This is a genomic window from Ectobacillus sp., assembly GCF_056992975.1.
On the sequence record NZ_JBXKMX010000101.1, the window covers coordinates 1 to 57,671 of the forward strand.

63 protein-coding genes and 1 riboswitch (1 of these 64 running past the window's edge) are annotated in these 57,671 nt (G+C 37.7%); of the genes, 15 read left to right on the forward strand and 48 right to left on the reverse strand.

Annotation, left to right across the window (positions count from 1 at the left end):
* The 6 genes from AC11ZT_RS05100 to AC11ZT_RS05125 form a co-directional block, all read right to left on the reverse strand.
* The coding region (locus AC11ZT_RS05100) for a stage V sporulation protein AA (protein ID WP_484058565.1) at positions 1-457 on the reverse strand (457 nt) is incomplete at its 3' end.
* Between the two features lie 249 nt (positions 458-706).
* Positions 707-1,465 (reverse strand): RNA polymerase sporulation sigma factor SigF, encoded by a 759-nt coding sequence (gene sigF / locus AC11ZT_RS05105; RefSeq protein ID WP_484058566.1) that lies wholly within the window; start codon positions 1,463-1,465, stop codon positions 707-709.
* 12 nt (positions 1,466-1,477) lie between these two features.
* A complete protein-coding gene (gene spoIIAB, locus AC11ZT_RS05110; protein WP_484058567.1) occupies positions 1,478-1,918 on the reverse strand; it encodes an anti-sigma F factor in 441 nt (146 codons plus the stop codon).
* On the reverse strand, positions 1,919-2,269 hold the full coding sequence (spoIIAA, locus tag AC11ZT_RS05115) for an anti-sigma F factor antagonist (RefSeq protein WP_484058568.1): 351 nt from the start codon (positions 2,267-2,269) through the stop codon (positions 1,919-1,921).
* Between the two features lie 282 nt (positions 2,270-2,551).
* Positions 2,552-3,736: a D-alanyl-D-alanine carboxypeptidase family protein gene (locus AC11ZT_RS05120; protein ID WP_484058569.1), complete on the reverse strand. Its 1,185-nt coding sequence runs from the start codon at positions 3,734-3,736 to the stop codon at positions 2,552-2,554.
* Positions 3,737-3,929: 193 nt separating this feature from the next.
* The gene (locus tag AC11ZT_RS05125) at positions 3,930-4,349 is read right to left on the reverse strand and encodes a MarR family winged helix-turn-helix transcriptional regulator (RefSeq protein WP_484058624.1); all 420 of its coding nucleotides are present in this window, start codon (positions 4,347-4,349) and stop codon (positions 3,930-3,932) included.
* 183 nt (positions 4,350-4,532) lie between these two features.
* On the opposite strand from AC11ZT_RS05125, the gene AC11ZT_RS05130 reads away from it, so the two are divergent.
* A complete protein-coding gene (locus AC11ZT_RS05130; protein WP_484058570.1) occupies positions 4,533-5,180 on the forward strand; it encodes an SIMPL domain-containing protein in 648 nt (215 codons plus the stop codon).
* A 59-nt stretch (positions 5,181-5,239) separates the two neighbouring features.
* Here the strand turns inward: AC11ZT_RS05130 and corA are convergent, their stop codons facing one another.
* The 9 genes from corA to spoIIM all read right to left on the reverse strand — a co-directional run bounded on the left by corA (position 5,240) and on the right by spoIIM (position 13,211).
* Positions 5,240-6,187, reverse strand: a complete 948-nt coding sequence (gene corA, locus AC11ZT_RS05135) for a magnesium/cobalt transporter CorA (RefSeq protein ID WP_484058625.1) — start codon at positions 6,185-6,187, stop codon at positions 5,240-5,242.
* A 147-nt stretch (positions 6,188-6,334) separates the two neighbouring features.
* The gene (locus AC11ZT_RS05140) at positions 6,335-7,639 is read right to left on the reverse strand and encodes a pyrimidine-nucleoside phosphorylase (protein ID WP_484058571.1); all 1,305 of its coding nucleotides are present in this window, start codon (positions 7,637-7,639) and stop codon (positions 6,335-6,337) included.
* 13 nt (positions 7,640-7,652) lie between these two features.
* A complete protein-coding gene (locus AC11ZT_RS05145) occupies positions 7,653-8,468 on the reverse strand; it encodes a purine-nucleoside phosphorylase (protein ID WP_484058572.1) in 816 nt (271 codons plus the stop codon).
* 15 nt (positions 8,469-8,483) lie between these two features.
* Complete coding sequence (gene deoB, locus AC11ZT_RS05150) at positions 8,484-9,662, reverse strand: phosphopentomutase (protein WP_484058573.1); 1,179 nt, start codon at positions 9,660-9,662, stop codon at positions 8,484-8,486.
* A gap of 253 nt (positions 9,663-9,915) precedes the next feature.
* Positions 9,916-10,638, reverse strand: coding sequence for a FixH family protein (locus AC11ZT_RS05155; RefSeq protein WP_484058574.1), 723 nt, complete (start codon positions 10,636-10,638; stop codon positions 9,916-9,918).
* Positions 10,639-10,787: 149 nt separating this feature from the next.
* Complete coding sequence (xerD, locus tag AC11ZT_RS05160) at positions 10,788-11,675, reverse strand: site-specific tyrosine recombinase XerD (protein WP_484058575.1); 888 nt, start codon at positions 11,673-11,675, stop codon at positions 10,788-10,790.
* Between the two features lie 6 nt (positions 11,676-11,681).
* A complete protein-coding gene (locus AC11ZT_RS05165) occupies positions 11,682-11,909 on the reverse strand; it encodes a YqzK family protein (protein ID WP_484058576.1) in 228 nt (75 codons plus the stop codon).
* A 98-nt stretch (positions 11,910-12,007) separates the two neighbouring features.
* Positions 12,008-12,460: a ferric iron uptake transcriptional regulator gene (gene fur, locus AC11ZT_RS05170; RefSeq protein ID WP_484058577.1), complete on the reverse strand. Its 453-nt coding sequence runs from the start codon at positions 12,458-12,460 to the stop codon at positions 12,008-12,010.
* 112 nt (positions 12,461-12,572) lie between these two features.
* Positions 12,573-13,211 carry a stage II sporulation protein M gene (gene spoIIM, locus AC11ZT_RS05175; RefSeq protein ID WP_484058578.1) on the reverse strand — a complete coding sequence of 213 codons (639 nt, stop codon included), beginning with the start codon at positions 13,209-13,211 and terminating at the stop codon, positions 12,573-12,575.
* 122 nt (positions 13,212-13,333) lie between these two features.
* Between spoIIM and AC11ZT_RS05180 the strand changes: the two genes are divergently transcribed.
* Positions 13,334-13,897 (forward strand): GNAT family N-acetyltransferase, encoded by a 564-nt coding sequence (locus AC11ZT_RS05180; protein ID WP_484058579.1) that lies wholly within the window; start codon positions 13,334-13,336, stop codon positions 13,895-13,897.
* 18 nt (positions 13,898-13,915) lie between these two features.
* Here AC11ZT_RS05180 and AC11ZT_RS05185 read toward each other — a convergent pair whose 3' ends face one another.
* A complete protein-coding gene (locus AC11ZT_RS05185) occupies positions 13,916-14,464 on the reverse strand; it encodes an NUDIX hydrolase (protein WP_484058580.1) in 549 nt (182 codons plus the stop codon).
* Between the two features lie 127 nt (positions 14,465-14,591).
* Here AC11ZT_RS05185 and AC11ZT_RS05190 point away from each other — a divergent pair, with 127 nt between their 5' ends.
* Positions 14,592-15,506, forward strand: coding sequence for an aldo/keto reductase (locus AC11ZT_RS05190; RefSeq protein WP_484058581.1), 915 nt, complete (start codon positions 14,592-14,594; stop codon positions 15,504-15,506).
* 65 nt (positions 15,507-15,571) lie between these two features.
* Here the strand turns inward: AC11ZT_RS05190 and AC11ZT_RS05195 are convergent, their stop codons facing one another.
* Positions 15,572-15,814, reverse strand: a complete 243-nt coding sequence (locus AC11ZT_RS05195) for a YqkE family protein (protein WP_484058582.1) — start codon at positions 15,812-15,814, stop codon at positions 15,572-15,574.
* 226 nt (positions 15,815-16,040) lie between these two features.
* Here AC11ZT_RS05195 and AC11ZT_RS05200 point away from each other — a divergent pair, with 226 nt between their 5' ends.
* Positions 16,041-17,618 (forward strand): bifunctional metallophosphatase/5'-nucleotidase, encoded by a 1,578-nt coding sequence (locus AC11ZT_RS05200; protein WP_484058583.1) that lies wholly within the window; start codon positions 16,041-16,043, stop codon positions 17,616-17,618.
* Positions 17,619-17,788: 170 nt separating this feature from the next.
* Here AC11ZT_RS05200 and AC11ZT_RS05205 read toward each other — a convergent pair whose 3' ends face one another.
* Entirely contained in the window at positions 17,789-18,712 is a 924-nt protein-coding gene (locus AC11ZT_RS05205) for a LacI family DNA-binding transcriptional regulator (RefSeq protein WP_484058584.1), read from the reverse strand.
* Positions 18,713-18,876: 164 nt separating this feature from the next.
* Between AC11ZT_RS05205 and AC11ZT_RS05210 the strand changes: the two genes are divergently transcribed.
* A complete protein-coding gene (locus AC11ZT_RS05210; protein WP_484058585.1) occupies positions 18,877-19,785 on the forward strand; it encodes an alpha/beta hydrolase in 909 nt (302 codons plus the stop codon).
* 125 nt (positions 19,786-19,910) lie between these two features.
* On the opposite strand, the gene AC11ZT_RS05215 is transcribed toward AC11ZT_RS05210, so the two are convergent.
* On the reverse strand, positions 19,911-20,348 hold the full coding sequence (locus AC11ZT_RS05215) for a DUF4352 domain-containing protein (RefSeq protein ID WP_484058586.1): 438 nt from the start codon (positions 20,346-20,348) through the stop codon (positions 19,911-19,913).
* A 74-nt stretch (positions 20,349-20,422) separates the two neighbouring features.
* Positions 20,423-20,665, reverse strand: coding sequence for a DUF2552 family protein (locus AC11ZT_RS05220; RefSeq protein ID WP_484058587.1), 243 nt, complete (start codon positions 20,663-20,665; stop codon positions 20,423-20,425).
* A 184-nt stretch (positions 20,666-20,849) separates the two neighbouring features.
* On the opposite strand from AC11ZT_RS05220, the gene AC11ZT_RS05225 reads away from it, so the two are divergent.
* On the forward strand, positions 20,850-21,074 hold the full coding sequence (locus tag AC11ZT_RS05225; protein ID WP_484058588.1) for a CDGSH iron-sulfur domain-containing protein: 225 nt from the start codon (positions 20,850-20,852) through the stop codon (positions 21,072-21,074).
* Between the two features lie 74 nt (positions 21,075-21,148).
* Here the strand turns inward: AC11ZT_RS05225 and crcB are convergent, their stop codons facing one another.
* Together crcB and AC11ZT_RS05235 are read right to left on the reverse strand one after the other, a co-directional pair.
* Entirely contained in the window at positions 21,149-21,505 is a 357-nt protein-coding gene (gene crcB / locus AC11ZT_RS05230) for a fluoride efflux transporter CrcB (protein WP_484058589.1), read from the reverse strand.
* A complete protein-coding gene (locus tag AC11ZT_RS05235) occupies positions 21,502-21,900 on the reverse strand; it encodes a fluoride efflux transporter FluC (RefSeq protein WP_484058590.1) in 399 nt (132 codons plus the stop codon). The genes crcB and AC11ZT_RS05235 overlap by 4 nt, the downstream gene beginning before the upstream one ends.
* 162 nt (positions 21,901-22,062) lie before the next feature.
* A riboswitch (FMN riboswitch) is annotated at positions 22,063-22,207 on the forward strand.
* A gap of 174 nt (positions 22,208-22,381) precedes the next feature.
* Between AC11ZT_RS05235 and ribD the strand changes: the two genes are divergently transcribed.
* Genes ribD through ribH form a run of 4 tightly spaced genes read left to right on the forward strand, consistent with a single transcriptional unit; the run spans position 22,382 to position 25,804 of the window.
* Entirely contained in the window at positions 22,382-23,494 is a 1,113-nt protein-coding gene (gene ribD, locus AC11ZT_RS05240; RefSeq protein ID WP_484058591.1) for a bifunctional diaminohydroxyphosphoribosylaminopyrimidine deaminase/5-amino-6-(5-phosphoribosylamino)uracil reductase RibD, read from the forward strand.
* Complete coding sequence (gene ribE / locus AC11ZT_RS05245; protein WP_484058592.1) at positions 23,475-24,113, forward strand: riboflavin synthase; 639 nt, start codon at positions 23,475-23,477, stop codon at positions 24,111-24,113. Before ribD ends, ribE begins: the two co-directional genes overlap by 20 nt.
* Positions 24,114-24,125: 12 nt before the next feature.
* Positions 24,126-25,319, forward strand: coding sequence for a bifunctional 3,4-dihydroxy-2-butanone-4-phosphate synthase/GTP cyclohydrolase II (locus tag AC11ZT_RS05250; RefSeq protein ID WP_484058593.1), 1,194 nt, complete (start codon positions 24,126-24,128; stop codon positions 25,317-25,319).
* A 14-nt stretch (positions 25,320-25,333) separates the two neighbouring features.
* Complete coding sequence (gene ribH, locus AC11ZT_RS05255) at positions 25,334-25,804, forward strand: 6,7-dimethyl-8-ribityllumazine synthase (RefSeq protein WP_484058594.1); 471 nt, start codon at positions 25,334-25,336, stop codon at positions 25,802-25,804.
* 50 nt (positions 25,805-25,854) lie between these two features.
* Here the strand turns inward: ribH and bioB are convergent, their stop codons facing one another.
* From bioB to AC11ZT_RS05275, 4 genes are all read right to left on the reverse strand, one after another.
* Complete coding sequence (gene bioB, locus AC11ZT_RS05260; RefSeq protein ID WP_484058595.1) at positions 25,855-26,853, reverse strand: biotin synthase BioB; 999 nt, start codon at positions 26,851-26,853, stop codon at positions 25,855-25,857.
* A 245-nt stretch (positions 26,854-27,098) separates the two neighbouring features.
* Positions 27,099-27,815, reverse strand: coding sequence for a DUF554 domain-containing protein (locus AC11ZT_RS05265; RefSeq protein ID WP_484058596.1), 717 nt, complete (start codon positions 27,813-27,815; stop codon positions 27,099-27,101).
* Between the two features lie 154 nt (positions 27,816-27,969).
* Positions 27,970-28,545 carry a class D sortase gene (locus AC11ZT_RS05270; RefSeq protein ID WP_484058597.1) on the reverse strand — a complete coding sequence of 192 codons (576 nt, stop codon included), beginning with the start codon at positions 28,543-28,545 and terminating at the stop codon, positions 27,970-27,972.
* 25 nt (positions 28,546-28,570) lie between these two features.
* On the reverse strand, positions 28,571-30,796 hold the full coding sequence (locus AC11ZT_RS05275) for a bifunctional 2',3'-cyclic-nucleotide 2'-phosphodiesterase/3'-nucleotidase (protein ID WP_484058598.1): 2,226 nt from the start codon (positions 30,794-30,796) through the stop codon (positions 28,571-28,573).
* 553 nt (positions 30,797-31,349) lie between these two features.
* Between AC11ZT_RS05275 and AC11ZT_RS05280 the strand changes: the two genes are divergently transcribed.
* Complete coding sequence (locus AC11ZT_RS05280; RefSeq protein ID WP_484058599.1) at positions 31,350-31,787, forward strand: MarR family transcriptional regulator; 438 nt, start codon at positions 31,350-31,352, stop codon at positions 31,785-31,787.
* Positions 31,788-32,019: 232 nt separating this feature from the next.
* Here the strand turns inward: AC11ZT_RS05280 and AC11ZT_RS05285 are convergent, their stop codons facing one another.
* The 5 genes from AC11ZT_RS05285 to argJ form a co-directional block, all read right to left on the reverse strand.
* On the reverse strand, positions 32,020-32,574 hold the full coding sequence (locus AC11ZT_RS05285) for a DUF2062 domain-containing protein (protein WP_484058626.1): 555 nt from the start codon (positions 32,572-32,574) through the stop codon (positions 32,020-32,022).
* A gap of 156 nt (positions 32,575-32,730) precedes the next feature.
* Positions 32,731-33,681 (reverse strand): ornithine carbamoyltransferase, encoded by a 951-nt coding sequence (gene argF, locus AC11ZT_RS05290; RefSeq protein ID WP_484058627.1) that lies wholly within the window; start codon positions 33,679-33,681, stop codon positions 32,731-32,733.
* Positions 33,682-33,699: 18 nt separating this feature from the next.
* Positions 33,700-34,857: an acetylornithine transaminase gene (locus tag AC11ZT_RS05295; RefSeq protein ID WP_484058600.1), complete on the reverse strand. Its 1,158-nt coding sequence runs from the start codon at positions 34,855-34,857 to the stop codon at positions 33,700-33,702.
* Positions 34,854-35,624, reverse strand: coding sequence for an acetylglutamate kinase (argB, locus tag AC11ZT_RS05300; protein WP_484058601.1), 771 nt, complete (start codon positions 35,622-35,624; stop codon positions 34,854-34,856). Before argB ends, AC11ZT_RS05295 begins: the two co-directional genes overlap by 4 nt.
* Before the next feature lie 10 nt (positions 35,625-35,634).
* The gene (argJ, locus tag AC11ZT_RS05305; protein WP_484058602.1) at positions 35,635-36,858 is read right to left on the reverse strand and encodes a bifunctional glutamate N-acetyltransferase/amino-acid acetyltransferase ArgJ; all 1,224 of its coding nucleotides are present in this window, start codon (positions 36,856-36,858) and stop codon (positions 35,635-35,637) included.
* Positions 36,859-37,275: 417 nt separating this feature from the next.
* Between argJ and AC11ZT_RS05310 the strand changes: the two genes are divergently transcribed.
* Positions 37,276-37,467: a YqzH family protein gene (locus AC11ZT_RS05310; protein WP_484058603.1), complete on the forward strand. Its 192-nt coding sequence runs from the start codon at positions 37,276-37,278 to the stop codon at positions 37,465-37,467.
* A 107-nt stretch (positions 37,468-37,574) separates the two neighbouring features.
* Here the strand turns inward: AC11ZT_RS05310 and AC11ZT_RS05315 are convergent, their stop codons facing one another.
* Together AC11ZT_RS05315 and AC11ZT_RS05320 are read right to left on the reverse strand one after the other, a co-directional pair.
* Positions 37,575-38,363 carry an SDR family NAD(P)-dependent oxidoreductase gene (locus AC11ZT_RS05315; protein ID WP_484058604.1) on the reverse strand — a complete coding sequence of 263 codons (789 nt, stop codon included), beginning with the start codon at positions 38,361-38,363 and terminating at the stop codon, positions 37,575-37,577.
* Positions 38,364-38,372: 9 nt separating this feature from the next.
* Positions 38,373-39,317: an MBL fold metallo-hydrolase gene (locus AC11ZT_RS05320; protein WP_484058605.1), complete on the reverse strand. Its 945-nt coding sequence runs from the start codon at positions 39,315-39,317 to the stop codon at positions 38,373-38,375.
* A 229-nt stretch (positions 39,318-39,546) separates the two neighbouring features.
* Between AC11ZT_RS05320 and proI the strand changes: the two genes are divergently transcribed.
* A complete protein-coding gene (gene proI, locus AC11ZT_RS05325; protein ID WP_484058606.1) occupies positions 39,547-40,386 on the forward strand; it encodes a pyrroline-5-carboxylate reductase ProI in 840 nt (279 codons plus the stop codon).
* Positions 40,387-40,458: 72 nt separating this feature from the next.
* Here the strand turns inward: proI and rnz are convergent, their stop codons facing one another.
* The 5 genes from rnz to mce all read right to left on the reverse strand — a co-directional run bounded on the left by rnz (position 40,459) and on the right by mce (position 46,051).
* Positions 40,459-41,394 carry a ribonuclease Z gene (gene rnz, locus AC11ZT_RS05330; RefSeq protein ID WP_484058607.1) on the reverse strand — a complete coding sequence of 312 codons (936 nt, stop codon included), beginning with the start codon at positions 41,392-41,394 and terminating at the stop codon, positions 40,459-40,461.
* Between the two features lie 83 nt (positions 41,395-41,477).
* Positions 41,478-42,698: a DNA polymerase IV gene (locus tag AC11ZT_RS05335; RefSeq protein ID WP_484058608.1), complete on the reverse strand. Its 1,221-nt coding sequence runs from the start codon at positions 42,696-42,698 to the stop codon at positions 41,478-41,480.
* A gap of 115 nt (positions 42,699-42,813) precedes the next feature.
* Positions 42,814-43,929 (reverse strand): tripeptidase T, encoded by a 1,116-nt coding sequence (locus tag AC11ZT_RS05340; RefSeq protein ID WP_484058609.1) that lies wholly within the window; start codon positions 43,927-43,929, stop codon positions 42,814-42,816.
* 155 nt (positions 43,930-44,084) lie between these two features.
* Positions 44,085-45,635 carry an acyl-CoA carboxylase subunit beta gene (locus AC11ZT_RS05345; RefSeq protein WP_484058610.1) on the reverse strand — a complete coding sequence of 517 codons (1,551 nt, stop codon included), beginning with the start codon at positions 45,633-45,635 and terminating at the stop codon, positions 44,085-44,087.
* Positions 45,636-45,637: 2 nt separating this feature from the next.
* Positions 45,638-46,051, reverse strand: coding sequence for a methylmalonyl-CoA epimerase (gene mce / locus AC11ZT_RS05350; RefSeq protein ID WP_484058611.1), 414 nt, complete (start codon positions 46,049-46,051; stop codon positions 45,638-45,640).
* A gap of 173 nt (positions 46,052-46,224) precedes the next feature.
* Here mce and prli42 point away from each other — a divergent pair, with 173 nt between their 5' ends.
* Positions 46,225-46,317, forward strand: coding sequence for a stressosome-associated protein Prli42 (gene prli42, locus AC11ZT_RS05355; RefSeq protein WP_484058612.1), 93 nt, complete (start codon positions 46,225-46,227; stop codon positions 46,315-46,317).
* A 53-nt stretch (positions 46,318-46,370) separates the two neighbouring features.
* Here the strand turns inward: prli42 and AC11ZT_RS05360 are convergent, their stop codons facing one another.
* Complete coding sequence (locus tag AC11ZT_RS05360; RefSeq protein WP_484058613.1) at positions 46,371-46,886, reverse strand: L,D-transpeptidase; 516 nt, start codon at positions 46,884-46,886, stop codon at positions 46,371-46,373.
* Between the two features lie 223 nt (positions 46,887-47,109).
* On the opposite strand from AC11ZT_RS05360, the gene AC11ZT_RS05365 reads away from it, so the two are divergent.
* On the forward strand, positions 47,110-47,388 hold the full coding sequence (locus tag AC11ZT_RS05365) for a hypothetical protein (RefSeq protein ID WP_484058614.1): 279 nt from the start codon (positions 47,110-47,112) through the stop codon (positions 47,386-47,388).
* A 51-nt stretch (positions 47,389-47,439) separates the two neighbouring features.
* Here the strand turns inward: AC11ZT_RS05365 and AC11ZT_RS05370 are convergent, their stop codons facing one another.
* From AC11ZT_RS05370 to AC11ZT_RS05410, 9 genes are all read right to left on the reverse strand, one after another.
* On the reverse strand, positions 47,440-48,162 hold the full coding sequence (locus AC11ZT_RS05370; RefSeq protein WP_484058615.1) for an amino acid ABC transporter ATP-binding protein: 723 nt from the start codon (positions 48,160-48,162) through the stop codon (positions 47,440-47,442).
* Positions 48,155-48,814, reverse strand: a complete 660-nt coding sequence (locus tag AC11ZT_RS05375) for an amino acid ABC transporter permease (protein ID WP_379970229.1) — start codon at positions 48,812-48,814, stop codon at positions 48,155-48,157. Before AC11ZT_RS05375 ends, AC11ZT_RS05370 begins: the two co-directional genes overlap by 8 nt.
* Before the next feature lie 181 nt (positions 48,815-48,995).
* On the reverse strand, positions 48,996-49,769 hold the full coding sequence (locus tag AC11ZT_RS05380; protein ID WP_484058616.1) for a transporter substrate-binding domain-containing protein: 774 nt from the start codon (positions 49,767-49,769) through the stop codon (positions 48,996-48,998).
* Between the two features lie 332 nt (positions 49,770-50,101).
* On the reverse strand, positions 50,102-51,121 hold the full coding sequence (locus AC11ZT_RS05385) for an anti-sigma factor domain-containing protein (protein ID WP_484058617.1): 1,020 nt from the start codon (positions 51,119-51,121) through the stop codon (positions 50,102-50,104).
* Entirely contained in the window at positions 51,114-51,833 is a 720-nt protein-coding gene (sigI, locus tag AC11ZT_RS05390; RefSeq protein ID WP_484058618.1) for an RNA polymerase sigma-I factor, read from the reverse strand. Before sigI ends, AC11ZT_RS05385 begins: the two co-directional genes overlap by 8 nt.
* Positions 51,834-52,327: 494 nt before the next feature.
* A complete protein-coding gene (locus AC11ZT_RS05395) occupies positions 52,328-52,762 on the reverse strand; it encodes a BrxA/BrxB family bacilliredoxin (protein ID WP_484058619.1) in 435 nt (144 codons plus the stop codon).
* 70 nt (positions 52,763-52,832) lie between these two features.
* A complete protein-coding gene (gene meaB / locus AC11ZT_RS05400) occupies positions 52,833-53,936 on the reverse strand; it encodes a methylmalonyl Co-A mutase-associated GTPase MeaB (protein WP_484058620.1) in 1,104 nt (367 codons plus the stop codon).
* A 3-nt stretch (positions 53,937-53,939) separates the two neighbouring features.
* Complete coding sequence (gene scpA, locus AC11ZT_RS05405) at positions 53,940-56,090, reverse strand: methylmalonyl-CoA mutase (RefSeq protein WP_484058621.1); 2,151 nt, start codon at positions 56,088-56,090, stop codon at positions 53,940-53,942.
* Positions 56,087-57,671 carry the 3' portion of a methylmalonyl-CoA mutase subunit beta gene (locus AC11ZT_RS05410; protein WP_484058622.1) on the reverse strand. Its footprint extends 374 nt past the window's final position, so only the last 1,585 of its 1,959 coding nucleotides appear in the window; the start codon falls outside the window, past its right edge; its stop codon occupies positions 56,087-56,089. The genes scpA and AC11ZT_RS05410 overlap by 4 nt, the downstream gene beginning before the upstream one ends.

Below are 57,671 nucleotides of genomic sequence, written 5' to 3' on the forward strand. Positions count from 1 at the left end.
GACCAATCGAATATGGAATTTGCAAGATAAGAGGTTTTTTATTCACCTCACCTGTTATCATGTAATACAAACGTTCATGCACTTGCTGCATACTCACATCTTCGTGGAAATAAATAATGGCAAGACCAGCTCCTACAAAGAGAAGGAGCCATACCGCTACAAAAAAAATCGGATTGCTAGCTTTTCTGTCATACAAGATTTCAACAATGGTTTGGGAAGGACCAATTAGGTTTACATCATACTGTTTGGAGTGCGAATGAATGGCAGCCAAAATAATCATCGCATCAATTACAACATGGGTCAGATCTGCCTTTGTAATTTCATATACAGGTAAATCTTGCAAAGATACTCGTATATGTTCAGGTGCAGAAATTTGTGCAATGTCCTTTAACTTTAATCGGTAATCTGGAGAGACTTGCAATCGTTGTCGCATTTTTATATATATGGTTTCATCCAAGACGATCCCTCCTATTACAACAGTTCTTTTACTTGTAGTATGGATAAGCATCTTATTTCCATACCTACATTTTTAAATTCTCTATTCTACAGGAAGTGTGGTAGCGCAGTAAGTAAATTACCACGTTGAGTATATACCTCCTTTATCAATTAGCTCTGTTAAACTTGTCTGTTGATTTCCGCTCCAATCAACCTAGTTAAATCAACAATAAGCTTTAAAAGAGCCTATCAATTAAAAAAACCGAATAGGTTATTCCCCTATTCGGTCCTTCATTTCCAGTAAAATTTTCTTTTCTAGTCGAGACACTTGTACTTGTGAAATACCCAGTCTCTCTGCTACCTCAGATTGTGTTTGATCTTTATAATATCGAAGATAAACAATGAGTCTCTCTCGTTCTTCAAGACCTTGAATCGCTTCTTTTAAAGCCAATTTATCGAACCATCTCGATTCAGTCTGGTCTGCTATTTGATCCAAGATAGTGATAGGATCTCCATCATTCTCATACACGGTTTCATGAATGGATGACGGGGAGCGGCTTGCTTCCTCTGCCATGACTATTTCTTCTACCGTAAGCTGCAAAGCATCCGCAACCTCAGATACAGTAGGAATACGCCCAAGCTTCTTTGATAACTCATCCTTCATCTTGCGTACTTTATTCCCTGTTTCTTTTAATGAACGACTAACCTTCACGGTTCCATCATCGCGCAAAAACCTTTGGATTTCACCAATAATCATGGGTACAGCATAAGTAGAAAACTTAACATCGTATGATAAATCAAATTTATCTACCGATTTTAACAATCCAATACAGCCGATTTGAAATAAATCCTCTGGCTCGTATCCACGATTAAGAAAACGCTGTACCACTGACCATACGAGACGCATATTGCATTGTACAATCGTATCTCGCGCTGTCTGATCCCCTGCTTGGCTCTTCTGAATCAATTCCTTCAGCTCATGGTCTTTCAACTGTACTTTCCCATTTTCTTTTCTCACCTCTATGTCCATAGGTTCGTCTCCTTAATTGCATAGAGCGTTACTGTTCGACAAATACTTAGTAAGATGAATAGTTGTTCCGAAAGATTCATTTGTTATGACTTCTACTTCGTCCATAAAGTTTTCCATAATTGTAAATCCCATACCGGAACGCTCTAATTCAGGTTTTGTGGTGAATAATGGCTGTCTTGCTTCTTCTAAGTTTTTTATCCCTAATCCTTTATCACGAATTGTTATTCGAACGGTTCCTTCTTCTAGCGTCACCGTAATGTATACGATACCTTCGTGATTTCCTTCATAGCCATGTATAATGGCATTTGTCACTGCTTCTGATACAACTGTTTTAATTTCAGTTAATTCCTCTAAGGTAGGATCAAGCTGTGCAATAAATGCTGCTACTGTTACACGAGCAAACGACTCGTTTTGACTGAGGGCTGAGAATTGAAGTTGCATTTCATTTTTCATTTAGGCCACCCCCAATGTAGCAAGTGCATTCTTCTCACTTGTTTCCAAACGAATGATTTTAAATAAACCAGACATTTCGAATAGACGTTTTACAACGGGTGAGATTGCACATACGACCATTTCTCCTCCTAAACTTTTTACATGCTTATATCTGCCAAGTATGACTCCAAGTCCGGAACTGTCCATGAATGTTAAATGTTCTAAATTCAAAATGATATGATGTACCTGGTTGATTTCTAAAGTATTCATCACACGACTACGTAATTCCTCAGCAGTATGATGGTCAAGCTCCCCACTTAAACGAATACACAAAACATCACGTTTTACTTCCATGTTGATTATTAAACTCACGTTTATTTCCTCCTTTTCAAGCGCACTAGCGCAAAAAAGCATAAGGAGTCTTTCGCTGACTTACAGCATGAATCCTTCTAGGCGACAAAAGAAGTGATAATTCGAAGAAATAGAGTTGTCTTTGTCGAGATTTCTTCCTAATAAAATGAGAATAAGATGACGCAAATGGGAATTTAATTGCCTCTTGCGTCATCCGAGAAAATATTTTTTTAACGTTAGAGACTAGTCAGAATCATGCTCCGCATACTTACGTAGCGTAAAACGAAGGTCCATCCATTTTCCTTATTCGGTCTTTGAAAACATACTGAAATTCCGTTTCACCAACTCCCAAAGACTAGCTTGCTTCACATCCTCACTTGCGATTAGTGGTTCTTTCGTTACAACTGTATCTCCTTTTTTTACAAGAAGAGTTCCTAATGTATCTCCCTTTTTAATAGGCGCTTTCACAGTCGGTTCCACTACAATTTCTTGCTTCATCGAATCAGCTTGTTCTCCTCTTTTTAGAAGGAGGGATACTTGATCTTCCGTTACAAGATTAACTGTTTTCTTATCGCCTCTACTTACTTTCACAGATGTAATAACTTGATCTTTACCAAATAATTTTTTGGTAGCATATTGACTGTAAGCAAAATCAAGAAGTTTTGTAACCTGCGCATTTCGTTCCTTTGATGTAGGGGCACCCATAACGACTGCGATAACACGCATACCATTTCTCTCAGATGAGGCAGTTAAACAATAACGCGCCTCTGCTGTAAATCCTGTTTTTACTCCATCTACTCCTGGATAAAAACGCACGAGCTTATTCGTATTAACCAGCCAAAATTTTTTGTCCGTATTTTCACGTAAATAATCCTCGTATTTCCCTGTGTACTTACGAATAAGAGGATATTTCATTAACTCTCTTGCCATGATTCCCATATCATAAGCAGTCGAATAATGATCTTTTGCGGGTAACCCGGTTGGATTTTGAAAATGAGTATTTTTCAGTCCCAAAGATTTAGCCCTTTCATTCATCAATTTCACAAATCCCTCTTCGGAACCAGCTATATGTTCAGCCATTGCAACCGAAGCATCATTTCCTGAAGCGATGGCAATCCCTTTAAGCATTTGATCAACGGTCATTTCTTCGCCTGGCTCTAGAAAGATTTGAGAACCACCCATGGAAGCAGCATATTCACTCGTTCTGATTTTTTCATCTAGCTTCAACTTCCCTTTTGCCACTTGTTCCATAATCAATAACATCGTCATAATTTTTGTCATACTCGCAGGCGGAAGCTTTTCATTGCTATTTTTCTCAAAAAGAATTTGACCAGTATCCTGTTCGAGCAACACAGCAGATGACGCTTGCTCCACCAGCTTTGGTTGATCTTCTTTTTGATTTTGTTTTGTATCTGACTGCGCTAATCCGACCGAAGTGGCAGAGCTAAATACGGTGAAGCTAAGTAAAATTGCGAATAATCGTTTCATTTTTATGCACCCTCCATTCCATATCACACCTATTTTTTCCATTTAAAAAAGGTTTATTCATTTTTCTTGCAAAAGAAGAGGGAAAAGGATACAAAAAGACCGAAATAGAAAAACTGATTACTCAGCATTCTACTTCGGTCCATAAGGTTACTAGAGGGGAACTGGTTATTTCTGCAATAAGATTATCATTCGTTTATAAAATACGGTGCAAAAGCATTGCCACGAGCTTTATTTCTTCATCATTCCACGGTGCAAACTTTTCCTTATAGTATTGCTTACGCAAAACCTCAAGTTTATTTGCAACTATTCTTCCTTGTTCTGTAATTTCTAAATTAACAATTCTACGATCAAGATCTGAACGTGTCCGGGAAATATATTCTTTTTCCACTAAACGATCACTAACGGCCGTAACATGACTGGATGTCACATCTACTTCACTAGCAATCTGTGATGCTGTTTGAGGACTACTATGCATAAGCGCTCGTAAAATTACAAATTCATTCCAAGGCATATATTCTGAAAATAACTCATTAATCTCTGCTTGGACCTTCCGAATCATATGCCTAAGCGATACGGATACATCTAATAATAGGGTTTCTCTATTTTCTTTCATTTTATTCGACCACTTTCTTCGTTTACAGCCATTATAAATCATTCTCATTTTCTTTGTATACATTTTCTTACACAATTTCTTCTCAACTGACATGACACCTCGTCATATTCACTTCTCCCTTTCATATACATGGTTATGAAGCGAAAGTGCTGCATTCTTTGAAAAAAAGGAGTGGGGAAACTTATGCAATATACAAATCCATATATACCACCATATAGGGAAACAAAAGATAAATTGCTAGAGGTTCATGGAGAAGGAGTAGTAAAGGCAAAACCAGATTATGTGGTTATAACGCTTGGCATTATAACTGAGGACATGACCGTACAAGCAGCACAAGAAAAAAATGCAGCTGCTTCGCAAGTATTGCTAGCTTCCCTAAAAGAGATGGGCATACCCGAAAGCAGCATTGCTACGTTATCTTATACTATTACACCTTTATATAGTGAGGAAGGAGGTAAAACAACGCTACGAGGTTATCGCGTTGAACATCTATATGAAGTAACTGTCCCACATGTACAACAAGCAGGTAAAGTTTACTCCGTTGCTACAAAGGCAGGGGCAAATATTACTGGTGGCCTAACTTTTCGTGTATCACAGCCTACTACGTATACAAATCAAGCATTAACAATTGCTATAACAAATGCACTAGAAAAAGCAACAGTCATTACAAACACCTTGCATGTCACGCTGCACCCCATTCCGATTTCCATAAAAGAGCAAGGCTCATATTCCGAAACTTATACAACAGCACGAGTCATGACAGTTCCTTCCATCCAACCAGGTGAAGTAACGATTTCAGCTCGTATTGTTGCTACCTTTACCTATACATAAAACGACACATACAGCATATGTGTCGTTTCTTTTCTTCGCTATAAAGCTACGTCCTATTTCTACTTAAACCATCCTTTTTTATGAAACCATGTCATCATCGCAACAAAAATAAATAACATTAGAAAAATACAAATAAAATACCCATATTTCCAATTTAATTCAGGCATATTTGAAAAATTCATACCATATACACCTGCAATAAAGGTAAGAGGCATAAATATAGTAGAAAATACTGTTAATGTTTTCATAATATTATTCATGTAATTACTATTTAATGAAAAATAACTATCACGAATATCTGCAGTTAGTTCACGGTTCGCTTCAATCATTTCTGAAAGCTTCAATAGATGATCGTAAATGTCCTTAAAATAAATGGATTGATCACTCATGCCATAAAAACGTTCTGAGTTAAGAATACGATATAGCAAATCACGCATAGGGACAATTGTTCGTCTTAACCTTGAGAGCTCGGATCGGATTTCAAATACTTCCTCTAGCGAATGACTATCGTTAAATGTTAAATGGTCATCAATTTCGTTTAAACGATCTTCTAGAAAATATAACGGAGGAAAACAGTCATCTACGAGTCGATCAATCATCATATGTGTTACATGTAACGGACTATTTTTCAATCTTTCTTTTTGCGCAAATGTATTCCAAGTATCATCTAATCCAGGTTCTTCTTTCCAATGAAACGAGACGCAAAATGATTCACCAACAAATACATCTACTTCTTTTGGTGTTAATTCTTCTCTTGAAATAGAATGCAACACAAGGAAATGGTAGCCATTATAGAAATCTATCTTTGGACGTTGTACATTTTCTAAGCAATCTTCAATTGCCAAAGGATGAAAATGAAAATGATCTTTCAAAACTGACACATACTCTTCTTCTGATGGATTAAACAAATCAACCCAGCACCATACTATGTCATCACGAAAACGATCTTCTAATGCCATATTGTAACGCACTTCATTCTGTGTTGTAATCCCGCATACACGGATCAATCCGTTCACCCCATTTTTTCACCAAGCCTGTTTTATATCAACTGTCTAATGCAAGTATAATAATCATTGCAATATGGAACAATCCCTTTTTTAGAATTACATACCATCTTATAACAAATAGAGATATATGTATTTCAAAAGTTGTTCTTATTCTGTAATCCTATCATAAATAAGCGTCTGCGGCTGGACTGCTATTTTCGATAGCTTTATACTCGCATATATTTTTTCAACGACTTCATTCGTATTTTTATTATTCGCAAATATTGTTACAAGAGAATCTCCTTTTTTCACAACATTTCCAACCTTTTTACGAAGCACAAGCCCAACAGCTAAATCGATTTGGGATTCCTTCGTCGCACGCCCTGCGCCTAAAAGCATCGCTGCTGTCCCTATTTCATCAGCAATTATTTCAGACACATACCCCTCTTCCTTTGCCAGAACCTCTACGATATATGTTGCCTGGGGAAGCTTAGAAGGGTTATCAACCACAGAGGCATCTCCGCCCTGTGCCGATAAAAAACGTTTAAATACTGCTAGTGCTTTTCCATTATGGATGACTTCTAGTAACATAGCACGTGCCTGTTCTAACGAGTCTGCTTTTCGTGCTAAAAGGACCATTTGACTACCCAACGTTAAACAAAGTTCTTCTAAATCCTTTGGCCCTTTCCCTTGTAACGTTTCAATTGCTTCCTTCACTTCTAGTGCATTTCCTATGGCAAATCCAAGCGGCTGACTCATATTCGAAATTACTGCCATTGTCTTACGACCAACACTATTTCCGATTCGTACCATCGCATGGGCAAGTGCTCTAGCATCTTCTTCTGTTTTCATAAATGCACCTGCACCCGCTTTTACATCAAGGACAATCGCATCCGCACCTGCTGCTATTTTTTTACTCATAATGGAGCTTGCAATTAGAGGAATTGAGTTAACGGTTGCAGTAACATCTCGCAACGCATACAACTTTTTATCGGCAGGTGTTAAATTTCCACTCTGTCCAATTATAGCTATTTTATTTGTGTTGACGAGCCGAATAAATTCCTCATTCGTAATTTCAACGTGAAAACCACGAATAGATTCGAGCTTATCAATCGTACCACCTGTATGGCCTAACCCCCGGCCTGACATTTTCGCAACAGGTACACCAACAGCTGCAACAAGGGGCCCTAGCACAAGAGTCGTGGTATCACCTACTCCGCCCGTTGAATGCTTATCTACTTTTATACCTTCTACTTTCGATAAATCTATGTAATCTCCGCTATTTACCATCGCCATCGTTAAATCTGCTCGTTCTCGATCGTTCATATCTTGAAAGTAAACAGCCATCGCAAATGCACTCATTTGATAATCAGGAATGTCGCCCTTTGTATAACCTTCAATAATAAAATTAATTTCCTCTGCAGACAATTCATGTCCATCTCGCTTTTTGGCAATTAAATCGACCATTCTCATCTATTCATCACTCCTATAATGTTCTCACAATTTCTTTCACAAGAGATAGAAAATTTGCTTTTACGCGCTCTGTCGTTGCAATTACTTCATCGTGATGGAGTGGTTGATTTAAAATCCCTGCAGCCATATTCGTTATACAAGAAATACCAAGTACATTCATCCCGCTATGTCTAGCAACAATTACTTCAGGTACCGTTGACATTCCTACGGCGTCTGCCCCTAACGTACGGAACATATGAATTTCAGCTGGTGTTTCGTAAGAAGGTCCTGTTACTGCTACGTAAACTCCTTCTTGTATCGATATTTGCAATCGATGTGCAGCATCCTTAGCAATATTTCTCAGATTATTTGCATAAGGGTGTGACATATCAGGGAAACGTACACCTAAATTCGAATTATTTGGACCTATTAGTGGATTCGTACCCATAAAATTAATATGGTCACGAATAATCATTAAATCTCCAGGTGAAAATGAAGTGTTAACTCCTCCTGCTGCATTAGTAACAAGCAAGGTTTCCACGCCTATCGCTTTCATTACGTGAACAGGCAAGGTTACAAGATCCATATCATAGCCCTCATAGTAATGAAAACGGCCTTGCATAGCAACAACAAGAACACCCTTTAAGGAACCGAATACAAGCTGTCCTGCATGACCTGCTACTGTTGTATTCGGAAACCCAGGAATGTTCTTATAGCTAACTTTAACAGGATTTTCGATTTCATCAGCTAACACACCAAGTCCAGAACCAAGAATCAACCCTATCTTCGGAATAGATGGAAACTTCTCTTGTAAATATTTAGCTGCTTTATCAATCGATTCGTAATTCATGGTATTCATCTCCTGTTATTGTATTTGTTTTAAAAAGCTTTTCCCGTACTCCGGCATAGTTACATGAAAGTTTTCTGCAACCGTAGCCCCAATATCTGAAAATGTTTCTCGAAGCGGTAGTTCCTTACCTTCTTTCATAGATGGACTATACACAAGTAAAGGAACGTATTCCCGTGTATGGTCGGTTCCTGCATGAACCGGATCATTGCCATGATCTGCGGTAATGATAAGTAGATCGTCATCCTTAAGTGTGTCTAGCACCTCAGAAAGACGTTCATCGTACTCCTGCAGCGCTTCTCCGTACCCTTGTGGATTTCGTCTATGACCGTAAAGAGCATCAAAATCTACTAAATTTAAAAAGCTAAGACCTGTGAAATCCATATGCAAGGTTTCCATTAACTTATCCATACCATCCATATTCGATTTCGTTCGAAGAGACTTTGTAACACCCTCCCCGTCATAAATATCTGAAATTTTTCCTATTGAAATTACGTCGTATCCGCCATCTTGTAATTCGTTCATTACCGTACGACCAAATGGCTTTAATGCATAGTCATGACGGTTTGCAGTTCGTATAAAGTTTCCAGGCTCTCCAATGAACGGGCGCGCAATCACGCGTCCAACCATATATTTTTCTTTCAATGTTAATTCTCGTGCAATCTTACAAATGGAATACAGTTCATCGATTGGTACGATATCTTCATGCGCAGCGATTTGCAATACACTATCTGCTGATGTATAAACGATAAGAGCACCTGTTTTCATATGTTCTTCCCCAAGTTCATCAAGAATAGCAGTACCAGAAGCTGGCTTGTTCGCAATAATTTTACGTCCTGTCCGTTTTTCAAGTTCATCAAGTAGCTCTTTTGGAAACCCTTTCGGAAAAACGCGGAAAGGGGTATCAATATAAAGGCCCATGATTTCCCAATGCCCCGTCATCGTATCCTTACCAACTGATTGTTCTTGCATCTTTGTATAGTAAGCCATGGGCCGTTCGCTTTTTTCAATTCCCTTTATCTCTCGAATATTTCCAAGTCCTAATTTCGCCATGTTTGGCATGTATAATCCGTTCATATACTCTGCAATATGACCGAGCGTGTCTGCGCCTTCATCACCAAAAGATGGAGAATCTGGCGCTTCTCCAATCCCTACAGAATCCATCACAATTAAAAAAATCCGTCTATATTTATTCAACACAACTACCTCCTATTCACTACCATTAACACAAATTATTTTATGTCAGATGTCAGACCTTATTAGCAAAACAATATTTTTTTCTTTTATTTTAGTATATCTCATATAAAACGGGACTTCAAACAAGAATTGGCAAGCAGTAGCAGGACTTCTCGTAAGCGATGAATGGCAACCTTTTTCTAGAATATCCTACTCGAGCAAAGTTTCTATTACACAGAATAAAGAAAGCTGATGGTCAGTCCATCAGCTTTCTTTATTTTACTTCTACAACTTGCTCTATATGATTATGAAGCTGATCCTTTTCAACATGCACTTTTACATGATAACTTCCTGCTTCTTTAAATACTGGACTAGCATTATATTCCCCCTGAATTCCTTCCTTTGCCGGAACAAACTCATGCTTTTCATTTCCATCTTTCCACATTTCAAATTCGACCGATGCTCCTGTTAATACAGAACCATTTTGTTCCACATGTGCCATCATTTTTGATGCTGCATTGACTTGTAAAGAATCTGCCATGAGGCGTATAGACAAGTCACTATGATCATGTTCATCATTACCGGTATCCTTTGTAACTGCTGCATTTCCTACCGTAACCTTTACTTCTGGCATTACATGCATATCTCTGGCATTGGTGTGGGCGATAATATGATAGACTCCATCCTCTGCAAATGTGATTTCTGCTACATAGATTCCATTTTGTCTATGCTGTGCTGCTGTCATCGTATGATTTTGATCCGCATCTTTCCACGTTTCAAATTTTACATCTTGCGCATCGTCGACCGCTTTTCCGTCCTGCGTAACAATTGCTTGTAGTTCTATTTTTTCATTCGATTTTAATGTTTCCGGATTTGTTTTTACTTCCACCTTTACTTCTTTGGGCACGGCATCCTTTTGCGTATTGTTCTGGCCTTGCGAATTGCATGCAACTAGCGCAATGAGTGAAATACATAGTACTGCTATAACCTTTTTCATCGTTCACTCCTCCTCTAATTTAGTATAGAAGAACAAAAAAGAGTTTGTCCACATTAACAAGGTTGATAGATTGAAAACAATGCAAGGAGAAAATGTGAAGTTTTTGTGAAGAAAATAAAAGCAACTACGTTTTCCTATTATAAACATCATTATGCCCTCGGATGAAACTGTTTATATACGTCTTTTAATCGTACCTTTGAAACATGCGTATAAATTTGTGTTGTCGAAATGTCTGCATGGCCAAGCATTTCCTGAACCGCTCGTAAATCAGCCCCGTTTTCTAATAAATGAGTCGCAAAAGAGTGCCGAAGAGTATGCGGCGTTAAATCCTTCTGGATGTTCGCCTCTTTCGCAAGCTTCTTTAAAATTTTCCAACACCCTTGGCGTGATAATCGCTCTCCGTGGTGATTTAAGAAGAGTGCATCTGTTGATTTTTTATTACTTGCTAGCTCACTTCGTCCCTGCTCAATATATCTCGTGATTGCCTCTGTTGCTATCCCACCAAGCGGAATGATTCGTTCTTTATTTCCCTTACCAAGACATCGTACGAAGCCCATCGTCAAATGAACGTCAGGTAAATTTAAGTTAATTAGTTCCGAAACACGCAAACCTGTTGCGTATAACAATTCAAGCATTGCCTTATTTCTAAGTCCATAGGCAGACCTATCTTTCACTTCAAGTAGCGCTTCTACCTCTTCTATGGATAGCACATTCGGTAATTTACGTTCCAGTTTTGGTGTTTCAATGTGCACAGAAGGATCACTTTCTGCCACACGCTCACGTAACAAAAATTGATGAAAGGAACGAATCGAAGCAATATGACGTGCAATTGTTTTTGAAGATTTATTTTGATCTTTTAATAGATGTAAGAAATGTATAATGTGTATACGGGTCACAGCAGTAATATGGATTCTCTCAACTTTATCTATATATTGCAAGTAACTTTTCAAATCACGTTCATAAGATGTGATAGTATTACCTGCTAGTCCTTTTTCAATCCGCATATAATGTATAAAATCCTTTAGATGTTCATCCAAGTTTCTCTACTCCCCATTTTCATAGAAAAAAATTAATCGATTCATCCAAGTACTAGCAACCGATCCGTCTAGTGATACTTCTTCAACCGATTCTCCCTTTGGCTTTTCAAATCGATGATAGTTTTGATATTCTTCATTTATCCATACTATAGCAAAATAAAAAAGAAGCGTACAACTAGTAAATAGCAGAAAAACCTTGAGTATATGAACGATCAATATGAAACCATTTCGCATGTTTAGCCCTCCATATGCTTTGTTATTACAACATATGCCAGGCTTACTCTGCTTTATACGTTATCGAATAAAAAAACCTTTTCCAGATAAGGAAAAGGTTATTTATCGCTTTGTTTTTGCCTACATGTATGACAAATCCCATAAAAAGTGAGTCGATGATCCTTCACTTTAAAATTCCACTTTTGCTCTACTTTAATTTCTACATCTTTTAATAAATCCTCTTGAATTTCCTCTACCATGCCACATGTTGTACATATGAGGTGATGATGAAAACGAGAAGCTCCTTCTTTTCGTAAGTCATAACGCGAAACACCGTCACCGAAATTAATTTTATCGACAATCTTTAGTTCCGTTAACAATTCTAACGTACGATAAACGGTTGCAAGTCCGATCTCGGGCGACTTTTCTTTTACAAGGAGGTAAACATCTTCCGCGCTAAGGTGGTCTTCTTCATTTTCTAGCAGTACACGTACAGTAGCTTCTCTTTGTGGTGTAAGTTTATAGCTTGCTGCATGCAATTGTTTCTTGATACGATCAATTCTTTCTTCCATTCGGTACTTTTCCCTCCCTCGCCACTCTTACACCATTATATCAAAAGTAAGGAGCGTGTCAAAAGAAAATAGTAAAGATAAAATGATTCTTTATATTATATAATAATTATTTCTATTTAATAGCTGTCATGATGGTTTTCATAAGCATTGGTGAAATATATGCTTCTATAGCAGAAGCAAGCAGGAGGACTACTCCCATAATAATAAAAAAAACTGTGTATCGCATAAAAAAAGGAAGAACGGGTCCACGTATTCTCCGAACAAACTGATGCCGAATCATTTGCAATGAGAAACTGACAGATACGACAGTCATGACAATACAAGCAGGAATGATAATTAGGTTTTGGGGGAAAACAGCTGCAAATGATAACATAATTCCATTCCATCCTAGCTGATTTACTAAAAATCCGACAGTAAATCCAACAACAACTCCCTTTAAAAATAAAAGGATAAAAAGAATTGGTAAACCAATCATTGAAATACCTAGCAACCAAATAAATCCAATATATTTCAAGTGGGAAATATAACTTTCTTGAAACATCTCACCTGTACTAGCAAACTTCCCTTCGGATACTTGTCCAAAAAATTTACTAAGATAGTAATACAAATCCTGTTTTTGACTCTCTTGTAAGCTATTTACGAGAATCGCACCGAAAATAACTCCCATGACTAACAAAATACAGACAAATATATAAAGTGAGGAGTGCTCCTGAATATGACTAGCAGCTCGATCCTTCCATGATTTTCTCACCGTATAAACCCCTTTCTTTCTTCTTTGCTACATTGTATGAGAGAAATGGTAGATTATGAGTTATACAACGAATGGATTTCAGTTTTTTTGTTTGATACACTATGTATAAAGGAGGGATAGATGTGAATCCATTATTACTTGATTTTCCAACTATGTTTCAAACGAAACGACTACAAATTCGAAAACCATTTCCTGGAGATGGAACTGAATTGTATGAGGTATATCAACAATCGAAAGAAGATATTGATTTATGGATAACGTATGGTGCTGCCACTCAGTCTGAGGATCAAGCAGAAGCAGACGTGAGAGAAGCCCACGCTAAATTTTTATTACGTGAACAACTTCGCTTTCATTTGTATGTCAAGGAGGATAGCACTTTTATTGGAAGTATCACTCTTTATCCAATAGACTGGGACATTCGGATATTCGAGATTTCCTTCTGGCTTGCAAGTAGCGCAACTCACAAAGGTTATATGACCGAGGCACTTACTGGTGTAATTACATTTGCTTTTGAAAAGCTACAATGTAATCGTCTTGAAATTCGATGTGATGCAGCAAATGAAAAAGCAAAGAAGTTGGCAGAAAATACAGGTTTTATGCTAGAAGGTATACTACATAAAAATTGTAAGGCAGTGGGTAGTGACGAACTTCGCAATACATGTATCTATGCAAAAATAAAAGAATAGGCAAAAATACCTATTCTTTTATTTTGTTAATTGTAGATATTGAAGAGCCATAATCGTCTTGCTATCATGAATACGGCTTACCTTCATTAGTTCGAGTGCTTCTTCCAGTGTAACTTCTAGCAGCTCTACAAATTCATCCTCATCTAGACTCGCTTTTACTTCCTTTTTTTCCAGTTGAATCGCTTCAAACAGATAGACGATTTCATCTGAAAATCCAGGAGATGTATAAAAAGAAGTAATAAGCCGCATTTCCTTACAAGTATAGCCCGTTTCTTCGTCAAGCTCCCGCATTGCACAATCAATAGGCCGTTCACCCTTTTCTAGCTTACCTGCAGGAATTTCAACAAGCATCTTTTCTAATGCCTTCCGGTATTGATCGACTAATACAATCTTCCCTTCATTCGTAACAGCAATAATAGCAATTGCACCAGGGTGCTTTACAAGTTCTCGTTTACTTGTATTTCCATTTGGCAACTCAACCTCATCTACTTGTACGTGAATCACTCTACCAGAAAAGATTGGAGTAGTAGTAATCGTACGTTCTTCAAAATGATTCAACCTATTCATCTCCTTATCCGAATTCCTATAGTACACGTAATTAGTTTACCATATTCTAAAAATGAAGTTTGACTATGTGCTGAACGATTTGTCTTAAAACTTAGATTTCCTTACAATAGAATAAGGGGGGATGAAGATGAGAAAACGTCAGGTCGGCTCGTCCGACTTATTCGTAAGTAATATTGGCCTTGGTTGCATGTCTCTCGGAACAAATGAGAAGGAAGCCATATCTATGCTACATTCTGCTATTGACGCAGGAATTAACTATTTAGATACTGCGGATTTATATGACTACGGTTTAAATGAAGAATTTGTAGGAAAAGCCTTGCGGGGAAGAGTAAGGGAACAAGTAATTGTTGCTACAAAAGTTGGAAACCGCTTTACGAAAGAGAAGAACGGATGGAACTGGGATCCATCAAAAGCATACATTATGGAAGAAGTGAAGGAAAGTTTACGCCGCCTTGGAACAGATTATATCGATTTATACCAATTACACGGAGGAACGATTGAAGATCCAATTGAAGAGACCATAGAAGCCTTCGAACAGTTGCAAAAAGAAGGAGTCATTCGCTACTATGGAATTTCTTCCATTCGGCCGAATGTCATTCGAGAATATTTAAAATATTCTCATATCGTAAGTGTAATGATGGAGTACAATCTATTGAACCGTCGTCCTGAAGAACTATTTTCATTGCTTAACGAGAACCATGTAAGTATCATTGCTCGTGGTCCTGTTGCAAAAGGGTTGCTAACTGATCACAATGAGCATAAATTAAAGCAAGCGATGGATAAAGGCTATTTATCCTATTCCTATGAAGAGCTGGAACATACTATTGGTCTTGTTAAACTTGCCAATACACGTTCATTGGCAGAAACTGCTATACAATACTGTCTATCAAGCCCCGTAGTTGCCTCTGTTATTCCAGGAGCAAGTTCACTAGAGCAGCTCCGTGAAAATGTACGCGTTGCTGAAGCAATGCCGCTAACAAAGAAAGAATACGACCGGATTTCTTCCATTACAAAACAAGATCGATATACATTGCATCGATAATTCAGATTCTAGTTCATATTGAAAGCTATTCAAATCTATGCTTTTGAATAGCTTTCTAAATTATCCTATTTATAATCTTTCCATGAAAGTTCACTTTCGCTTAAAAGTTCTTCAAACGATTTATTTTTTTCACGTTCATGTCGTTCCTTTATTTTTCGTTCCTCCTCTTGCTTTTGACGCATTTCTTCAGCTGAAGCAAGTTGCTTCTTCTTTTCTTTTAGCTGTTGTAATATGCTCCCATCTATTCGTTCACTCACATGTAATGATTCGTCCGTATGATCTTTGTTATTCTTCTTCATTTTTGCCATAAAACTCACTCCTTCCCAATTATTATAGTAAAAGAACTGTAAGATTGCCAAGATTGTTAGAATCTTTCTATAGTAAAAAAGGTGATTTTTTTGAAATAAAAATATTAAAAATAGGCTAACTTTTCGTAAAAGTTTATTAATCCCATAAAATACAGTAGATTCCTTTCTAGTAACATATTAGAATTACCTGTGAATAATGTTAAAAAATAGGAGGGGAATTAACTACATGTGGAAAAAATCAATTGTAATGACTGTATTAGCTAGCTCACTTACTATTTCTGTAGTATTAGCTGCGCCGCAAGCGCCAAGTAACAATGTCGTCGACGTTCAGTTGTTAGGCATCAATGACTTTCACGGTCAATTAAATACTGTTAGTAAAATTGGAGGCCGCGAAGCTGGTGGAATCGATTATTTAGCCGCCTATTTACGGGATCGTGAAAAACAAAATCCAAATACTCTACTTGTTCATGCAGGAGATATTGTAGGAGCAAGTCCGCCAATCTCAGCTCTATTGCAAGACGAACCAACTATCAATATATTAAATACGTTAGGATTTGATGTAGGAACTGTCGGAAATCACGAATTTGATGAAGGCGTTGATGAACTAAAGCGTCTTATTTACGGCGGATATAGCAATATAACCGGTAATTTTAAAGGAGCAACATTCCCTTATGTCGCAGCAAATGTAATCGATAAAAAAACAGGAAAACCTATACTCCCACCCTTCACTATTAAGAATGTGGGCGGGGTAAAAGTTGGCTTTATCGGAGTTGTCACGACAGAAACAGAAAATATTGTCATGCCTAGTATGATTGAGAGCGTTCGCTTTACAGATGAAGTAGAAGCTATCAATAAATATACAGCTGTTTTAAAACGAATGGGGGTAAAAGCAATTGTAGTGCTTGCCCATGATCCAGGAATTACTGATAAATCTGAAAACACGACAGGTGATCTCGCACGTATTGCTGAAAAAACCGATTCAGAGGTTGACGTCATTTTTGGTGGCCACAATCATGCATACGCCAATGGGAATGTAAATGGGAAGCTAGTAGTAGAAGCATACTCTTACGGGACAGCCTTTGCAGATGTTGATTTAAAGATAGACCGCACCACAAAAGATATTGTTGCGAAAAAAGCAGAAATTGTAACTACTTACCGAGATAGTATAAAACCCGATCCACAAATAAAAATGATGGTAGACAAGTATGCCGAGCAAGTTGCTCCTCTCGTAAATCGGGTGGTGGGGACTTCCACATCCGCTATAACACGAGATTCATCAAATGCCGGGGAATCCGCACTTGGAAACTTAATCGCAGATGCACAGCGCTCTACCATGAATGCACAAATCGCACTTATGAATCCGGGTGGTATCCGTACTGATTTGGATGCCGGTGACATTACATGGGGAGAGCTATATAACATTCAACCATTTGGAAATCAGCTTAAAATGCTAACCCTTACAGGAAAAAATATTCGCGATATCTTGAATCTGCAATGGCAAGGCTCAAAAACAAGATTTCTTCAAGTTTCAGGTTTAACATACACATGGGATGCAAATCAACCGGTCTCATCAAGAATTCTAGATATATATCTATCTAATGGTGAAAAAATAGAAGATAACAAAACATACACAGTAGCTGCCAACGCCTTTCTTGCTGAAGGTGGAGATGGATTTTCTCCTTTCAAAAATGGGACGAACGTAATAGTAGGCCCTGTAGATTTAGATGCCTTAGTAAACTATATAAAGGCGTCTAAAAGTCCAATTTCTGCTGCAATAGAGGGTCGTATTAAGAAATTGAACTAATTATAATTTGAATAGGATGAATACATGAGATCATCATAGAACAAATAAGTAAGTAATTTCTATGATGGTCTTTTTTATCAAAGAGGATAATTAATAAAATATACAAATATAGGATGGCAATAACACCCCTGTCATCTTATTCTACTTGCAATCCTGTTAAACTCTATCTCTTAATGTTTTGTAGATTCTCGTTCTACAATATAATGATTACTAGAACTTTCAGAAACAGGAATATGTTTTATTTGCTGGATAAGGTTCATCACCGCATCCTTTGTTTGATTTAAAGAATTTGTTTGTACGGTCGTTATGGTCGGATAAATCATTTCCCCTATTTCACTTCCATCAAACCCCATTACCTGCAATCGGCCAGGAACAGATAGATGAAGGATATGTGCTGCACGTATTACACCAATTGCTGCCTGTTCACTACTAGCTAGGATTGCGTCAACAAAAGGCGCATCTCGAAAGGCTTTTATTATAGCTTGTTCTGCTTTATTAATAGTACTTCCATCCTCAATTACACGATATGGTACTCGATTTTCCTCTACAGTATCTATAAAAGCTGCCAGCCTCTCGCTCATCAGTAGGGAAGATTCTCCTTTAAGAAAAGCTGGAAACTTTACTCCTCTAGCAAGTAAATATAGCGTAGCCATTTTTGAACTTTCATAATTATTTTCTATCTCTTCTTTCAAAACTATGTATGGTACAGAAAAAGACGGCGCCATCATTCGCTTATACGCCGATGCCGTAATAATGACTCCAGCGACACCAAAATGGCGAATTAAATCTGCTATGCTTTTATTTGATGTATTCCATATTAAAATTTCAAAGCCTTCCTTATCAGCAGTGACTTGTATCGAACGTAACATAGTTGAAAACATAAAGGGTACATAATCGTCTACAAGAAATGCCAATAGGGCCTGAGACTTCGATTGTACAGTTGAAAGGGTATTCATTTTATATTGTAACTGTTTAATTGCGCGTTCAACTTGTTTTACCGTTTCCTCACGGACGTACCCTTTTTTATTTATAACACGTGAAACAGTTGCAATGGACACTCCTGCTAATTTAGCTACATCACGAATAGAAGCCAAGAACTCACCTCGTTTGGGAATAGATTACAATTTTACCGTAAAGCATACAAGTGAACTCGTCAAGATGAAAATAAATATCTACCCCTACAAATAGGATAGAAAGATAGAATATCACTATAATCCTATGGTAAAATAATCGATAGTAAACGGGCAGGAGGATGATCATGACAGTACTATTGGGGCTTCTCCTATTTATCGTACTTCTTTTTTTGGGGATTGGAATTACATTCTCAAATAAAGTCATGTATATACGAAAAAAATCGGACGAAGAAATTTTAGCACGTGAAGCAGGTAGTTATTATAATGTGGACGAGTTTCATGCTATGGTAAAGGAAGAGATTTTCATCCCATCTCCTTTTGGATATTCTCTTAACAGTCTCTTCATTCCAAGCAACAGTAAGAAATTTATGATTTTTTGTCATGGCGTTACTGTTAATAAAATAAACTCAATTAAATATAGCAATTTGTTTCACAAACGCGGATTTAATATTCTTTTATATGATCATCGTAGACATGGAAAAACAGATGGACGTACGACAAGCTATGGGTATTATGAGAAACAGGACTTAAAAGCGGTTGTAGACTACGTGAAAGAGCGATTTCATCCTGAAACAATTGGTATTCACGGAGAATCCATGGGGGCTGCAACACTTTTGCAATATGCAGGTTCAGTGGAAGATGGTGCCGATTTTTACATAGCTGACTGCTCATTCTCTGACTTCTATGAACAACTTGCCTATCGATTGCGTGTAGAATATCATTTGCCTCAGTGGCCAATACTACCGATTGCATCCCTATTTTTAAAATGGCGGGATGGATACTCACTTAAGGATGTATCACCAATAACATCCATCCAAAATGTAACTCATCCCATTCTTTTTATCCATAGCAAAGAGGATGATTATATTTTACCTAGTATGAGCGTAGCTTTATTTAATAAAAAAATAGGGCCAAAACAGCTTTTTCTTGCGGAAAAAGGAACACACGCTCTTTCTTATGGAAAAAATAAAGAAGACTACGAAAAAACACTAGATTTATTTTTACATGATTATGTATTTCTAGAACAGGTGTAACAGCTTGTTCTTTTTTTAGTATTTTGGCTTTGTTACAGCTTATTGTTGATGTACAACTAGGTTGATTGGAGCGGAATAGGACAGGCAAGTTTAACAGAGCCTAGTTTCTTGAAAACATAGGCTCTTTATATAGAAATTTCTATTGTTTTTTCAGCAGAAGGTGCAAAAATAAGTTTCTGTATTTGCTCATCAGATGGAATTTCAAATAATAATGTCTCCTTCACCATGCGTTGCGATGCTATGCGTGTCTCCTTCATCACGGTTCCATCTGCAACGCTTGGTAGCGTTCCATATATATGTCCACTACTACCAAGCAAATTAAACTGATTTGTTACTACAGCAATACTTGTATTGCCACCATTATGTAATAGGATCTGAACAACAACAAATATTTTTCCATTTTCAGCATGCCAATGTTCATAATTCGTCGTAGTCACCTTATTGGTTACACGCAATTCTATTTGTGGATTTTGGTTTTGTACTACTTGCACCTTTCCTTCCTGCATTGTCTTTCCACAGCTGCTGGCTATCATACATACGATTGCAAGTAACACCAATCTCATTTGCTCACACCTTTTGCATTCATCATAATTTTATGATGTTCAACTGCTTATGATTTATACACGGATAAGGGAAGCTATTCAATATGTATATCGGTAATGCATGGCATATTCTTTATAATAAAATTCATTGCTTCTTCTACATTAGAGAAGGTTTCCGTTTCAAACGTTACTTCATTTTGAAGCAACCATACATCCCTATGTTCTGTCATACTTGAAACAGACCATTGAAGAAGAGTATAAGGATGGTTCTCGTTTAAAAACGAAACCCATGTTCGTTCCATTGCAATTTCCTTCATTTTTTCATATGTTTCATTCATTCTGTAACTCACCTTTGCGTATATTTATTGGCATTGTACCACACATACTGATGAAAAAGCTTTCGTTTCCCTTTTCAGTAGCTTGCAAAACAACAATATGAACATTATCATAAGAAAAGGAAAACCATGTAACGTTTGAATAGTTGATAAAGATAAGTTTAAAAAGAGTCGGAGGACAAAAACGATGGCAAACGTAAAAATTGTAGTGAAGGATAACGGTGCATTTCGTGTCACAGGAGATGTGGAACTGGTAGATTTTGAAGGACATCCATTTGAAGCAAAGGAAGCCTTTTCTTTATGTCGATGCGGATTATCAGCAAAAATGCCATATTGTGATGGCAGCCATAAAGGAAAATTTCAATCTGTGGTAAGAGCTCCTAAAGCAGAAAATAAAGATTTGGAAGAATAATCCCAAGATCAAAAAAAGTTCGTGACGAAACAGAGAGGCCTCTATTTCGTCATTTTTCATTATATGCAGTTTGACTATTGTAATTTCATACCGAGTATAAAGCCTGAATATGCCAGACTAATTCCCAGTACATACGTAAGGAATAAATAACCAATGGCAACCTTCTTCTTATCTTCCAAGAGCCGCATACTTTCTAATTTAAAAGTGGAAAATGTCGTAAAAGCCCCCATAAATCCTGTTCCTACTAGAAGATACACATCTTTTTGTACATTCATCCCTAGCAGTAACCCAAGCAACCATGCACCAAGTAAATTTACAAATAATGTAGCAAGCGGAAAATCCCCTTTGTAATATCGTTTTTGTAGATTCCCAATTGCAAACCGAGCAAGCGCTCCAAAAAAGCCTCCGATTGCGACTAAAATGACATTCATTGCTGCTGTTCCTCCTGTTCATACCTCTTCCATAGCTTATTTCCAATTTGCAATCCTACCCACGCCATTATAAGACCCCCAATTGAACTTATACCTATATACAAAAAAGCCAAATTATAGTTATGTTGATGGAGGAATTGAACTGTTTCCACGCTGAATGTAGAAAATGTTGTAAACGATCCGATTAATCCCGTTCCAATAACTGGCGCAAAATAAACTCCCTTTCCTTTCATTTTAAATATAGAGGCTGTAAAAAAAGCCAAAAAAAAGCAACCTATCATATTTATAAACCACGTTGAAAATAGTGATAGGGAAAAATCGGACATTATCAATCCAAGGCTATATCGTAGTAAAGCACCTACTATTCCTCCAACGCCTACCAGTATGTATGTCATTTGTAAACCTTCTTTCCACTATTAATAGTATTGCTGCTACATTATAACAAAACTATTCGTTCACCTTTCCGTTATAATATGACCTAACTGTAACATTTTCTTCACATTATCAGTATAGTATTGCTTTCCATTCTTCGTTTTTGTGCTATAATGACAACAAATAATATCCTTCGGGGTCGGGTGAAAGTCCCAACCGGCGGTGATGAAGCAAACGCTTCTTAGTCCGTGACCCGATTTGTATTTACAAATCGGTGGACCTGGTGAAAGTCCAGGACCGACAGTAAAGTCTGGATGGGAGAAGGATTACGTTTTCATACTAGGATTCTATTGATACACACACGTATATCATTCTATTTTTTGTATTTTCTGAAAAAATAGTATTGTTTCGTAAACATCCTATCCTTTTGAAAACTAAACTCTCTCAAACCCTAGAGGATCATTCCTTTTGGGTTTTTTATTTTGGTCAGGGAGAGGTGAAATAATGACAGATGAAGAATACATGAAACTTGCTTTGCAGCTTGCTGCTAGTACGAAAGGACAAACAAGTCCGAATCCAATGGTTGGTGCTATCGTTGTACAAAACGGTGCGATAGTAGGAATGGGTGCTCATCTTGCTGCAGGTGAGGCACATGCAGAAGTTCATGCCATACATATGGCTGGTGAAAAGGCCATCGGTTCTACAGTTTATGTAACATTAGAGCCTTGCAGTCACTTTGGCAAAACCCCTCCATGTTGTGACCTACTTATCAAAAACAAGGTAAAGCGGGTTATAATTGCTACACTTGATAATAATCCCCTTGTATCCGGCCAAGGAATGCGTCGTTTACAAGAAGCAGGAATCCAAGTCGATGTAGGGGTTTTAGAAGAAGAAGCAAAACAATTAAATAAAGTATTTTTTCATTATATGCATACGAAAAAACCATTTGTAACTGTAAAGGCGGCTACAAGCCTAGATGGAAAAATAGCTACTTCTACTGGTGAAAGCAAATGGATTACTGGAAAACTAGCACGAGAAGATGTTCATCGATATCGTAACTCGCATGATGCAATCCTGGTAGGAGTAAATACAGTTATTACGGATAATCCTAGTCTTACAACACGTCTTCATGGCGGAGGAAAAAATCCAATACGTATCGTACTTGATACCTATTTAAGAACTCCCTTATCTTCGACCATAGTAAAGGACGGTGAGGCACCTACATGGATTATTACCGGATCCCACGTATCAAAAGAACGAATGGAACCTTTTGAGGAATACGGTGTTACAATTATCCAAATGAACTCATCTTTGATACAAATAGAGGAGTTACTTTCCATATTAGGTGAACGAAACATCTTATCTCTTCTTGTTGAAGGTGGTCAACACGTTCACGCAAGCTTTCTAGAAAGTGGTTACTGGGATCAGCTTATACTCTATATGAGTCCACGTTTAATTGGCGGTGCAAACGCTCCCTCCTTTTTTGGAGGGGAAGGCTTTTCATCTCTAGAAGATACTCCGCATCTTTCTATTCAACAAATAGAAATGGTGGGCGAGGATATAAAAATGATTGCACAAAAAGGAAAGGAGCGATCCCATGTTTACCGGAATCGTTGAAGAAGTAGGAACAATTGCAAGCTTGCAACGTTCTGGTATGTCCATTCAAATGAATATTTCTGCAAAAACAATACTAGAGGACATGCACATCGGTGATAGCATTGCTGTAAACGGTGTATGCTTAACAGTTGTCTCTTTCACTTCTTCCTCATTCGCAGTTGATGTGATGCCAGAAACAATTAAAGCTACCTCTTTACAATCGGCCAAAAATGGAGCGTCTGTCAATTTAGAACGAGCCATGGCATCAAATGGACGATTTGGTGGTCATTTTGTATCTGGGCATATCGATGGTACGGGAACGATAGTAGGGAAACGTCGTGAAGCAAATGCTGTGTACTACACGATTGAGACGACACCTCAGCTATTACGATACTGCATGCAAAAGGGATCCGTCGCAATTGATGGTACGAGTCTTACTATATTTGGACTAAATGACACATCGCTAATGATTTCCCTTATTCCACATACGCTCAACTACTCAGTAGTCGGGCAAAAAGGTATAGGAGAGATTGTAAATATCGAATGTGATTTAGTAGGAAAATATATCGAACGCTTTATGACAACAGCCAAGAAAAGCTCCATCACGGAAGGATTTTTGCGAGATAACGGATATATGTAAGGAGGAGATCGTATGTTTAATAAAATAGAAGAAGCATTAGAAGATTTGAAAAATGGGAAAGCAATTATTGTCTGCGACGATGAAAACCGGGAAAATGAAGGTGATTTTATTGCATTAGCTGAAAGCATTACAGCTGATACCATTAATTTCATGATTACTCATGGTCGTGGACTTGTTTGCGCACCAATTTCAGTAGAGATTGCACAACGATTAAAGCTTGAACCGATGGTAAGTACAAATACTGACTCCCACGGTACTGCCTTTACAGTGAGTATTGATCATAAATATACAACAACTGGTATTAGCGCACACGAACGTGCGATGACCATTCAAGAAATGGTCAACAACGAATCAACTGCAACAGATTTCCATCGTCCTGGCCATGTGTTTCCACTCATCGCAAAAGCAGGCGGAGTTCTGCGACGTGCTGGGCACACAGAAGCAGCAGTGGATTTAGCCATGCTTAGCGGAGCAGCACCAGCTGGTGTTATTTGTGAAATTATAAATGAAGACGGAACAATGGCACGTGTTCCAGAATTACAAAAAATTGCAGAACAATTTGATATGAAAATGATTACTATTGAAGATTTAATCGAATTTCGCCGCCATCACGAAACATTAGTTAAACGTGAAGTTGAAATTCAACTTCCGACATCATTTGGAACCTTCCGTGCAGTGGGCTATTCGAATGCCCTTGACGATAAAGAGCATATTGCACTCGTGAAAGGCGAAATTCAATCAGATGAACCTGTACTAGTGCGTGTTCATTCAGAATGCCTAACAGGAGATGTATTCCATTCCTTGCGTTGTGATTGTGGTCCACAGCTTCATGCTGCATTAGCTCAAATTGAAAAAGAAGGACGCGGCATACTTTTGTATATGAGACAAGAAGGACGCGGTATAGGCCTTTTAAATAAGTTACGCGCTTATAAGCTTCAAGAAGAAGGTTACGATACAGTAGAAGCAAATAATAAGCTTGGATTCCCTGCCGATTTACGAGATTATGGTATTGGAGCTCAAATATTAAAAGATTTAGGCGTTACGAAAATTAAACTGCTAACAAATAATCCAAGAAAAATCACAGGCTTAAAAGGGCATGATTTAGAAGTAGTCGAACGTGTACCAATTGAAATGCCAGCAACAGAGGAAAATGCTGCTTATTTACAAACAAAGGTTGATAAATTAGGTCATTTATTACACTTATAAGAGGAGAGATAATTATGTTATTTGAAGGACATTTAGTTGGTACTGGGTTAAAGGTTGCGATAGTTGTAGCTCGTTTTAATGAATTTATAACAAGTAAACTATTAAGCGGTGCACAGGATGCATTAAAACGTCATGGTGTAGAAGATGCTGATGTGGATGTTGCATGGGTACCAGGAGCTTTTGAAATTCCGCTTATTGCCAAAAAGCTTGCAGAGAGCGAAAAATATGATGCTGTTATAGCACTGGGTACAGTTATTCGCGGTGCAACGACTCATTATGACTATGTATGTAACGAAGTAGCAAAAGGGATTGCTTCTTCTTCCATGCAAACTGGAGTACCTGTCATTTTCGGCGTTGTTACAACCGAAACCATTGAGCAGGCCATTGAACGTGCAGGAACAAAAGCAGGTAACAAAGGTTGGGATTCTGCTATTTCTGCTATTGAAATGGCAAATTTGAACCGTCAAATTCAACTCTTATCCTAATAAAGTAAAAAAAAGAGATACAAAAGAAACTTTTGTATCTCTTTTTTTTATTACAATGCACACTCTTCGATTTCGAAACCCAAATCCGAAATTAAATTCCAGTCTGCAGTTGGTTCTTGCCCTTCTGTAGTTAAATAATCTCCAACGAAAATAGAGTTGGCGGCAAACAATCCAAGTGGTTGAAGTGCACGTAAGTTTACTTCGCGCCCCCCTGAAATACGTATTTCTTTCGAAGGATTCACAAAACGCATCATAGCTAATATTTTCAAACATTGTACAGGTCGAAGCTCCTTCGTTCCTTCTAAAGGAGTACCTGGAACAGCTACAAGAAAATTACAAGGAATAGAATCCGCATCTAATCTTTTTAATTCAAATGCAATTTCAACGCGTTGCTGCTCATTTTCACCCATTCCAAATATAGCGCCTGAACAAGGAGAAATGCCTGCATCCTTAACTTTCTCTACTGTATCTACTCGGTCATCATATGTATGAGTAGAACAAATACTCTCATAATTATTTACATGTGTATTTAAATTATGATTATAACGATGAACCCCAGCCTCACTAAGTCGTTTTGCTTGATCCTCATTTAAAAATCCCATACAACAGCATATTTTTAAATCTGTCGTATCACGAATCTCTTTGACTGCACCGATGACATGTTCTACTTCTTTATCAGAAGGACGTCGACCCGATGCAACAATACAATATGTACCTGCTTTACGACGAAGGGCTTCTTGTGCACCTTCTACAATTTTTTCTTTGGAAAGCCAAGCATACTTATCAATAGGTGCTTCCGATATCGTTGATTGTGAACAATAATTACAGTCTTCCGGGCAAAGACCTGATTTTGTATTAATAATCATATTTAACTTCACTTTTTTCCCAAAGTAGTGTCTGCGAATGATATAAGCAGCATTCATGATTTCAAGTAGTTCATCATCATCAGCTTGTAAAATAGCTAGTGCCTCTTCATTCGTCGCTTCTCTCCCCTTCACAACTTCGTTTGCAATATTCTTCCAATCTTTTTTCGCTTGAACGTGTCCCATTTTATTTCTCCCCTTTTTCTAGCTTTTCCATTCTCATACTATGTACAAGAAACAGTACCTAAATTTTTCTTTATGTTAACCTTAATAAAAATAATGTTAACATTTAAAAATAAATGCTGTCAATATAAACAATTTTTTCAAACAAAAAAAGCACAGCGGCCTGCCTGTACTTTTTAGAAAGATATCTTGATAATCGTTTTATTCCCTACTGTTTCTCTTGTCAGAGTAACACTCATATACTACATTTACATATTCAATATTGGAAAACGATTCACAAGTAAAATGAGTAGAATTGTCACTACTAAACTAGGAAGCATATTTGCAATCCGAATCGAAGTTATTTTAAGCATATTTAATCCAATGGCTACAATTAGAATACCTCCTACAGCTGTCACTTCCAGAATCATTTGATTCATAAGAACCTCCGGTACAAGCGCATGAATTTGCGTTGCAAGTAAAGTAAGGATTCCTTCGTATATAATAACTGGAACAGCAGAAAATAATACGCCTAAACCAAGTGCAGAGGTAAAGATGATAGAGGAAATCCCATCCAGCATGGATTTTGTAAATAAAACAGTGTGATCTAAGCGTAATCCGCTATCTAACGCCCCTACTATTGCCATCGCTCCTACAACGTATACAAGTGTTGCCGTAACAAACCCTTTGGAAATGCTACCTCTATTCTTATTGCCAACCTTTTTTTCTAGCCAATCTCCTAACGCATTCATCTTGCCTTCCAAATCCCACATTTCTCCAAATACTGAACCAATAGCAATGCTACTAATTACAATCAAATACTGCTTGCTTTTTAACCCCATCCCGATTCCTAATATAATGATGGCCAGACCAATTCCTTGCATGACCGTTGCTCTCATTTTTTCAGAAATATTGCGAAATACTAAACCGAGTAAGCCTCCAATAATAATAGCTACTCCATTAACGATTGTTCCTAACAACGCCATCTGTCTACAATCCCTTCCCTATGTATAATCATCTTCCCTATTATAATAGATTATACATCGGTATATAAAGTGCTTCTTATCCCTTTCCTACTTATGTCTCAACCATTTGATAGAATGGACCAAGCGCAGAAAAAAAGCAGCCGTAAGATTACGACTACTTTTCTACCGGATAAGCATAAATTATATAACGATCTGGAGCGGAGCCTATATACCGAAATGGGTAACATGTTGAAAGATTTAATACTTCATTCGGCTTTGTTGGAGCTATAACCGTAGTATCATCGGCTTTAACAATGCGGGAATGATCCATTTTATAATGAAACGTTCCATACGGAAGCTCAACTATAAATTCGTCCCCCTTTTGCAATTCCCCAAAACGTCGAAATACTGTATCCCGGTGGCCTGAAAGTAGAATTTGATCATGATCACTTGGAAAAGCGGTTCCCGAATAATGACCGACTCCCTTTTTTAAATCATCAGGATTAGTACCTTCAACAATTGGCAATTCTGCATTAATTTTAGGAATACGAAGCACGCCGATGGTTTCATTCTGACCTGGTTTAAATTGTTCACGTGTTTCATTGTTTTCCTTTGCCTTTTGAATGGTTTCGGTAGCTTGTTCCATAGAATGGGCTTGCTGTTTATTCGCATCTATTAACTCCCATCCACTATACCCAATGAAACCCAATCCTACTACGAGCAGGATTATTGCAAGAACCCTTCTCATCATTTCCCCCTAACTCTGCAGCAGATCCCTAGTTTGTTTTACGTTTCTTGAAAAAAGCTACAGCTCCCGCTACAACTGCCATCATTCCATATGCCATTATTTCAAAGATATTAGTAGCTGTATTCGGTAGTTGATTTGTTTGTTGCATATTCGGATTGCTTACCGTGATTGCATCATTTCCACTCTTGCTTGGACTGGAATCCGATGAATTAGATGTATTTGCATTATTAGAATTGCCTGAATCTGATCCGCTGTTAGTCGTCGGTGTGGTAGGAGTTGTATTTTCTTGTTTTGAAAGTGATAACTCATACTTTACAAATCCATTTGCACCTTCGCCAATGTAAGAAATACCACTATTTTCTGGAATAAAAGATTTAGCATTTGGTGAGGATTCAAACGTTACGTGTAACGTTTTCCCAATTACTTGCTTAAAGGACCAGTTCCCATCTGCAGTTGGATTCACCGTTCCTTTCTTCTGAATATAGTTCACAATTACTTGGCGATTCTCATCAGGTGCCGCTAGTATAACTTTACCATTTTTCACCCCAGGAAATCCAGTTGGATTACCTGCATTTGCACCGCGATAATTATTCGTTGCAACAATAAATTGTTGATTGTCATCAATTGCTTTCCCATTATACATAACATTAACAATACGGTTTGCAGTAGGATTCACTTCCTGACCTTTTGTATCATATTTAGCAGGTTGCGTCACATCAATTTGATATTGCACTCCGTCTAGCACGTCAAAGTTATAGGTTGGAAAATTATTGTTAATCAAGCTTTGCTCTTCTGATGAATTTGGATCAATTTGCTGAAATTGTCCTGCAGACATTTCAAGCCACTCTTTTACGTCTGCACCCGTGAGTAAAACCGCATATACCGTATTTGGATATACATACAAATCCGCCATATTTTTAATAGCAAGCTTACCAGCAAGAATATCTGTATAATAGCTTGCTCCCATTCGGCCGCCTGCTTTAAATGGTGCACCCGCAGATAATACTGGAATGTTTTTATATTGACTATTTCCTGAAGATTGAATCCAATTTTCAATATAATCCTTCTGTGCATTTGTCACAAGCTGTATGGATGGATCATCTTGAACGAGGGCAAAATAACTATTAATTGGAGCAGTAGTTGTTCCTACTTGTTGATTTACATAGTCAATGGTCCCAGTGTGATCACCTTGCACTGCACTGAGCACGTCTGGATCAGCATCCACTGCAGGAACTTTCTTATTACTTGCATCAAGGCTATAAACTTTTCGTAATTCAGCTTTCGAAGCAGCTTTATTCACAACCCATTTCCCATTTTGCTGACTTAATTCTAAATCTATGACTCCTAAGGCACTACCGAAACTGCTAGGCATTGTAACTGGTACACCATTAATCGTTTTTGCAACTTCTAAATGAGAATGACCTGTTAATACCGCATCAATATCAGGTACATTTTTCGCTAAATAAGCAGAAACATTTTCGTCACCAACCGTATAGCTGTCTTCATTGCCCATTCCTGAGTGAGACAGAGCAACTATTATGTCTGCCCCTTCTGCTTTCATTTTTGGAATAAACTTCTTAGCAGACTCAATGATATCCTTTGTAATGACCTTGCCCTCTAAGTTTCCCTTATCCCATTGTGTAATTTGCGGGGGAACAAATCCAATTACGCCTACTTTAACCGTTTGCTTCGCTCCGTTTTGATCCACAAATTCCTTTGTCAAAATCTTATAAGGCGTAAAATAATTCGTATCGTTATCTGGGTTACCATCGTGATCATCCTTATATACATTGGCATTCACAACTGGAAAATTAGGAGTTTTTAAGGCCTTATCTAAGAAACTAAGTCCATAGTTAAATTCGTGATTACCAACAGTAGCTGCATCATAACCAAGTAAGTTTAAAACACGGTAAAATGGGTGGCCTTCAGAATCTAGCTTATTGAACTTATTTATATAATCACCAAGTGGATTCCCTTGGATGGAATCCCCATTGTCAAATAAAAGCGTGTTTGTACTTTCCTTCTTAGCTGCTTTAATGAGTGTTGCCGTTCTAGCTAATCCTATTGTAAAATCGGGCTTTGTTTGGTAATAATCATAATCGACAATATTTGTATGTATATCCGACGTTTCTAAAATTCTAAGTTTAATCACATCGTTCCCTTGAGCAAAAGAAATAGAAGGCAATACTTGTGGAATAATAAGACCCATTGCTAGCGTTGCAGTTGCTACGATATAAACATTAGACTTTTTCATATTTTCTCTCCCTACTCCATAATCATATCTGTAATCTTTCATAGGATACGAGAAGTTAGTCTTGCTGTATTACATTAGTTTACCCAACAAAGAATCGATATGTCTGATTTATATATTATCGAACGCTGTCACTTTAGGTCAATTGAAATTTTACAAATATATGAAAATTTACTGTAAATTAGATGTAAAAGGAATGTTTGTTATTTTAACAAAGTGAAACTTCAAACAATGGAGGATTTTCTTCCTTCCTAACTGATAGTTAGCAAGGACTGAGCAGGATTTTACAGGCAGCTTTATTTCTACTTAGAGCCTTTTTTGACTTTCTAAAGCTTTACAGAGGGAGATTCCTATCCACAAATAGCCTGATAAATAAGCGTCATAAATCCAATAATAGCAATACATACACGTATGCACAAAAAATTTGTATTGTATTATTTACCGGGAAATGATTAGAACTAAAAGAGGGATTACAAGGTTTTTATAGTTTTTATTTTTTTATCTTTTATTTCCTTCCCAACTTTTGCTACAATAAAACTGGAAAGGAGGCTATTCTATGAATGATCAACAAGGGCAACATATTGTAAATAACCTGCTTTCTCTAGTGCCTCTTTTTTACCGAAAATTTATGTTTCATGATCATAAGCATATGCCACAATCTCATACTCAGGTGTTGCTTCTACTTCATGAACACGATGTACTAACCGTTTCAGAAATCGGAAAACGTCTATGTATTTCCCGTCCAAACATGACACCCCTTTTAAATAAACTCATTGATGATAAGTTAATTAATCGTCAAAGCAGTGAGAATGATCGAAGAGTTCTTATTGTTTCGTTAACTGAAAAGGGAATGGCATTCGTAAATGATTACAAACAATACATTTTAGACAAAATGCGAGAATCAATGCAGAATCTAGAGGAAGATGAGCTAACAAAATTAGACGAGTCCCTTCAAACACTCCGGCTACTCATTTCTAAACTCAGCGTCTTATAATCAGAACTCTTACTTATCGATTTTTTTAAGTTTCTGAACCTGGACGGCTCTGTTCATACAAAATAAATATCGCCACTCTTAATCTAATTTGCAATGTGAGCCAAACGTAAGGATGACAAATAGTAGAAATTTTTCGAATTGTATTCAAGAGGACGAAACGCAGGATGGATAACCAAATTTACTATGCACACTATGAAGAGAACATAAAAAAACGGAGCTAAGCTCCGTTTTTTTATGTTCTCATTACAGCTATATTGGTTTCTTTTTTTCGTCGTTGCAACCGTCTCACACGTTCTTTTTCATGTAAATGCAACACAACAAAATAAGAAATAAAACCAAGAACCGTTCCAATAATCGTCATACCAATAAACGTATACAAGCCACTATTAAGTAAGTCTCTTACAATCCCTAAAAAGTTTCCTGAAAATATTTCAAAAAAGGAATGATGTACGTGATGTTGCATCGGTACATGAGTTACTTTAAAAGGGTATACCATTTTTCCAAGGGCATGAGCAAATGGTAATAGTACAACAGGTAAAAATGAGAGTTTACCAATAACATTTCCAATAATGGATGCTGGAAGTGATCCTCCAGAAAGTCGAACTATTGGATAAAATAATAAATAAATTAGCGATGCTGTCGAAATGACTAGCATTTCGAGACCAAATCCTAGCGCAAATCCTAGTGCTACTTTCTTTGAACCGCCAGGCGAACGAAACAGTTTATAAAAATTCAGCTTAAACAGTCGCTGAATGCGTTGTAATACAGTGTATTTTCGTTTTTTCATTGCCACGTGTGCATCTCTCCCAAGTAGTCCTTTTATTATAAATAAAGGTACCTTCCTTATATTATAATGTATAACTACAGAATAGAGAATACAATTATTAATTAAATAAGCGGAAATCGTAGGAAATAGAATAAAGAATTTCTATCACATCATCTTTTATTTATTAAGAAGACTTACGAGAAGGGCCTTCTGTGCATGAAGACGATTTCCAGCCTGTTGAAAAATAGCAGAATGTGCGCCATCAATAATATCCGCAGTTACTTCTTCCCCACGATGCGCTGGTAAACAGTGTAAAAATGTATAATCGTCAGCTGCATGCTGCATTAGCTGTTCATTAATCTGATAATCATGGAAAACTTGCAAACGTTGTTTTGCTTCCTCTTCTTGTCCCATGCTTGTCCATACATCACTATACACAAAGTCTGCATCTTTTACAGCTTCAATTGGATCTTCACAAACCTCAATAATTGCACCTGTTTGCGCTGCTATTTGCTTTGCTTCCTCAACAAATGTAGCATTTGGTTTATAGCCTTCCGGACAAGCTGCTACAATATGCATGCCAACTTTTGCCCCTGCAAATAATAAAGAATGGCACACATTATTACCATCACCTATGTACGTAAGCTTTACACCTTGGAATGTTCCCTTAACTTCATATACAGTCAAGAGGTCCGCCAATGCTTGACAAGGATGATGATCATCTGTTAATCCATTAATGACAGGAATTGTAGCATGCTTTGCTAATTCTTCCACTTTTTCATGGGAAAATGTACGAATCATAATAGCATCAACATACTGAGATAATACTTTTGCCGTATCTTCAACTGACTCTCCGCGTCCAAGTTGAAGTTCTTTTCCACTAAGGAACATACCGTGTCCACCAAGCTGAAGCATACCTGCTTCAAAAGAAACACGTGTACGTGTTGAATGTTTATCGAAAATCATTCCTAATATTTTTCCATTTAGAAGAGGTGGATGATTCCCTTCCTTATGTTGTTTCTTTAAATCCACTGCGAGCAAAAGCACGTCCATTATTTCTTGTGAACTCATTTCCTTTAAAGATAATACATCCTTTGCTTGCACCTTTGCTGATTTTAAAACACTCATCATCTTTCAATCCTCTCTTTATGAAATGGAAATATAGCTTTTTTCTAATACATCACGTAATAGCTTAACCGCTTTTTCAATTTCTTCCTTCGATACGATTAGCGGTGGGAGAATTCTAATTACATGTGACCCAGCTGTAAGGACAAGCAACCCCTTTTCCTGCAGAGCCTTAACAAATGGAGCCGCTTCTTGATTACATTCAATTCCAAGCAATAATCCAGTCCCGCGCACTTCTTTTACAGCAGGTAATGATTCTATTTCATCACGAAGCAGTTGTAAAAAATAATTTCCCTTTTCCGTTACATCTTCTAAAAATGTCTGATTGAAAATCGTATGTAGCACAGTTTTGGCTGCTGCCATTGCAAGTAAGTTTCCACCAAACGTTGAGCCGTGAACACCTGGTCCAAACGCTTCCCCGAGCTTTTCTTTCCCGATAATTGCGCCAGTTGGAATCCCATTTCCTAGCGCCTTGGCAACTGTAATAATATCAGGAGATACCCCAGCATGCTGATAAGCAAACGCCTTACCTGTTCTCCCTATACCTGTCTGTACTTCATCAACGATCATCAACGCACCATGCTTGGCACATAACTTCTCAATTTCTTGTAAAAATTCTGTTTCAGCAGGAAGAACTCCGCCTTCGCCTTGAATTGCTTCTACCATAATAGCTGCAGTTTCTCCGTCCATTGCATCTTGCAGTGCAGCAATATCATTATAGGGTACATATACAAACGTAGGTAGGAGCGGTCCAAACCCGTCGTGTATTTTACTTTGGGCAGTTGCACTCATTGTTGCAAATGTACGTCCATGGAAAGAATGGTAAAACGTAATAATTTTACTACGTTGTGTATACTTCCGGGCTAATTTAATAGCTGCTTCATTGGCCTCTGCCCCGCTATTACAAAAGAACACATACTGCCCATCGCTATTTTCTGTCAAATACTGGGCTACTTCCTCTTGCAATGAGTTTTGAAATAGATTGCTGACATGCCAAACCTTGTGAAGTTGCTTTTCTACAGCTTCCACTACCGGTGGATAACAATGTCCTAAATTACAAACAGCGATACCGGCAACAAAGTCTAAATACTCTTTACCATTTGTATCTGTAACTATTGTTCCTTTCCCTTCTTCTATTTCAATATCCCACCGTTTATATGTTGAAAATAAAGCCGTCATTGTAAGATAACCCCTTTCGTAACAGTTGTTCCTTCTATTTTTCCATTTTCCTTCATAAAGCCCCGCAATCCATCTACGATCATGACACTTTCTAATTCGCCTTGAAGTGATGATAACGCCGCTTCTACTTTAGGAATCATTCCACCTGTTATGACTCCATCTTGAATGAGCTGCTTTAACTGTCCTTCATCTGCTTCTTTAACTAGTTCCCCTTCATTGAGTACACCAGGAACATCCGTTACTAACAATAAATGTTTTGCACCTACATAGTGGGCAACAGCGGCGGCTGCCGTATCACCGTTTATATTATAAAGCTGTGCTGACTCATCAATACCAATTGGTGAGATTACAGGCACAAAATTTTGACGTAACAAATTGAAAAGAAGTGACGTATTCACACCAACTACTTCCCCAACAAAACCTAACTCTTCATCTAATGGTTTTGCTTGAAGCAACGATCCATCACAGCCTGCTAACCCAACTGCAGGGATATGAACCTGCTCCAAATGAGTCACTAGCTCTTTATTCACACTTCCGCAAAGAATCATTTGTACGACATGTAGGACATCTTTCGTTGTAATCCGAAGTCCATTTTTTTTACGTACAGGTATATTTAGACGCTTCAGCATTTGGTCGATTTCAGGTCCTCCGCCATGCACAATGATAACATGATACTTTTCTTGTAATTCTCGTATACTAGTAAAAAAAGATTCCGTCAAATATTGTAAAATGCTACCGCCGCATTTTATAACTACTATTTCTTTCATGATTTCCTCCTCACGTACGATAGCATGCGTTAATTTTGACGTAATCGTAACTTAAATCACAACCCCATGCTGTACCTGATGCTTCTCCCACATGAAGATGGAGTGAAATGGTAATAGAGTCTTTCTTTAAGTATTCCTGCATGCTCTCTTCATCAAATTTTTGAGGCTCGCTTTGCTTTAACACATATTCATCGCCTAGCAGTATATCAACGTTACTTGGGTCGACCGTAGCTTCACTATGACCCAGTGCACTTATAATTCTTCCCCAATTCGGATCTTCACCAAATATCGCCGTTTTAACAAGACTAGAGCCTACAATTTTTTTAGCAGCCATACGTGCTTCATCCTCAGACAAAGCCCCGTTAACCTTTACTTCCACTAACTTTGTTGCTCCCTCACCGTCTTTAGCAATTAACTTTGCTAAATCTTCGCATGTTTGTTTTAATGCTAAATAAAACTGATCCCAGTCAGGATGATTTGGTGTTAAGGATTCATTTCCAGCTAGACCACTTGCCATGACGATTACCATATCATTCGTTGACGTTTCTCCGTCTACTGTAATTTGATTAAACGTTTTTTCTGTAATCTTGCCTAACGCGTATTGAAGCATATCGCTCTCTATATTAGCATCGGTTGTAATAAAACCAAGCATTGTTGCCATATTCGGATGAATCATACCTGAACCCTTCGCTACGCCGCCCACTGTAACGCTTACTTTATCAACAGTAGTTTGATAACATGCAGTTTTGGTAATTAAATCTGTTGTTAATATGGCTTCACAGAAGTTTGTCGCTTCTTCTTCACTTTTTTGCGGGGATAACATCGTTATTCCTTCACGTATTTTTTCCATTGGAAGTAACAAGCCAATAATCCCTGTTGATGCTACTGCAACAAGATGTTCATCAAGTTGTAATTGTTTTGCTGTAAGAGCACGTGTCTCAAATGCATCTTTCTCTCCTTGCTTACCAGTACATGCATTTGCATTGGCACTATTAACAAATATAGCTTGCAATTTATGATTTGTTTGAATGCTATCCTTTGTTACTACAATAGGCGCAGCTTGAAATGCATTTTGTGTGTATACAGCAGCACAGTTTGCCGGTACGTCACACACAATCGCTCCAATATCCTTTCTTACCTTTCGAAGCCCTGCATGAACTCCCGTGGCTGCAAACCCCTTAGGTGTAACAACCGAACCATTTATAACCTTAACCGTATCCGTCATTTGAATCATTGTCCTTCCTCCCCTTATATGCAATGTAATGGGATGAGCTTTTATCTCTTGTATTCCCAATAATATAGATAATAGCCGTATATATTAAACTTACCTACGAAATATAAAATGGAGCAAATTCTATTTCACCTTAGCATACCTACTCCTCAACTTTTCTCACTTAAATTATTCTCTTATTTTAATATTGTATATTTATTAAGTCAATTAAATATTTATAAATTTTTAATTTTTTATGTAATTTCAGATAATACTCAAGAAGGTAGAAGAAAATACGACTTTTCTGAATACAGCCCTAAGACAAATCGTATATGCTATAATAAACCGATGATAGAAACAGGATTATACAATCCTACATAAAACATAGCGTTTTTATGCAGTGATAGTGATTGATCCTAAGTTAAAGGAGGATCAAGGAGGATGGACGAAAGATTCATACAAAAAATGATAAGAAACTGTTTTTTACAGTATTATGATTGTGTAGAATCCATTCCACTTTCAAAAATAGATATGCAAAATATGATTTTGAAGATAGAAGATGAATATCGTACGAAGGATGGAACATTACATGAACTTGTTGAAGATGCAGTATATGAATATGTAACAAAATAAAGAAAAATTTCCATCAATAGAGGGATTCTTCCTACTGATGGACTGTTTCCAAACAATACATGGGGGTTGCTTAGCATATTAATTTAACATTAATAAAAATCGATATTTCACTTTTTACGAAGTGTATTGCCAGCAACTGCTTCAAAAGTACGTGGAAAGAGCGCAAACGCTAAAGTACCTAGTCCCATCCAACGTGGCAATTGTAACTCACGCTTATACTTCCAAATCGTTTTCAAACTCTCTGCAGCTACATACTCTGGGTTTAATAGAATTCGCTTTACACTCTCTACATACTGTCCTGATTGGTCTGCAATTTGAAAAAAATTGGTTTGAATGGGTCCTGGATTAACAACTGTCACCCTTATATTCGTCGTAGCCAGTTCCATGCGTAGACTATTGGAAAATCCAATAACCGCATGCTTCGTTGCAGCATATGCACTTGATTTCGGAGTAGCAATTTTTCCCGCTATAGATGCTATATTTATAATATGACCCCTGTTTCTTTGCTTCATAACGGGAAGAACAGCCTTTATACATGCAACAACGCCGAATACATTCACATCAAACATCGCTTTCACTTCTTCTAGTGATGCCTCTTCAAACGATAAAAACTTGCCGAACCCAGCACTATTAATGAGCACATCTATCGTTCCTACTTCTTTCTCAATTCGATTAAATACATTCTGCACTTGCTCATCCTTTGTTACATCTAGTTGGTAGGCATAACAAGACGTTTGATATTCTCGTTTTAATCTATCTTGTAATATATGTAGACGTTCTTCTGTTCTTGCTAACAAAACAGGGGTACCGCCTAGTTTAGCAGCCTGCACTGCGATTTGCTCTCCAACTCCACTTGAAGCACCCGTTATCGCAATAACTTTGCCTTGCAATTTCACTTACGTCACCTACTTTGCATAATAAATCCATGAATCTGATGATGGATCCATCATCACTTGTTGATTATATTCTAAGTAATCGAGCTGTCCCACTGTTTCTGAAATCGTAAATGCTAGCTGTTTCTGGTGTGCAGTAGGAAATAATTTCACACAAACTTCAAAGGCAGTCATTGGTCGTTCTTTCAGCATGTTCAATACCTTATGAGCACGTTCTGTTTGTTTATGTAATCGCTTTTGTACAAGACCCTGTACATTTGTAATGTCCTCACCATGGCCGGTTATCATACGTGATATTGGCATCTCTGCAAGTCTACTAAGTGTATCATTGTATTGAAGAAGCGGCTTTGTGCGCTGCGTTTCACCGTGATAGGGCGGCTCCAGTAAGGGATTCGATGAGATTCGTGCCAACAATACATCTCCTCCAATCAATAATCCATCACGCTCACGGAACAAAGCGATATGTGTAGAAGCATGTCCAGGAGTTTCGAGAACTGTAAACTCTGGTAGTATATCCACAATATCTCCTTCTCGTATTGAAGTAGTTAACGATCGCTTACAGGAGTATTCAAGTGTTCTTTTTAATGAAATATCGCTAAGTGCTCTTGGTATACCAAACTTTGGCATACTCTGTCTGAAAAAAGTATCGTACGAATAGATAAAATCTTCATCCTGTGATATCCATGGTTCGTTCCAAGGATGGCCAATTATTTCAACGTCGTCTCGAAACTCATTTAATAAGCCACAATGGTCTGCATGATGATGGGTAAGAATTACACTTTCAATATCCTCCATACGATATCCAATTTCCCCAAGTTTCTTCATAAGCATCATTTTACACTCTTCTGTTTTCGTACCCGTATCGATTAACGTAAGCCGCTCACCCTTTACGACATACACATTTACAGTGCCAATCGCAAAAGGAACAGGTAATTCAATTCGTATGATTTCATACATATTTTTTCCTCCCATCCCTACTTACAAAAAAATGAATGTACATTCAGTTTACACGTTTCAAAAATGTTTGTCATTATTTTCAGATAAATAGGGGAAAATGCACAAAAACGAATTATAATAATAATATTGCTTACATAAGAATGTAGGTATTCCATTCTATATAAGTAAGTAGTCGAGCTTCGTTTTATAAAATTGGAAGCAATTTAATGTTACATTTAGGAGGACTATCATGAAGATTCATAAACTTGCATTTGTAGGATCGGGTTCAATTGCGGAAGCGATAATAGCAGGCCTCGTACGAACTCATTACGTAGAGCCTAATCAAATTATCATTAGCAATCGATCAAATAAGGACCGTCTTACGTATTTTTCAGAAAAATACGGTGTAAACGGCACTCAAGATAAAATGGAATTATTAAAGGACGCAAACGTAGTATGCTTTGCAATGAAGCCAAAGGATGTTGTGGAAGCGATATCTTCTGTAAAACCATACATTCGTGAGGATCAGCTTATTATCTCTCTAGTCGCTGGTGTAGATAGCTCATCTATCACACATCTACTAGGAAAAGAAAATGCAATCATTCGTGCCATGCCAAATACATCTGCAGCCATGCTAAAATCAGCTACCGGCATATCTCGTTCCAAGCACGCTACAGAGGAACATATTTCGCTTGCACGTGATTTATTTGAAAATATTGGAACTGTTTCCGTTGTAGATGAAGAACAGATGCACGCTGTTACTGGGCTTTCCGGTAGTGGTCCAGCATATATTTATTATGTTGTAGAAGCGATGGAAAAGGCTGCGGTGCAAATCGGCCTATCCGAAGAGGTTGCTGGGCCTATGATTCTTCAAACCATACTAGGAGCAGCAGAAATGCTAAAGGCTTCTGCAAAGCATCCTTCTATTTTACGTAAGGAAATTACTTCCCCGAGCGGTACGACGGAAGCTGGTATTCGCACGCTCGAATCGTTTGACTTTCAAGAAGCTATTATTCAATGTATTACAAAAGCAACCGAACGCTCACACGAACTAGGAGAAGTGTTAAACGAAACGATAGAGAAACTGTAATAAAGTACAAAAAACGCTCGCAAATTCTATTCACATTGCGGGCGTTTTTACTAATTACTTCATAAAAATTTTTTATCCTCTTACTTTCTTACCTACTCCATAATGCATGAGATCTTCAGCAATCTGCGTATTTGGAAATATTTCCTTTGCTTCTTCTACTAATTTATCAATAACTTCTCCTTGGTAACGAGAACTAATATGTGTGAGAATGAGTTGCTTTACATCCGCAAGCTTTGCAATTGTTGCCGCTTGCAGAGTTGTAGAATGGTAATAAGAAAACGCTAACTCTTCTGCATCTGCAGCTAGCGTTGCCTCATGAACGAGCACATCAGCATATTTAGCTAGCTCTATGCTTGCTTCGCAATATCGCGTATCTCCGAGTATCGTTACAATTCTTCCCTTTTGCGGCGGGCCGATAAAATCCGTTCCTTTGAGTATAGTGCCATCTTCTAACGTTACAAGCTGTCCCTCTTTTAATTTCTTATAGATTGGTCCTGGTTTTATCCCCATGTCTACTAGTTGGTCTACCAAAAGAGTACCTGCAATATCTTTCTCTACAATTCTGTAACCATAACACTCAATACCATGAGACAGATGAGCGGCAGTAACCCTGAACTGCTCATCCTCAAAAACAACTCCGTCTTCGTCTAATTCTACAATGTCAAGTTGATATTTAATATGCGTCCCACTAACTGATAAGGCAATATCAATGTACTCTTTTATCCCCTTAGGTCCATATACTATTAACGGTTCTTCCCCGCCTTGAAAGGAACGACTTCCTAAAAGGCCTGGTAAGCCAAATATATGATCGCCATGCAAATGGGTGATAAAAATCTTTTCAATGCGGCGCGGCCGTACTGATGTATACAACACTTGATGTTGCGTTGCTTCTCCGCAATCAAATAGCCAGGTAGCCCCTCTCTCTTCAAGAAGCTGCAATGCTATCGCCGATACATTTCTTCCTTTAGAAGGAACTCCAGCTCCCGTTCCTAAAAATACAAATTCCATGTTTCCTAACCTCTTTCTCTTCATCTAACGTATATCTTACGGAAAGTTATAGAAAATGGCAAATAAATCCGCGAAAAAATAATCTATGTAAATTTTTTTCGCAATCGATCCTGTAATGACATATTTTTTTCTTTTCCTCTTTGTACAATCGATGCTCCGTATTTGTTACGAAGCTCTTCTAACACTTGTTGAAGTGGTTCTTGTTGTATATCCTCTTCATACGAAAATATATCTAACTGTTTACCATTTTCTTTAAGTTCCGTTACATCATTTGCTGTAATACCAAGCAAACGAACCGATTCACCATTCCAATGTTTTCTCCATAGCATACATGCCACCTCATATATATCCTGCATGTTATCTGTTGAGCCTGGTAGTTGCATACTTCTTGTAATTACGTTTCGATTGCTGCACATCATTGTAAGTTGTATCGAACAAGTAATCATGTTCTTTTTCTGTAATCGGTTGCTTACCATACCCGCTAATGTTTCAAGCCATTGAAACACAACGCGCTCTTCATCTGTATCAGTAGGTAACGTACGTGAGTTCCCAATTGATTTAAATTGATCGATTTGATTTGGATCAACGGGACGATTATCGATTCCATTTGCTCGTTGTTTCAATAAGATTCCATTTACACCTAATTGTTTACGTAATAATCCTTCGTCACCCTTAGCAAGATCTTCGATCGTAGTAATACCCATTTTCTTTAATTTTAATGCTGTTTTTTCTCCTACGCCATGCATATTCATTACATTCATCGGCCATAGAACACTTGGGACATCTCGTTTTCTTAATATGGTAATACCAAGGGGTTTTTTCATATTAGAAGCCATTTTGGCAAGAAATTTATTAGGAGCCATTCCGATACTGCAAGGTAGAAAAAGCTGTTTAAGCACTTCTTTCTGAATATCGTTCGCAACAGCAAGAGGATCTTCTATATTTATGTGATTGGTAATATCTAAATATCCTTCATCAATAGAAACAGGTTGGTAAACATCTGTATATTGAGATAAAAGCTGAAAGAGTGAAAAGGAAGCACGTTTATATAAAGGAAAATTGGGTTGTTTTACAATGAGATGAGGACAAAGACGCTTAGCTTCCCAAACCGGCATACGTGTGTGAATACCAAGCGCTCGTGCTTCGTAACTACAGGTTACAATAATACCTTTTCTCTGTTTTTCATCCCCGGCAATTGCAAGTGGCTTTCCTTGTAGGCTTCTATCCTTCGCTATTTCGACGGAAGCATAAAAACTATTCATATCAACATGTAAGATGATTCGATGTTTACTCTTTCTCTCCATACCATCTACCTCATTTCTAAGAACATACATTCTTATTATACAAAGGAATGGAGACACTATCAACGCATTACAAAAAGGACGCCCCTTACCGGGTCGCCCTTTTAAACATCTAGTATTATTTTGCAACTTCTTCAATAATTGACACAACAAGCTCTGCAGTTTTTACTAATTCTTCAACAGGAATTTTTTCTTTTGTTGTATGAATATCTTCATAGCCTACTGCAAGGTTAACCGTTGGAATTTGGAATCCAGCAATTACATTCGCATCACTGCCGCCACCACTTTGGTGTAGGGAAGGTGTACGACCAATACGAGACACAGCACGCTTTGCAACCTCTACTACATGGTCACCATCGGCAAATTTAAAACCAGGATACATCACTTTCACTTCAACTTCAGCATGTCCACCCATTTCTTTAGCTGTCGTTTCGAACGCTTCTTTCATTTTACGGACTTGTTCTTGCATTTTTTCCTCTACAAGAGATCTTGCTTCTGATAAAATAGAAACATAATCGCATACGATGTTTGTTTGTGTACCACCTTCAAATCTTCCAATGTTAGCAGTCGTTTCACTATCAATACGTCCAAGTGGCATTTTTGAAATCGCTTTGGCTGCAATCGTAATCGCAGATACTCCTTTTTCAGGGGCTACACCAGCATGCGCTGTTTTACCATGTATAACGGCATTTACTTTTGCTTGAGTCGGAGCTGCTACAACAATTTCTCCAACCTTTCCATCACTATCAAGGGCATAACCATATTTTGCAGTAATAAGATTACGATCTAGAGCTTTGGCTCCAACGAGGCCTGACTCTTCCCCAACAGTTATAACAAATTCTACTTTACCGTGAGGAATATTATTTTCTTGGATTACACGAAGTGCTTCAAACATTGAAGAAAGACCTGCTTTATCGTCAGAACCAAGAATAGTCGTACCATCTGAAACAATGTAGCCATCTTTTATAGAAGGCTTTACTCCATTCGCAGGAACTACCGTATCCATATGTGATGTAAAGTAAATTGTATCAGCTTCTTTCGTAGCAGGAAGAGTACATATTAAATTACCAGCCCCGTGACCAGTTTGTGACATTGTGTCATCTTCAAATACATCTAATCCTAGAGCAGTAAATTTTGCCTTTAATACTTTGCAAATGGCTGCTTCATGTTTTGTTTCAGAATCTACTTGTACAAGTTCAAAAAACTCGTTAACTAAACGTTGTTCGTTAATCATTGAAATACCTCCTAATTGGTATGTACAACTACAATTATAGCAGAATGTAATGGAAAGAAAAGTAATGACAATTTATATGAGCTACAATCAATTATAAATAAAAAAGGGAGTACCGAATTGGATTCGGTACTCCCTTTTTCGAAATTATAAACAGATTATAGTGGAATATTGCCGTGTTTCTTATTCGGACGTTCTTCTTTTTTGTTACGAAGCATGTCAAGTGATTGAATAAGCTTGATTCTCGTATCACGAGGATCGATAACATCATCCACAATACCATGCTTTGCAGCTACATATGGATTTGCAAATTTTTCACGATATTCATCAATTAGCTGAGCACGAGTTGTTTCCGGATCGTTGCTTTCACTAATTTCTTTTGCAAAAATAATGTTTACTGCTCCTTGTGGTCCCATTACTGCGATTTCTGCATTTGGCCAAGAATAAACAACGTCAGCACCAATTGATTTACTATTTAGTGCAACATAGGCACCGCCATATGCTTTCCGCAAGATTACAGTAATCTTTGGAACCGTTGCTTCTGAGTATGCAAACAAAATTTTTGCACCATGGCGGATAATTCCTCCATGTTCCTGCTTAACGCCTGGGAAGAACCCAGTTACGTCTTCAAATGTAACAATTGGAATATTGAAGGAGTCACAAAGACGGATAAAGCGAGCTGCTTTATCAGATGAATCAATATCAAGGCTACCAGCCATAGCCTTAGGTTGGTTACATACCAAACCAACTGATTCTCCCTTAATTCTTGCAAATCCAATTACAATATTCTTTGCAAAACTCTTTTGAATTTCTAAGAAAGAATCTTTATCTACGATATGTTCTAATACTTTACGAACATCATAAGGACGAAGTGCATCAAATGGAATAATATCAGTTAACTCAGGGCGATAGTCGTCATCATCCGGTGTACCATACATAAGCGGCTTTTCTTCACAATTTTGTGGTAAATAGCTGAGCAAAGCACGAACGATATCAAGAGCATTTTCTTCGTCTTTTGCCGCAAAATGTGCACTTCCGCTAATTGAGTTATGAACTTTAGCTCCACCTAAATTTTCAGCGGAAATACTTTCTCCAGTAACCGCCTCAATAACCTTCGGTCCAGTGATAAACATTTGGCTTGTCTTTTCTACCATAACGACAAAATCTGTAATAGCTGGTGAATACACAGCTCCACCTGCACATGGTCCCATAATAACTGAAATCTGTGGCACTACTCCAGAATAAATAGCATTTCGATAAAAAATGTGACCATAACCATCTAGTGAAAGAACACCTTCTTGAATTCTCGCACCGCCGGAATCATTAAGACCAATAATTGGAGCACCATTTTTTGCAGCTAAATCCATTACATTAGCAATTTTTTTCGCATGCATTTCACCTAGTGCACCGCCAAATACAGTGAAATCTTGAGAAAATACGTATACAAGACGCCCGTTTACTTTACCGTAGCCTGTTACAACTCCGTCTCCGGGACCTTTTTTTGATTCTAAGCCAAAATCCACGCAGCGATGCTCCATAAATGCATTCAATTCTGCAAATGTACCTTCATCAAGAAGCAAATCGATTCTTTCGCGTGCAGTTAGTTTTCCTCTTTCATGTTGCTTTTCAATCCGTTTATCTCCGCCACCTAATTCAATTTCACGCTTTCTATCGTATAAATCATTGATTTTTTCATAAATATCTACCATGTTTACACCTCGGCCCCTATCTTTTTCTCACATAGTTCATATAACACGCCGTGCGCAGCTTTCGGATGCATAAATGCAATCTTAGATCCGTGTGCTCCATTGCGTGCTGTTTCGTCAATCATTCGAATTCCTTTTTCCTTCATTTCTTGCAGACGCTCTTCGATTGAGTTAACTCCGAGTGCTACATGGTGGATTCCTTCACCGCGTTTTTCGATAAATTTTGCAATAGGACTACTTTCTGATAGCGGTTCCAAAAGTTCCAACTTACTTTCTCCCAATTGCAAAAATGCTACTCTTACTTGTTGGGATTCAACCTCTTCTTCACCTAGTAATTTTAGTTGCAAAGCTTCAGTGTAAAACGGAAGAGATTCTTTCAAAGATCGAACCGCAATGCCAATATGATCGATTTTCTTCATTTTGTACTTCACCCCTTGTTGAACGTTAGATGCAAAAAAGCACATTCTTCTTATTACATTCTACATGAATTTTTAATTTCCTGTTAGTTTATAAAATTTTTATCGAAAATTGTCCCTTGTTCTGTTTCTTTTCCATCGTTACAATAAATGTATGAACGTATAGGAGGTTTATCATGAACAAACGAGCTCAAAAAATATTCATTTTTATTATGCTCATATGTATGTTACTTACTACCATTCTAACTGGGATTAGTATGTTTTGGTAAAGTGTCGGCCGATTATTCGGCCACTTTACTTTTTTACCTAAATATATAACTTCTTATTTTTTTGAAATAGCTCCTTTTTCTTTGGCAATCTCTGCAAAGGGCCTCATGCTACTTACGATTAGCACCTTTGTTCCAATAGGAATATGTGAATATAAATATTCTATATCTTGTTTGTACATACGTATACAGCCACTTGAAATATATTTTCCAATCGAATCTGGGTCGCTCGTCCCGTGAATTCCATATTTGGCCCCATCTGTCCCTCTTGCATTAAAACCAATCCAGCGAGAACCAAGAGGATTTTTAGCACTCCCGCCAGGAATGTTTTTTTTTATATAATACGGATTTTCTAGCTTTGCTACAATATCGAATTCACCTTCGGGTGTTAACGTTTTTGTTTTACCCGTAGCAATCGGAAAAATCCCTTGAATTTCTCCTCGATCAATATACGCAAGTTTATTACTTAATTTATTTACAATTATATAAGGATCTCCTACTCTTGGATTCTCACCGAGCGGCCATATAGGAGAAATTACCATTACAAGAATAATGGACAGAATGTGGTTCATCGCACTTCCTTCTTTCCAAAACCATTTTTCATATATTTCCCCATACTTTCATTTTTCATGAAATGTACCGAAAAACTTATGAAAGAAAGAAGGATTCCACTGTAGTACTGTCATATTAAAGCTATATGCATGATTTCCATGTAAACGAATACATGTATAGAAATAGGATTGCAATTTCATGCTGAAGAAATGTAAATACATGTAGGATGGGGAGAGGGAAAGTATGAAAATTTATAGTTTTTTTACTTTTTATGTCATGGTTTCTGTTCTATATGGCTGCTTTAAAGGATTGTTCGTCTTTTTAAAGCTATACGCCCCTTTTGTTACACTTCCCGCCCCAATTCTTGAAACGCTCGGATTTGTTTTATACATGCTGTTTTCTATTTCTGTTGCATTTGCCTATTTAAAACGAATTCGTTACTCGATTCCGGTTGCTTTATTTTCCTTACTTTGGACTTCAAATCTCGTTTGGATTTGGATATATCTTCATTTCCTTATATAAATATAAAAAAAGTGCCCCGTTAACGCAATTAGGACACCTTTTTCTTACACTTTACAGCATTTTTTGTAAAAATTCTTGGGCACGTGCACTCTTTGGCGCAGTAAAAAATTCGGATGGTGGTGCATCTTCAATTAGCTTACCATCCTCTAGAAATAAAACACGATCTGCCACTTCTCTTGCAAACCCCATTTCATGTGTAACAATCATCATCGTCATTCCAGTATGAGCAAGGGACTTCATAACTTCAAGTACTTCTTTTACCATTTCAGGATCCAGTGCTGAGGTCGGTTCATCAAATAGCATGACTTCCGGCTCCATAGCAAGTGCTCTTGCAATTGCAACACGCTGCTTTTGACCGCCGGATAAGCGATTTGGATACTCATTCGCTTTTTCACTCAAGCCAACCTTGGCAAGCAGTTGTTGTGCCTTATTCTCTGCTTCCTCCTTGGTCATCCCCTTCACTTTCATCGGTGCATACGTTAAATTCTCCAAAACAGTCATATGAGGAAACAGATGGAAATGTTGAAATACCATTCCTACATGTTGGCGTACCTTCATAATATCTGTTTGTTTATCTGTAACTTCTTCGTCTTTGATCCAAACATGACCACTTGTAGGTTGCTCAAGTAAATTGATACAACGTAAAAAGGTTGATTTTCCTGATCCAGAAGGTCCGATAACGGCCACAACTTGTCCTTGCTCAATGGTAGTGGAAATATCCTTCAATACTTCAAGCTCACCAAAAGATTTGCGTAGTCCTTCAATTTTAATCACTTTTTCTCATTCTCCCTTCAATTGCTTTTCCGAGAATTGTCAATAGGATGACTAAAATGTAGTAAATAGCCCCTACGAAAAGAAGCGGTTCAAAATACGCATATTTTTCTCCACCAACGATATAAGCACGACGCATCAAATCACTGGCACCAATTACCGTAACGACCGCTGATTCTTTCGTAAGCGAAATAAATTCATTCATAAGTGCAGGTAAAATATTTTTAATCGCTTGTGGTAATATAATGTTCATCATCATTTTACGATAAGGAATACCAAGTGCCATAGCTGCTTCCGTTTGACCCTTATCAACAGCTTGTACACCAGCACGAATGATTTCTGACATATACGCGCCCGAATTTAAACCAAACGCTAGCACGGCTGCTAGAAAAGAATTAATATCATAGCCTGTAATTTGCGGCAACCCGTAGTAGATAATCATCAATTGTAATACAAGTGGTGTTCCGCGAAAAAGCGAGGTATATGCATCTGCAAACCAACCAAGCGCTCGTATTCTAGCAATTTTAAATAAGGCAAGCAGCGTACCTAGTACAAAACCAATTACAGCTGCTACTGCAACAATTTGCAGTGTAACTTGTAACCCTAATAATATATAAGGCATCGATGGGACGATTTGATTAAAATCAAGTTTCATCTCTGCAACCATTCCTCTCTTACGTATACTTCATCTCTTTCACATTATAAAGTGAAATGTTCGATACAAAAAGCCATTTGTGTCATAATTAAATATTTCCATAGAAGAACACAATTTACAGCAGAGGTAACCCCTGCTGTAAATTGTGTTCCCATACATATATAGTTAAAGATAACTCGCTTTATTGTGCGTCAAACCATTTTTTAACTAGTTTGTCCAATTCACCATTTTGTTTCATCTTTTGAATTTCTTTATTAAAATCAGCTGTATATTTACTTCCTTTAGGAAATGCAATAGCAGAACCAGATTCATCAGCGGCCTCTGGAATATCTGCACCCTTAAGTTCAGGAAGTTTCGTTAAATATCCTTTTGCAACTGTGTCTTCTACAATAATCGCATCAACACGTCCAGCTTTTAATTCTTCAAATAAATCAGGTACACGATTACGTCCTTCTAATTTAAAGTCAGTTTGTTTTTGTAAGTCTTTCGCTTTCGTTTCTTGAATAGAGCCTGTTTGTACACCAACTGTTTTCCCTTTTAAATCATCCATCTTTTGTACAGTACCATTTTTAGAAATAACAACATTTTTAGCTGTAAAATAAATATCTGAGAAATCAGCATTCTTTTTACGTTCGTCTGTAGGTGTCATACCAGCCATAACGAAGTCTACTTTACCAGCTTGCATAGATGCTAATAAACCGTCAAAGTCACTATCTTTTACTTGGATTGTATAACCAAGGTCTTTTCCAATGTAATTTGCAATATCAATATCAAATCCAATTGGCTTATCGCTTTTTGATGAATCCACATACTCATACGGCTTGTAATCAGCAGAAGTTCCCATTACAAGAACTTTATTCGTGCTATTGCTTGTTGAATCTTGCTTCTTGGTACAAGCCCCAAGCACCCCAATTGTTAAAACGCCAGCTAAAACGAGTAGTACTAGCTTTTTCATATTTGTTCCCTCCGTTATAACATCTCTTTATTTTTCTATAAATAGCTTTTTATTTAACAAACTGTATTTTAACACACATTTATAATTATGCAATAATTAATCGCGAAAATGCTACAATGTTTTTGCAAATTCACCATAAATAATAGTTATTTTCTTACTGCAGCTTTATTGTTCTCCTTGTATTTCACATTTATGTATATAGCTATTAGGTAGATAATGCATATTTATTCTTTTTAATGCAACATCCATCTGGACGGATTAACTAGAAAATATTTTGGAGGCTACGAAAAAACGTATTGTTTTTCCGTAGCCTCCATTATCTATTGCTTTTTCTATTTCTCTTTACGATGCGTATCTTGCTCTCGTTCCTGCTGTTTATTCTTCTCGTTCGTATTATCCTTTCCTACATCTTGCTTGTTTGTTTCATTTTTTATTTTCTCTACATTTGAGTCTGCAGATTGATTGGACTTATTAGTAGGTTTAGCCGGTGTAAGCTTTTTATTTTCATTTCCTGCTACTTGCTTTTCTCCTTCAGGAATGTCTATCATTTCTTGCTTCTTCTCTTCCTTAAAATATTTCTGTTGATTATCCTCAGCCGAGGTGGAGGAATCTTTCGGAAGTATGATTTGCTGCGATAGTTCCCCTTCGTTTGAAAGGGTTGCAGATGGATTCAAAATGAACGGTTCCTTGTTTATATGTGTCCAGAGAGATAAATCCTGATTCTGGTTTTCCCCTACATATGGTCCCATTCGAAAGCCTTCCCTTTTCATTTCCTCTTGGATTTTTAAGATGCCTGCTTTCCATATAATCATAATATCCTCTTGCTTATACTCAGCTTGAAAATGCGTAACTAGCTTTTCAAGATGATTCTCAAGGGCAGTATCACTTTTATCCTTTAATACAGAAGTAAGAATAACTCTCTTTCCTGGTATTAAATATCCATCCTTTTCACTTTGATCAAGTATATGCTGTAGAACTTCCTGAAGGGGTTTTTCCTTCCAGTCCTTTATTTCCCTCAAAATTCTTTCTCCCTCTTGATTATGTGCTTTCAAATCCTTTACATATAAATGATTTGTAACACTTGCCTCTAAATTGGGAGTAATATCAATTGAGACGTAAGCCATTACCTTATCTTCTGGTCGATAGAAAAGGAGGAATAGGACTAAACATGCAGCAATTGTTAGTATAGGCTTTAAATAGAGGCGTCTTACCGTTATGTCTTGAGGAGTATATTGAATTTCAGACCCAATTTCATATGTATGTTTTCCTTTGTTACATGTAACAAAGTTACCTTCAGGTGTTAGTAACACGATACGACGCGAATATACTTCCATAACAATACCTTTACTCATCCTTCATCCCCTCCTCTATGTAACCTTTAATATAGGTGTATTCATTACTAAAAATGAGACACATGGCAATAATGTACTTTCTATGACGTTCCAGTGTTTTACGACTCATGCTGACTTTCGGTTCAAGTTTCTTTAATGGCAGCTTTTTCTTTTGAAACAATTCCTCTAATAGTTCCTCTTCTTTTACAACTTGTTTCGCAACTGCTATCATTGCCGACCGTGTATCTTGATGCTTCGGTGACTCTTTCACCAGTTCGGGCAAAGAGATCTTGAATTCTTTAAGCAAACCACGTAAATGGAAAATTTCTTCTCTACGATTTTGATTGTCCATTTCCTGCAAATATTCTAACTGAGATTGCTGAGAATCAATGGCTTCCCCCACTTCATCAAAGGGCACAAACGTCCTACGTGTTTCCTTACGTAAATAATCAATAATGTCTCGTTTCATAAGGAGTTTTGCAAATGAGAGGAATGAGCTACCCTTTGTGTACGAATATTGCTGCAAGGCTTCATTGAACGCAACTAAGCCAATGCTATATTCATCGTCTTGTTCCGTTATATAACGATGGCGAATAGATGAAATGGTGCTACGAATAAAAGGGCGATAGGCTAGAATAAATGCTTCTTTATCTCCATTTCCAGCTTGTAAATTCATGACTTCTTCCTCGATTGTTGGCTTTTTCTTAACAACATGTAGTAATAAATGTAGCACTCCGAGCTCCTCCCTCCCTTCCACAAACATAGCAGAACGGTCACTTCTCTAATAGAAGTGACCATTATAACATACGAAATTACTAGCTGTTGTTTTCTTTTTTGTTACGTTTATTACCGATTTGTTTGCAATTGCGAAGCAAGGTTTCTTTCTGTTACTGTTCAATCATTTTTTATTTATATTTATTTGCATTTCCCCTACTTGGCCTACTACTCTGCTTCTTACAATCATACAAATGGTTTTTTGTTATATCATGTCTTTCCCCTATTTACTAGTAATATCGTATTTATTGCCTACTACTTCATCTATCAACTCTAACTCGTTTTTGCTTTCTTCCTTATATCTATTCGAAAGAAGATTCGTCTTTATGGGGGTATAAATAAATAAACTAAAAAAAAATCATGATACAACCCTTTTCCTATTTGAAAAGGATTGCATCATGATCTATACATCCAAGATGATAATTGACACATTCACACTTTTGTAATCATGTTTCATACTTCTTGGCAATATTGATCGAAATAGTTCTGTAGCTTTTCAACAACCTCAATTGGTGAATGCCCTTCAATTTCGTGTCGTTGTATCATCGTTAAAATTTTTCCATCCTTTAATAAAGCAAATGATGGAGAGGATGGTGGGTAACCTTCGAAATAATCGCGTGCAAACTGAGTTGCTTCTTTATCTTGTCCTGCGAACACAGAAACAAAATGATCTGGTCGTTTGTCGTAGTGAACCGAATGAGCTGCCGCAGGACGAGCAATGCCTCCTGCACATCCACAAACTGAGTTCACCATGACTAATGTTACACCCGATTTTGCAAATGCTTCCTCTACCTCTTCTGGTGTTTTTAATTCTGTATAGCCAGCAGAACCAATTTCCTCACGAGCTTGACGGACAACATCATTCATAAAAAAATTAAAATCAACCATTGTATTCCTCCTTATATTTCTTTGCTACTATCTTATCAATTCTAAGGTAGGAATACCAACGAAACTGCTTTTACTTATTCTCATACGTTTCCATAAGCTCCATAACAGCTTTCGTAACAGTTTGTTTCCCATGCATAATGTCTTGCTCATACTGCATTAACTGTTCTTTCATCATCGTATTGTTGAAAAATCGTATTTCAAGTTGTTCACGGATTGATGCGTACAACCAATGTCGTTTTTGATTATTCCGTCGTTGTTCAAACACACCAGATTGTTTTGTCTTTTCCTGAAAAGTAGTTACTTCCTTCCAAAACTCCTGTAAGCCTTCGTTATAAAGAGCAGAACATAGGCCTACGTGAACTTCCCAACCTTCTGTTGCCGGCTGAAACAAATGCGACATTTGTGAGTATAGTCCAACTGTTTGCAAAGCACGGACACGATTATCTCCATCTGCCTTGTTAATTAAAATCCCATCAGCTAACTCTAAAATACCGCGCTTTATGCCTTGTAATTCATCTCCTGCACCAGTAAGCGATAAAAGTAAGAAGAAATCTACCATATCACGGACCATACCTTCGCTCTGCCCAACGCCTACTGTTTCAACTAATATAACATCGTAACCAGCTGCCTCGCACAATAGCATGGTTTCTCGTGTTCTTCTATTTACCCCACCTAATGCACCGCCAGATGGTGAAGGACGAACAAATGCATTTTCCTGTTGCACAAGACGTTCCATTCTCGTTTTATCACCTAGAATACTTCCCCGTGTTAAGGTACTACTAGGATCTACAGCCAGTACTGCAACCTTAAGATTTAGCTCACAGAGCATAGTACCAAACGCTTCAATGAATGTGCTTTTCCCCGCTCCCGGAACCCCCGTAATTCCAATACGAATAGAATTTCCTGTATACGGCAAAAGCTGTTGGATGAGTTCTTGCGCTTTTTGATTATGCTTCCGTGCGTTACTTTCTACAAGTGTAATCGCCTGTGCAAGAAGAGTGCGATTATTACTTCGCACTCCTTCAACAAGAGTTTCTATCGATACCGTTCGTTTTTGAAAGGAATGTTTTCGCGCTACAGGCTGCTCCGTTCCTTTCATGACGGTAGTTGTGAAAGCATCCTGGTTTTCTCCGGTAGTCGGCACCCATTCTGGACGTTTCATATCTTCTTGCATTGTTTATTCCTCTTCGCCCAGACGACGTTCAATTTCATCTAGAATTTCTTGGGCAGCATGTGGAATAACTGTCCCTGGTCCGAAAATTGCAGCTGCACCATTTTCGTATAAGAATTCATAATCCTGAACCGGAATAACACCGCCGACTATTACAACAATATCTTCTCTTCCTAGCTTACGTAATTCTTCAATAAGTTGAGGAAGCAATGTTTTATGACCACCCGCAAGTGAACTCATGCCAATGCAATGAACGTCATTTTCTACTGCTTGACGAGCTGCCTCTTCTGGAGTTTGGAATAATGGTCCCATATCTACGTCAAACCCAAGATCAGCATATGCAGTTGCTACAACCTTAGCCCCTCTATCGTGACCGTCTTGTCCAAGTTTAACAATTAAAATACGTGGACGACGACCTTCCTTATCAGCAAAGGCATCAATGTTTTGACGAACAAGTTCAATTTCATCTTGCTTGTTGTATTCAGAACGATATACGCCACTCACTGTTTGAATAACAGCTTTATGACGACCTGAAACTTTCTCAATTGCGCTTGAAATTTCTCCAAGTGAAGCGCGAGCACGTGCAGCTTCGATCGCTAATGCAAGCAAGTTTCCTTCGCCTGTTTCAACAGCTTTTGTAATCGCCTCTAATGTTTTTGCAACAACAGCTTCATCTCGACTACTCTTAAGTTGATCTAAACGTTCTAATTGTTTTTTCAACACGGCTGTATTATCAATATCTAAAATTTCAAGAGGTTCTTCCTGATCAAGACGATATGAGTTTACCCCTACGATTAATTCAGCGCCAGAATCAATATGGGCTTGTCTTCTTGCTGCCGCCTCTTCAATACGAAGCTTAGGTATACCCTTTTCAATTGCCTTTGTCATACCACCTAGGCTTTCAATTTCTTCAATATGCTCCCATGCACGGTTCATCAAATCTGATGTTAACGATTCAACGAAATAAGAACCGCCCCACGGATCGATTGTATTCGTAATTCCTGTTTCATTTTGTAAATACAATTGTGTATTACGAGCAATACGAGCTGAGAAATCAGTAGGTAATGCAATGGCTTCATCCAATGCGTTCGTATGAAGTGATTGTGTATGACCACTTGCGGCTGCAAGTGCTTCTAGACAAGTACGTGCAACGTTATTAAACGGATCTTGCTCCGTTAAGCTCCATCCTGATGTTTGTGAATGAGTCCGTAATGCTGATGACTTCGAATTTTGCGGATCAAACTGCTTCATTAGCTTCGCCCAAAGAAGTCGACCTGCGCGCATCTTTGCAACTTCCATAAAGTAGTTCATACCGATCGCCCAGAAGAAAGATAGGCGCGGGGCAAATGAATCGACTTCTAATCCTGCCTTAAGTCCTGTACGAACATATTCAATACCGTTTAAGAGCGTATAAGCTAATTCTAAATCAGCAGGAGCGCCAGCTTCTTGTAAATGATAACCAGAAATACTAATGCTATTAAACTTCGGCATATTTTTAGATGTATATGCAAAAATATCTGCAATAATTTTCATGGATGTTTCGGGTGGATAAATGTACGTATTACGAACCATATATTCTTTTAAAATATCATTTTGAATCGTACCTGCTAGCTGTTCTTGCTTTACCCCTTGTTCTTCTGCAGCTACAATATAGAATGCTAACACAGGAAGAACGGCACCGTTCATCGTCATGGACACCGACATTTTATCTAACGGAATACCATCAAATAATACCTTCATATCCAAAATGGAATCAATTGCAACGCCGGCTTTACCGACATCCCCTACAACACGAGGATGGTCTGAATCATAACCACGATGAGTCGCAAGGTCAAATGCTACTGACAATCCTTTTTGTCCAGCAGCTAAATTACGTTTGTAGAATGCATTACTTTCTTCCGCTGTAGAAAAGCCTGCATATTGTCTGATTGTCCACGGACGATTCGTATACATAAGAGCATACGGTCCGCGATGGTATGGTGCTACGCCTGGTTTAAAGTCTAGATAATCGAGTGACTCAATATCTTCTTCTTTATATATGGTTTTAACATCAATTTTTTCATTGGATTTATAAGCAACCGTTGCTTCTGGCTCTGTAACGGCTTCATTTGTAAATAGCGATGAATATTCTAGTGTTGAAAAGTCTGGCGTTTTCATACTGTCACCTCCAACTCATTATACATATCTTGCAACAATGGCAACAAACTGCTTACATTTGCAAGTGTGCCATCTGCTCCTGCAGCTAAAGCAGCCTCTCCTGCTCCACTTTCATCCGTACCAATTACATATAGTTTTTTTCCTACAGATGAAAGGTTCGCGATAGATGTTAAAAGTGAATCTACGTTATCATGTAAGAACACAGCTTCTACTTCTTCTATATCACCTGGCACCTTGTCCACCGTTGCAACTTCAAACCCACATGCTTTTAAAGTAGTAGCAATTGTTTTAGTATTGTCATCTTTTTCAAGTTGAACAACTAATGCACGCGGACTTCTACCTGTTTGACTTAGAAATTGGTCTGCTGCTTTACGCAATTCCTCAAATTCTTCCCCATCTCGCATTGGAAGAAAAGCTTGGATTTGTATACCATCTTTGATTTGCGATGCAGTAATGTCTCCAATTGAACTTCCTGCTGAAAATGCTTCAATTAATTCTTCAACTGTTGCATTTTGATAGGAAGGAACAGTAGTTGTGTTTTGTTGTTTTTTATAAGCAAGTACAACTTCTTCTCGGTTATATGCTTCTTTGCTATCAGCTGTAAGCTTGTCTTCTGCAAGATTTACAAAGCGATTCGTACCGACAATGGTTTGCTTTAATGAGCGTACATTTGCAAGTCGTAGCTTAGCAACACGATTAATTTCTTCATGCAAAGAACCGTCCTCAAGCACGGCAGTCATGCCACCTTTTTTCTCGATATCACGGAACATATCCCATGCTTGCTTAGCTAACTCATCCGTTAACTCTTCCACATAAAACGAACCTCTTGCAGGATCGATAACTTTCTCAAGATGAGCTTCACCGCGCAGGATATGTTGAATATTTCTAGCTAATCGTTTCCCATTTTCATTAGCAAATCCTGCTGCATCGTCATATGGAGTTACATGAAGTGTATCCGCACCACCAATGACTGCAGAAAATGCTTCCGTTGTAGCACGAAGTAAATTAATATAAGGATCATTTACTGTTTTTGTTCGTTTTGATGTAGATACATGAACCGTGCTTTTTACGTTAGCTAGACCAAATTGTTCTGTGATTTTGCTCCATAATACACGGAATGCACGAAGTTTCGCAATTTCAGTAAAGAGATAGGACCCTACTGAAAAACTGAATGTGATGGATGAAATAACATCCTTCGCTTGTAATCCGCGTTCCATTCCTGCCCGAATATATTCAACTGCAGTAGCAAATGCGATGGCTAACTCTTGTACAGCATTTGCTCCAGCATTATGATACGTATCTGTACGAACGAATAGCGAATGTAATTGAGGTGTATGTTCTAAACTCCATTTTATTGTTTTGGCCATATCGTCATAGCAAGCAGATAATGATGTAGCAAGCTCACCTTCTTCTGCTAAATAGCCGAGTGGATCTGCTCCAACAGTTCCCCGTAAGGAAGATAATGGAGTGTCACTTTTCTTAGCATAGGATGCTAGCATTGCCAATAGCGGATATGCTGTATATCCCGTATAAAGTAGTACTGGATATTTTTCGATGGATACCCCGTTAAAAACGCTTTCA

What these genes read in the sequence shown, in the direction of transcription:
- AC11ZT_RS05250 (WP_484058593.1), top strand. Translation starts at nt 24,126, where the DNA reads ATGTTTAATAAAATAGAAGAAGCATTAGAAGATTTGAAAAATGGGAAA.
- AC11ZT_RS05210 (WP_484058585.1), top strand. Translation starts at nt 18,877, where the DNA reads ATGACAGTACTATTGGGGCTTCTCCTATTTATCGTACTTCTTTTTTTG.
- AC11ZT_RS05395 (WP_484058619.1), bottom strand. Translation starts at nt 52,762, where the DNA reads ATGGTTGATTTTAATTTTTTTATGAATGATGTTGTCCGTCAAGCTCGT.
- AC11ZT_RS05270 (WP_484058597.1), bottom strand. Translation starts at nt 28,545, where the DNA reads ATGATGAGAAGGGTTCTTGCAATAATCCTGCTCGTAGTAGGATTGGGT.
- prli42 (WP_484058612.1), top strand. Translation starts at nt 46,225, where the DNA reads ATGAACAAACGAGCTCAAAAAATATTCATTTTTATTATGCTCATATGT.
- meaB (WP_484058620.1), bottom strand. Translation starts at nt 53,936, where the DNA reads ATGCAAGAAGATATGAAACGTCCAGAATGGGTGCCGACTACCGGAGAA.
- AC11ZT_RS05190 (WP_484058581.1), top strand. Translation starts at nt 14,592, where the DNA reads ATGAGAAAACGTCAGGTCGGCTCGTCCGACTTATTCGTAAGTAATATT.
- ribH (WP_484058594.1), top strand. Translation starts at nt 25,334, where the DNA reads ATGTTATTTGAAGGACATTTAGTTGGTACTGGGTTAAAGGTTGCGATA.
- rnz (WP_484058607.1), bottom strand. Translation starts at nt 41,394, where the DNA reads ATGGAATTTGTATTTTTAGGAACGGGAGCTGGAGTTCCTTCTAAAGGA.
- crcB (WP_484058589.1), bottom strand. Translation starts at nt 21,505, where the DNA reads ATGAATGTCATTTTAGTCGCAATCGGAGGCTTTTTTGGAGCGCTTGCT.
- AC11ZT_RS05375 (WP_379970229.1), bottom strand. Translation starts at nt 48,814, where the DNA reads ATGAAACTTGATTTTAATCAAATCGTCCCATCGATGCCTTATATATTA.
- AC11ZT_RS05275 (WP_484058598.1), bottom strand. Translation starts at nt 30,796, where the DNA reads ATGAAAAAGTCTAATGTTTATATCGTAGCAACTGCAACGCTAGCAATG.
- AC11ZT_RS05295 (WP_484058600.1), bottom strand. Translation starts at nt 34,857, where the DNA reads ATGACGGCTTTATTTTCAACATATAAACGGTGGGATATTGAAATAGAA.
- ribE (WP_484058592.1), top strand. Translation starts at nt 23,475, where the DNA reads ATGTTTACCGGAATCGTTGAAGAAGTAGGAACAATTGCAAGCTTGCAA.
- scpA (WP_484058621.1), bottom strand. Translation starts at nt 56,090, where the DNA reads ATGAAAACGCCAGACTTTTCAACACTAGAATATTCATCGCTATTTACA.
- mce (WP_484058611.1), bottom strand. Translation starts at nt 46,051, where the DNA reads ATGAAGAAAATCGATCATATTGGCATTGCGGTTCGATCTTTGAAAGAA.
- AC11ZT_RS05220 (WP_484058587.1), bottom strand. Translation starts at nt 20,665, where the DNA reads ATGAATGAAACATATGAAAAAATGAAGGAAATTGCAATGGAACGAACA.
- AC11ZT_RS05280 (WP_484058599.1), top strand. Translation starts at nt 31,350, where the DNA reads ATGAATGATCAACAAGGGCAACATATTGTAAATAACCTGCTTTCTCTA.
- argB (WP_484058601.1), bottom strand. Translation starts at nt 35,624, where the DNA reads ATGAAAGAAATAGTAGTTATAAAATGCGGCGGTAGCATTTTACAATAT.
- sigF (WP_484058566.1), bottom strand. Translation starts at nt 1,465, where the DNA reads ATGGACATAGAGGTGAGAAAAGAAAATGGGAAAGTACAGTTGAAAGAC.
- proI (WP_484058606.1), top strand. Translation starts at nt 39,547, where the DNA reads ATGAAGATTCATAAACTTGCATTTGTAGGATCGGGTTCAATTGCGGAA.
- AC11ZT_RS05340 (WP_484058609.1), bottom strand. Translation starts at nt 43,929, where the DNA reads ATGATTAACGAACAACGTTTAGTTAACGAGTTTTTTGAACTTGTACAA.
- AC11ZT_RS05380 (WP_484058616.1), bottom strand. Translation starts at nt 49,769, where the DNA reads ATGAAAAAGCTAGTACTACTCGTTTTAGCTGGCGTTTTAACAATTGGG.
- AC11ZT_RS05285 (WP_484058626.1), bottom strand. Translation starts at nt 32,574, where the DNA reads ATGAAAAAACGAAAATACACTGTATTACAACGCATTCAGCGACTGTTT.
- AC11ZT_RS05195 (WP_484058582.1), bottom strand. Translation starts at nt 15,814, where the DNA reads ATGGCAAAAATGAAGAAGAATAACAAAGATCATACGGACGAATCATTA.
- AC11ZT_RS05165 (WP_484058576.1), bottom strand. Translation starts at nt 11,909, where the DNA reads ATGCGAAATGGTTTCATATTGATCGTTCATATACTCAAGGTTTTTCTG.
- AC11ZT_RS05145 (WP_484058572.1), bottom strand. Translation starts at nt 8,468, where the DNA reads ATGAATTACGAATCGATTGATAAAGCAGCTAAATATTTACAAGAGAAG.
- AC11ZT_RS05125 (WP_484058624.1), bottom strand. Translation starts at nt 4,349, where the DNA reads ATGAAAGAAAATAGAGAAACCCTATTATTAGATGTATCCGTATCGCTT.
- AC11ZT_RS05185 (WP_484058580.1), bottom strand. Translation starts at nt 14,464, where the DNA reads ATGAATAGGTTGAATCATTTTGAAGAACGTACGATTACTACTACTCCA.
- argJ (WP_484058602.1), bottom strand. Translation starts at nt 36,858, where the DNA reads ATGATTCAAATGACGGATACGGTTAAGGTTATAAATGGTTCGGTTGTT.
- spoIIAB (WP_484058567.1), bottom strand. Translation starts at nt 1,918, where the DNA reads ATGAAAAATGAAATGCAACTTCAATTCTCAGCCCTCAGTCAAAACGAG.
- AC11ZT_RS05265 (WP_484058596.1), bottom strand. Translation starts at nt 27,815, where the DNA reads ATGGCGTTGTTAGGAACAATCGTTAATGGAGTAGCTATTATTATTGGA.
- AC11ZT_RS05235 (WP_484058590.1), bottom strand. Translation starts at nt 21,900, where the DNA reads ATGACATACATACTGGTAGGCGTTGGAGGAATAGTAGGTGCTTTACTA.
- AC11ZT_RS05155 (WP_484058574.1), bottom strand. Translation starts at nt 10,638, where the DNA reads ATGAAAAAGGTTATAGCAGTACTATGTATTTCACTCATTGCGCTAGTT.
- AC11ZT_RS05140 (WP_484058571.1), bottom strand. Translation starts at nt 7,639, where the DNA reads ATGAGAATGGTCGATTTAATTGCCAAAAAGCGAGATGGACATGAATTG.
- AC11ZT_RS05120 (WP_484058569.1), bottom strand. Translation starts at nt 3,736, where the DNA reads ATGAAACGATTATTCGCAATTTTACTTAGCTTCACCGTATTTAGCTCT.
- AC11ZT_RS05360 (WP_484058613.1), bottom strand. Translation starts at nt 46,886, where the DNA reads ATGAACCACATTCTGTCCATTATTCTTGTAATGGTAATTTCTCCTATA.
- AC11ZT_RS05365 (WP_484058614.1), top strand. Translation starts at nt 47,110, where the DNA reads ATGAAAATTTATAGTTTTTTTACTTTTTATGTCATGGTTTCTGTTCTA.
- AC11ZT_RS05345 (WP_484058610.1), bottom strand. Translation starts at nt 45,635, where the DNA reads ATGGTAGATATTTATGAAAAAATCAATGATTTATACGATAGAAAGCGT.
- AC11ZT_RS05200 (WP_484058583.1), top strand. Translation starts at nt 16,041, where the DNA reads ATGTGGAAAAAATCAATTGTAATGACTGTATTAGCTAGCTCACTTACT.
- AC11ZT_RS05385 (WP_484058617.1), bottom strand. Translation starts at nt 51,121, where the DNA reads ATGAGTAAAGGTATTGTTATGGAAGTATATTCGCGTCGTATCGTGTTA.
- AC11ZT_RS05320 (WP_484058605.1), bottom strand. Translation starts at nt 39,317, where the DNA reads ATGTATGAAATCATACGAATTGAATTACCTGTTCCTTTTGCGATTGGC.
- argF (WP_484058627.1), bottom strand. Translation starts at nt 33,681, where the DNA reads ATGAGTGTTTTAAAATCAGCAAAGGTGCAAGCAAAGGATGTATTATCT.
- AC11ZT_RS05215 (WP_484058586.1), bottom strand. Translation starts at nt 20,348, where the DNA reads ATGAGATTGGTGTTACTTGCAATCGTATGTATGATAGCCAGCAGCTGT.
- AC11ZT_RS05225 (WP_484058588.1), top strand. Translation starts at nt 20,850, where the DNA reads ATGGCAAACGTAAAAATTGTAGTGAAGGATAACGGTGCATTTCGTGTC.
- ribD (WP_484058591.1), top strand. Translation starts at nt 22,382, where the DNA reads ATGACAGATGAAGAATACATGAAACTTGCTTTGCAGCTTGCTGCTAGT.
- AC11ZT_RS05130 (WP_484058570.1), top strand. Translation starts at nt 4,533, where the DNA reads ATGCAATATACAAATCCATATATACCACCATATAGGGAAACAAAAGAT.
- bioB (WP_484058595.1), bottom strand. Translation starts at nt 26,853, where the DNA reads ATGGGACACGTTCAAGCGAAAAAAGATTGGAAGAATATTGCAAACGAA.
- AC11ZT_RS05310 (WP_484058603.1), top strand. Translation starts at nt 37,276, where the DNA reads ATGGACGAAAGATTCATACAAAAAATGATAAGAAACTGTTTTTTACAG.
- fur (WP_484058577.1), bottom strand. Translation starts at nt 12,460, where the DNA reads ATGGAAGAAAGAATTGATCGTATCAAGAAACAATTGCATGCAGCAAGC.
- AC11ZT_RS05335 (WP_484058608.1), bottom strand. Translation starts at nt 42,698, where the DNA reads ATGGAGAGAAAGAGTAAACATCGAATCATCTTACATGTTGATATGAAT.